This is a genomic window from Terribacillus saccharophilus (assembly GCF_046592895.1).
Taxonomy (GTDB): Bacteria; Bacillota; Bacilli; order Bacillales; family Amphibacillaceae; genus Terribacillus; species Terribacillus saccharophilus_D.
The window spans coordinates 115,344-173,014 of sequence record NZ_JAWVPU010000002.1 but is presented as its reverse complement, the minus strand read 5'-3'; the positions used below and the strand labels follow the sequence as shown (position 1 = coordinate 173,014).

64 protein-coding genes, 2 tRNA genes and 1 pseudogene (1 of these 67 only partly in view) are annotated in these 57,671 nt (G+C 42.2%); 17 read left to right on the top strand and 50 right to left on the bottom strand.

Translation table 11 applies throughout. From position 1 onward, the window contains the following. Positions 1–261: 261 nt before the first annotated feature. The 15 genes from SFC66_RS06590 to SFC66_RS06520 all read right to left on the bottom strand — a co-directional run bounded on the left by SFC66_RS06590 (position 262) and on the right by SFC66_RS06520 (position 9,880). Complete coding sequence (locus SFC66_RS06590) at positions 262–1,098, bottom strand: nuclease-related domain-containing protein (protein WP_411217922.1); 837 nt, start codon at positions 1,096–1,098, stop codon at positions 262–264. 146 nt (positions 1,099–1,244) lie between these two features. Then, complete coding sequence (locus SFC66_RS06585) at positions 1,245–1,685, bottom strand: cell wall hydrolase (RefSeq protein WP_411217921.1); 441 nt, start codon at positions 1,683–1,685, stop codon at positions 1,245–1,247. Positions 1,686–1,921: 236 nt separating this feature from the next. After that, positions 1,922–2,191 (bottom strand): type II toxin-antitoxin system HicB family antitoxin, encoded by a 270-nt coding sequence (locus SFC66_RS06580; protein WP_411217920.1) that lies wholly within the window; start codon positions 2,189–2,191, stop codon positions 1,922–1,924. Continuing rightward, positions 2,178–2,417: an alpha/beta hydrolase gene (locus tag SFC66_RS06575; protein WP_411217919.1), complete on the bottom strand. Its 240-nt coding sequence runs from the start codon at positions 2,415–2,417 to the stop codon at positions 2,178–2,180. Before SFC66_RS06575 ends, SFC66_RS06580 begins: the two co-directional genes overlap by 14 nt. Then, positions 2,401–2,532, bottom strand: coding sequence for a hypothetical protein (locus SFC66_RS06570; RefSeq protein WP_411217918.1), 132 nt, complete (start codon positions 2,530–2,532; stop codon positions 2,401–2,403). The genes SFC66_RS06575 and SFC66_RS06570 overlap by 17 nt, the downstream gene beginning before the upstream one ends. 276 nt (positions 2,533–2,808) lie before the next feature. Continuing rightward, positions 2,809–2,882: transfer RNA gene (locus tag SFC66_RS06565), tRNA-Arg, on the bottom strand. A 1-nt stretch (position 2,883) separates the two neighbouring features. Continuing rightward, positions 2,884–2,957, bottom strand: a tRNA-Gly gene (locus SFC66_RS06560). 121 nt (positions 2,958–3,078) lie between these two features. Further along, positions 3,079–3,633 carry a DUF420 domain-containing protein gene (locus tag SFC66_RS06555; RefSeq protein ID WP_038561925.1) on the bottom strand — a complete coding sequence of 185 codons (555 nt, stop codon included), beginning with the start codon at positions 3,631–3,633 and terminating at the stop codon, positions 3,079–3,081. An 87-nt stretch (positions 3,634–3,720) separates the two neighbouring features. Further along, the gene (locus SFC66_RS06550) at positions 3,721–4,233 is read right to left on the bottom strand and encodes a metallophosphoesterase (protein ID WP_411217917.1); all 513 of its coding nucleotides are present in this window, start codon (positions 4,231–4,233) and stop codon (positions 3,721–3,723) included. A 9-nt stretch (positions 4,234–4,242) separates the two neighbouring features. After that, positions 4,243–4,842 (bottom strand): XTP/dITP diphosphatase, encoded by a 600-nt coding sequence (locus tag SFC66_RS06545; protein WP_411217916.1) that lies wholly within the window; start codon positions 4,840–4,842, stop codon positions 4,243–4,245. Between the two features lie 405 nt (positions 4,843–5,247). Further along, positions 5,248–6,420 carry a GerMN domain-containing protein gene (locus tag SFC66_RS06540; RefSeq protein WP_411217915.1) on the bottom strand — a complete coding sequence of 391 codons (1,173 nt, stop codon included), beginning with the start codon at positions 6,418–6,420 and terminating at the stop codon, positions 5,248–5,250. 72 nt (positions 6,421–6,492) lie between these two features. Continuing rightward, the gene (gene racE / locus SFC66_RS06535; protein WP_411217914.1) at positions 6,493–7,308 is read right to left on the bottom strand and encodes a glutamate racemase; all 816 of its coding nucleotides are present in this window, start codon (positions 7,306–7,308) and stop codon (positions 6,493–6,495) included. Positions 7,309–7,310: 2 nt separating this feature from the next. After that, a complete protein-coding gene (locus SFC66_RS06530; protein ID WP_411217913.1) occupies positions 7,311–7,793 on the bottom strand; it encodes a MarR family winged helix-turn-helix transcriptional regulator in 483 nt (160 codons plus the stop codon). A gap of 15 nt (positions 7,794–7,808) precedes the next feature. Continuing rightward, entirely contained in the window at positions 7,809–9,290 is a 1,482-nt protein-coding gene (locus SFC66_RS06525) for a potassium/proton antiporter (RefSeq protein ID WP_411217912.1), read from the bottom strand. Between the two features lie 143 nt (positions 9,291–9,433). Then, positions 9,434–9,880, bottom strand: coding sequence for a hypothetical protein (locus SFC66_RS06520; protein ID WP_411217911.1), 447 nt, complete (start codon positions 9,878–9,880; stop codon positions 9,434–9,436). A 367-nt stretch (positions 9,881–10,247) separates the two neighbouring features. Here SFC66_RS06520 and SFC66_RS06515 point away from each other — a divergent pair, with 367 nt between their 5' ends. Next, positions 10,248–11,171 (top strand): hypothetical protein, encoded by a 924-nt coding sequence (locus SFC66_RS06515; RefSeq protein WP_411217910.1) that lies wholly within the window; start codon positions 10,248–10,250, stop codon positions 11,169–11,171. 42 nt (positions 11,172–11,213) lie between these two features. On the opposite strand, the gene SFC66_RS06510 is transcribed toward SFC66_RS06515, so the two are convergent. From SFC66_RS06510 to SFC66_RS06500, 3 genes and pseudogenes are all read right to left on the bottom strand, one after another. Further along, positions 11,214–11,528, bottom strand: a complete 315-nt coding sequence (locus SFC66_RS06510) for a hypothetical protein (RefSeq protein ID WP_411217909.1) — start codon at positions 11,526–11,528, stop codon at positions 11,214–11,216. 193 nt (positions 11,529–11,721) lie between these two features. Beyond that, positions 11,722–12,621 (bottom strand): annotated as a pseudogene (locus tag SFC66_RS06505) (MFS transporter); the annotation flags it as partial. A 12-nt stretch (positions 12,622–12,633) separates the two neighbouring features. Then, complete coding sequence (locus SFC66_RS06500) at positions 12,634–13,086, bottom strand: MFS transporter (RefSeq protein WP_411217908.1); 453 nt, start codon at positions 13,084–13,086, stop codon at positions 12,634–12,636. Between the two features lie 350 nt (positions 13,087–13,436). On the opposite strand from SFC66_RS06500, the gene SFC66_RS06495 reads away from it, so the two are divergent. Then, positions 13,437–14,102 (top strand): hypothetical protein, encoded by a 666-nt coding sequence (locus SFC66_RS06495; RefSeq protein ID WP_411217907.1) that lies wholly within the window; start codon positions 13,437–13,439, stop codon positions 14,100–14,102. Between the two features lie 85 nt (positions 14,103–14,187). Here the strand turns inward: SFC66_RS06495 and SFC66_RS06490 are convergent, their stop codons facing one another. Further along, positions 14,188–14,517 (bottom strand): hypothetical protein, encoded by a 330-nt coding sequence (locus SFC66_RS06490; RefSeq protein ID WP_411217906.1) that lies wholly within the window; start codon positions 14,515–14,517, stop codon positions 14,188–14,190. Between the two features lie 49 nt (positions 14,518–14,566). Then, complete coding sequence (locus SFC66_RS06485; protein WP_411217905.1) at positions 14,567–15,004, bottom strand: hypothetical protein; 438 nt, start codon at positions 15,002–15,004, stop codon at positions 14,567–14,569. Between the two features lie 193 nt (positions 15,005–15,197). Between SFC66_RS06485 and SFC66_RS06480 the strand changes: the two genes are divergently transcribed. Next, positions 15,198–16,163 (top strand): S66 family peptidase, encoded by a 966-nt coding sequence (locus tag SFC66_RS06480; RefSeq protein ID WP_411218703.1) that lies wholly within the window; start codon positions 15,198–15,200, stop codon positions 16,161–16,163. A 237-nt stretch (positions 16,164–16,400) separates the two neighbouring features. Here the strand turns inward: SFC66_RS06480 and SFC66_RS06475 are convergent, their stop codons facing one another. After that, positions 16,401–16,625 carry a helix-turn-helix domain-containing protein gene (locus SFC66_RS06475; protein ID WP_038562019.1) on the bottom strand — a complete coding sequence of 75 codons (225 nt, stop codon included), beginning with the start codon at positions 16,623–16,625 and terminating at the stop codon, positions 16,401–16,403. A 352-nt stretch (positions 16,626–16,977) separates the two neighbouring features. On the opposite strand from SFC66_RS06475, the gene SFC66_RS06470 reads away from it, so the two are divergent. Further along, positions 16,978–17,562: a hypothetical protein gene (locus SFC66_RS06470; RefSeq protein WP_411217904.1), complete on the top strand. Its 585-nt coding sequence runs from the start codon at positions 16,978–16,980 to the stop codon at positions 17,560–17,562. Positions 17,563–17,871: 309 nt separating this feature from the next. Beyond that, positions 17,872–18,225, top strand: coding sequence for a hypothetical protein (locus SFC66_RS06465; protein WP_411217903.1), 354 nt, complete (start codon positions 17,872–17,874; stop codon positions 18,223–18,225). A gap of 308 nt (positions 18,226–18,533) precedes the next feature. Here SFC66_RS06465 and SFC66_RS06460 read toward each other — a convergent pair whose 3' ends face one another. From SFC66_RS06460 to SFC66_RS06410, 11 genes are all read right to left on the bottom strand, one after another. Next, positions 18,534–18,977: an SMI1/KNR4 family protein gene (locus tag SFC66_RS06460; RefSeq protein WP_411217902.1), complete on the bottom strand. Its 444-nt coding sequence runs from the start codon at positions 18,975–18,977 to the stop codon at positions 18,534–18,536. Between the two features lie 302 nt (positions 18,978–19,279). Then, positions 19,280–20,530, bottom strand: coding sequence for a PoNi-like cognate immunity protein (locus SFC66_RS06455; protein ID WP_411217901.1), 1,251 nt, complete (start codon positions 20,528–20,530; stop codon positions 19,280–19,282). A 21-nt stretch (positions 20,531–20,551) separates the two neighbouring features. Further along, positions 20,552–22,270 carry a hypothetical protein gene (locus SFC66_RS06450; protein WP_411217900.1) on the bottom strand — a complete coding sequence of 573 codons (1,719 nt, stop codon included), beginning with the start codon at positions 22,268–22,270 and terminating at the stop codon, positions 20,552–20,554. A gap of 5 nt (positions 22,271–22,275) precedes the next feature. After that, on the bottom strand, positions 22,276–22,584 hold the full coding sequence (locus tag SFC66_RS06445; RefSeq protein ID WP_411217899.1) for a hypothetical protein: 309 nt from the start codon (positions 22,582–22,584) through the stop codon (positions 22,276–22,278). Further along, positions 22,585–23,271, bottom strand: coding sequence for a DUF5081 family protein (locus SFC66_RS06440; protein WP_411217898.1), 687 nt, complete (start codon positions 23,269–23,271; stop codon positions 22,585–22,587). Next, positions 23,268–23,570, bottom strand: a complete 303-nt coding sequence (locus tag SFC66_RS06435) for a WXG100 family type VII secretion target (protein ID WP_411217897.1) — start codon at positions 23,568–23,570, stop codon at positions 23,268–23,270. Before SFC66_RS06435 ends, SFC66_RS06440 begins: the two co-directional genes overlap by 4 nt. A gap of 13 nt (positions 23,571–23,583) precedes the next feature. Continuing rightward, on the bottom strand, positions 23,584–23,940 hold the full coding sequence (locus SFC66_RS06430; protein ID WP_411217896.1) for a hypothetical protein: 357 nt from the start codon (positions 23,938–23,940) through the stop codon (positions 23,584–23,586). A 195-nt stretch (positions 23,941–24,135) separates the two neighbouring features. After that, the gene (locus SFC66_RS06425) at positions 24,136–24,540 is read right to left on the bottom strand and encodes a hypothetical protein (RefSeq protein ID WP_411217895.1); all 405 of its coding nucleotides are present in this window, start codon (positions 24,538–24,540) and stop codon (positions 24,136–24,138) included. A gap of 241 nt (positions 24,541–24,781) precedes the next feature. Beyond that, complete coding sequence (locus SFC66_RS06420) at positions 24,782–25,732, bottom strand: hypothetical protein (protein ID WP_411217894.1); 951 nt, start codon at positions 25,730–25,732, stop codon at positions 24,782–24,784. A gap of 392 nt (positions 25,733–26,124) precedes the next feature. Then, positions 26,125–26,613, bottom strand: coding sequence for an SMI1/KNR4 family protein (locus SFC66_RS06415; RefSeq protein ID WP_411217893.1), 489 nt, complete (start codon positions 26,611–26,613; stop codon positions 26,125–26,127). Next, complete coding sequence (locus tag SFC66_RS06410) at positions 26,610–27,842, bottom strand: HNH endonuclease (RefSeq protein ID WP_411217892.1); 1,233 nt, start codon at positions 27,840–27,842, stop codon at positions 26,610–26,612. The genes SFC66_RS06415 and SFC66_RS06410 overlap by 4 nt, the downstream gene beginning before the upstream one ends. A 106-nt stretch (positions 27,843–27,948) precedes the next feature. On the opposite strand from SFC66_RS06410, the gene SFC66_RS06405 reads away from it, so the two are divergent. Continuing rightward, positions 27,949–28,305 carry an SOS response-associated peptidase gene (locus SFC66_RS06405; RefSeq protein WP_411217891.1) on the top strand — a complete coding sequence of 119 codons (357 nt, stop codon included), beginning with the start codon at positions 27,949–27,951 and terminating at the stop codon, positions 28,303–28,305. 276 nt (positions 28,306–28,581) lie between these two features. Here the strand turns inward: SFC66_RS06405 and SFC66_RS06400 are convergent, their stop codons facing one another. The 12 genes from SFC66_RS06400 to SFC66_RS06345 all read right to left on the bottom strand — a co-directional run bounded on the left by SFC66_RS06400 (position 28,582) and on the right by SFC66_RS06345 (position 43,104). Then, positions 28,582–29,037 (bottom strand): immunity protein YezG family protein, encoded by a 456-nt coding sequence (locus SFC66_RS06400; RefSeq protein WP_411217890.1) that lies wholly within the window; start codon positions 29,035–29,037, stop codon positions 28,582–28,584. 16 nt (positions 29,038–29,053) lie between these two features. Then, positions 29,054–30,802, bottom strand: a complete 1,749-nt coding sequence (locus tag SFC66_RS06395; protein ID WP_411217889.1) for a DNA/RNA non-specific endonuclease — start codon at positions 30,800–30,802, stop codon at positions 29,054–29,056. A gap of 3 nt (positions 30,803–30,805) precedes the next feature. Next, positions 30,806–31,135 carry a hypothetical protein gene (locus tag SFC66_RS06390; RefSeq protein WP_411217888.1) on the bottom strand — a complete coding sequence of 110 codons (330 nt, stop codon included), beginning with the start codon at positions 31,133–31,135 and terminating at the stop codon, positions 30,806–30,808. Then, positions 31,132–31,842 carry a DUF5081 family protein gene (locus SFC66_RS06385; RefSeq protein ID WP_411217887.1) on the bottom strand — a complete coding sequence of 237 codons (711 nt, stop codon included), beginning with the start codon at positions 31,840–31,842 and terminating at the stop codon, positions 31,132–31,134. The genes SFC66_RS06390 and SFC66_RS06385 overlap by 4 nt, the downstream gene beginning before the upstream one ends. Next, positions 31,839–32,144, bottom strand: a complete 306-nt coding sequence (locus tag SFC66_RS06380; RefSeq protein WP_411217886.1) for a WXG100 family type VII secretion target — start codon at positions 32,142–32,144, stop codon at positions 31,839–31,841. Before SFC66_RS06380 ends, SFC66_RS06385 begins: the two co-directional genes overlap by 4 nt. Then, positions 32,144–32,500: a hypothetical protein gene (locus SFC66_RS06375; RefSeq protein WP_411217885.1), complete on the bottom strand. Its 357-nt coding sequence runs from the start codon at positions 32,498–32,500 to the stop codon at positions 32,144–32,146. Before SFC66_RS06375 ends, SFC66_RS06380 begins: the two co-directional genes overlap by 1 nt. 53 nt (positions 32,501–32,553) lie before the next feature. After that, a complete protein-coding gene (essC, locus tag SFC66_RS06370; RefSeq protein ID WP_411217884.1) occupies positions 32,554–36,984 on the bottom strand; it encodes a type VII secretion protein EssC in 4,431 nt (1,476 codons plus the stop codon). 39 nt (positions 36,985–37,023) lie between these two features. Further along, a complete protein-coding gene (gene essB, locus SFC66_RS06365; protein WP_411217883.1) occupies positions 37,024–38,271 on the bottom strand; it encodes a type VII secretion protein EssB in 1,248 nt (415 codons plus the stop codon). A 37-nt stretch (positions 38,272–38,308) separates the two neighbouring features. Next, positions 38,309–38,563, bottom strand: a complete 255-nt coding sequence (locus SFC66_RS06360) for an EsaB/YukD family protein (RefSeq protein WP_411217882.1) — start codon at positions 38,561–38,563, stop codon at positions 38,309–38,311. A 10-nt stretch (positions 38,564–38,573) separates the two neighbouring features. Further along, positions 38,574–39,068 carry a type VII secretion protein EssA gene (gene essA, locus SFC66_RS06355; protein WP_411217881.1) on the bottom strand — a complete coding sequence of 165 codons (495 nt, stop codon included), beginning with the start codon at positions 39,066–39,068 and terminating at the stop codon, positions 38,574–38,576. Beyond that, positions 39,046–42,657: a type VII secretion protein EsaA gene (esaA, locus tag SFC66_RS06350; protein ID WP_411217880.1), complete on the bottom strand. Its 3,612-nt coding sequence runs from the start codon at positions 42,655–42,657 to the stop codon at positions 39,046–39,048. Before esaA ends, essA begins: the two co-directional genes overlap by 23 nt. Before the next feature lie 150 nt (positions 42,658–42,807). Further along, positions 42,808–43,104 (bottom strand): WXG100 family type VII secretion target, encoded by a 297-nt coding sequence (locus tag SFC66_RS06345; RefSeq protein WP_411217879.1) that lies wholly within the window; start codon positions 43,102–43,104, stop codon positions 42,808–42,810. 631 nt (positions 43,105–43,735) lie between these two features. Here SFC66_RS06345 and SFC66_RS06340 point away from each other — a divergent pair. From SFC66_RS06340 to SFC66_RS06295, 10 genes are all read left to right on the top strand, one after another. Further along, on the top strand, positions 43,736–44,050 hold the full coding sequence (locus tag SFC66_RS06340) for a YfzA family protein (RefSeq protein ID WP_411217878.1): 315 nt from the start codon (positions 43,736–43,738) through the stop codon (positions 44,048–44,050). Between the two features lie 15 nt (positions 44,051–44,065). Continuing rightward, on the top strand, positions 44,066–44,437 hold the full coding sequence (locus SFC66_RS06335; protein WP_411217877.1) for a GntR family transcriptional regulator: 372 nt from the start codon (positions 44,066–44,068) through the stop codon (positions 44,435–44,437). Positions 44,438–44,442: 5 nt separating this feature from the next. Next, a complete protein-coding gene (locus SFC66_RS06330) occupies positions 44,443–45,309 on the top strand; it encodes an ABC transporter ATP-binding protein (RefSeq protein ID WP_411217876.1) in 867 nt (288 codons plus the stop codon). After that, positions 45,302–45,910, top strand: coding sequence for an ABC-2 transporter permease (locus SFC66_RS06325; RefSeq protein ID WP_411217875.1), 609 nt, complete (start codon positions 45,302–45,304; stop codon positions 45,908–45,910). Before SFC66_RS06330 ends, SFC66_RS06325 begins: the two co-directional genes overlap by 8 nt. A gap of 608 nt (positions 45,911–46,518) precedes the next feature. Further along, positions 46,519–47,382 carry an STAS domain-containing protein gene (locus SFC66_RS06320; RefSeq protein WP_411217874.1) on the top strand — a complete coding sequence of 288 codons (864 nt, stop codon included), beginning with the start codon at positions 46,519–46,521 and terminating at the stop codon, positions 47,380–47,382. A gap of 153 nt (positions 47,383–47,535) precedes the next feature. Then, positions 47,536–49,014: an aldehyde dehydrogenase family protein gene (locus tag SFC66_RS06315; protein WP_411217873.1), complete on the top strand. Its 1,479-nt coding sequence runs from the start codon at positions 47,536–47,538 to the stop codon at positions 49,012–49,014. A 468-nt stretch (positions 49,015–49,482) separates the two neighbouring features. After that, positions 49,483–49,935: a DinB family protein gene (locus SFC66_RS06310; protein ID WP_411217872.1), complete on the top strand. Its 453-nt coding sequence runs from the start codon at positions 49,483–49,485 to the stop codon at positions 49,933–49,935. 157 nt (positions 49,936–50,092) lie between these two features. Beyond that, positions 50,093–50,260, top strand: coding sequence for a hypothetical protein (locus SFC66_RS06305; protein ID WP_411217871.1), 168 nt, complete (start codon positions 50,093–50,095; stop codon positions 50,258–50,260). 395 nt (positions 50,261–50,655) lie between these two features. Continuing rightward, on the top strand, positions 50,656–51,363 hold the full coding sequence (locus SFC66_RS06300; RefSeq protein ID WP_411217870.1) for an MBL fold metallo-hydrolase: 708 nt from the start codon (positions 50,656–50,658) through the stop codon (positions 51,361–51,363). Further along, positions 51,356–51,886 (top strand): TetR/AcrR family transcriptional regulator, encoded by a 531-nt coding sequence (locus tag SFC66_RS06295; RefSeq protein ID WP_411217869.1) that lies wholly within the window; start codon positions 51,356–51,358, stop codon positions 51,884–51,886. The genes SFC66_RS06300 and SFC66_RS06295 overlap by 8 nt, the downstream gene beginning before the upstream one ends. Positions 51,887–51,958: 72 nt before the next feature. Here SFC66_RS06295 and SFC66_RS06290 read toward each other — a convergent pair whose 3' ends face one another. The 4 genes from SFC66_RS06290 to SFC66_RS06275 form a co-directional block, all read right to left on the bottom strand. After that, positions 51,959–52,201, bottom strand: coding sequence for an ATPase (locus SFC66_RS06290; protein WP_411217868.1), 243 nt, complete (start codon positions 52,199–52,201; stop codon positions 51,959–51,961). Between the two features lie 122 nt (positions 52,202–52,323). Further along, on the bottom strand, positions 52,324–53,100 hold the full coding sequence (sdhB, locus tag SFC66_RS06285) for a succinate dehydrogenase iron-sulfur subunit (RefSeq protein ID WP_411217867.1): 777 nt from the start codon (positions 53,098–53,100) through the stop codon (positions 52,324–52,326). Further along, complete coding sequence (gene sdhA, locus SFC66_RS06280) at positions 53,100–54,869, bottom strand: succinate dehydrogenase flavoprotein subunit (RefSeq protein ID WP_411217866.1); 1,770 nt, start codon at positions 54,867–54,869, stop codon at positions 53,100–53,102. The genes sdhB and sdhA overlap by 1 nt, the downstream gene beginning before the upstream one ends. Before the next feature lie 32 nt (positions 54,870–54,901). Further along, the gene (locus SFC66_RS06275; protein WP_411217865.1) at positions 54,902–55,522 is read right to left on the bottom strand and encodes a succinate dehydrogenase cytochrome b558 subunit; all 621 of its coding nucleotides are present in this window, start codon (positions 55,520–55,522) and stop codon (positions 54,902–54,904) included. A 319-nt stretch (positions 55,523–55,841) separates the two neighbouring features. Here SFC66_RS06275 and SFC66_RS06270 point away from each other — a divergent pair, with 319 nt between their 5' ends. Beyond that, entirely contained in the window at positions 55,842–56,285 is a 444-nt protein-coding gene (locus SFC66_RS06270; RefSeq protein WP_411217864.1) for a YslB family protein, read from the top strand. Between the two features lie 140 nt (positions 56,286–56,425). On the opposite strand, the gene SFC66_RS06265 is transcribed toward SFC66_RS06270, so the two are convergent. Both SFC66_RS06265 and uvrC read right to left on the bottom strand, forming a co-directional pair. Then, positions 56,426–56,866 (bottom strand): YxiJ family protein, encoded by a 441-nt coding sequence (locus SFC66_RS06265; RefSeq protein WP_411217863.1) that lies wholly within the window; start codon positions 56,864–56,866, stop codon positions 56,426–56,428. A 59-nt stretch (positions 56,867–56,925) separates the two neighbouring features. Beyond that, on the bottom strand, positions 56,926–57,671 hold the end of the coding sequence (uvrC, locus tag SFC66_RS06260) for an excinuclease ABC subunit UvrC (RefSeq protein WP_411217862.1). It continues 1,060 nt past the right edge of the window; the window shows 746 of its 1,806 coding nt (coding positions 1,061–1,806); its start codon lies off the right edge, out of view; the stop codon is at positions 56,926–56,928.

Below are 57,671 nucleotides of genomic sequence, written 5' to 3'. Positions count from 1 at the left end.
TAAACGAAGAATTTGGTCAATAATCATCAACGAGAAATTGAATACTGCAGAATTACCTAATCAGCCATTACATTCCACGTTTCCTGCAATGAAAAAGAAACATTCTGTGTGTCATCACCAGCTTTCAGTCCTATGCATGTGGACTAATGCAATAGAAATAGCAAGGCGATTTACTTGGCATAATACTGTCAAGTACGATACAAACCCCTTCCTGAAAGTTATACAGAAAGGGTTTATCAGTTATTATCCAATAGAATTTTTTTACTTACTCTTTTGATGTTCGAAACAAAATACCTTCCCATTGAAGCGTTTATGATTAGCTTTGCAATAATCCTCTACCTTTTTAGAAACTTTAATATCACACTTAAAACACTTCGCATTAGAACCAGTCTCTACAGCAGGCACAAACTTGTCTTTCTTATTTAACGAATCGATATGCTCCTGCCTTTGTTTAGGATCGGTTATGTTATTTTCACTTAATATGCGATGCATGCTTAAAATATCTTCATTAGAGAACCTAGGAAATTCACCTTGCACTCTTAACATGTTCATTTTTCTATTTATGTACTCAGATAGTTCGGTATCATATACAATCAAGTCATTAGACTGTATTTTCCTAAGATCTTCATTGACCTTTAGCGTACATCTTCGGGTAAAAGAAACCATAGAAACAATATTCGAATCTTTTATATCCGACAATATCAACTTCATTGCTTGTATATGACCAAAGTTTTGATGAAATGGATTTTTCATCGGAAACCTTCCATTCACACTCCACTTGTCCCTGTTTCGATCTCCATAAATTGTTCCTGCGTAGTTCTTTGTCTCAACTACAAAAATTGCCCAAGAGGTGAAAATGATGTGATCAATTTGAGAATAGCCTGATATGGCTTTTGGATTGCGGAGTAACACATCACTCAAATATCTGCTGCTTTTAGGTAATTGATCGAGCTGTATGTTGATTTTATACTCACCAAGTTCTCCAATCCGCGTTGATGTTATATTAGTACTCCTTTTATTAGACTTAACCTTGGAATTCTCAGATTTTATATTTGATTTTTTAGGTGCCGATAGTTTTTCTAACAACTTTTGCAACAATTGCCCAACCTCTTCTCAACTAGAAATTACAATAATAAATGCATTATTTCTCATGTTAGGATAATTGTACCTTATAGAGTCACAAAATATAAGTTCATTAGACTCAAAAGAAAAGAAACACCTTATAGACGGTGTTTCTTTTAATTCTAGCCCATATAGACACTATCACAAGTCCCTGCTTGCGGCTCATAAAAGCAATGGTCCTTGAACTGACCAGCAAACGGCTGACCGTACCATGTCGGCGGGCATGGTGCATACGGATTGAAATACCAAAGCGCGTAAGCTGCGGGTTGTTGTCTCCAGGACTTCAAATTCCTTTCCGCCAATCTTCTTTCCGAGTCACGTGCCCGCTGATAAAAAACATTTCCTTTTTGTACCGCTTCGAACGAGAAGTTTCCGCCCTGCACCTGAAAGATAACATCATTTATCGATCGCACATCTGCAAAATCCAAACAATCGGCTACTGCACGATTCACGATGACATTCCCGACATAAAGCATTCCTTGAACGCCCTCTCCCTCTGCTTCCGCACGCATCATCCTTGCCATCAAGTCAATGTCTGAACTATTGTATTGGACTCTCGCCATTTTCCTCACCTCAAAACAACGTATGATGAGAGACTTTGTCCGATGTCATTTTATTGTTATAATGCATATTCTGTTTGACTATCTGTGTTGAGTAGTAATCAGTAGATATACAAGAATACAAGAATACAAGAATGCGGTTGTAAGTTATATATCGAATATGACCGTCTAATTTGACGCATAAAAGAAAGACTCCATATGTATTCCCAGCATTACAATTTCTCTCTCCAATAAGGGAATCATTCGTAGTCTTTCGTATCTACTACAATATGAATAAGACTCGCTCCTTCCGGGATTTTTATCATTCTCGCTGGAGAAGGCTTGGGTATGTATCTGCCCTGTTCCTCTTCCACAGCCAAAATAGAACCCAAGGCATCTTTCGCCATGTCAATCGCTTTGGATAAAGTGTCTCCAAATGTAAAACAGTTTTCGATATCTGGAAATGATACCAAATAAACGTTGTCTTCAACTGACCAATCTACCAGTGAATAGTATTTATATACTGCCATTATTTTTCCTCAATTCTTTTCTCTGACTTATTCCAAAAATGTATGTTAGCTTCTCTGCAAAACCCGAAACAAAAATAGCTCCTATGATTTGCACATCATGACGGAGCAGGTATCTTAAAAAGGTAATGCACCCCAAACTGTGACAGATAAAATACGCATTCTGTGGCTTCTTGATATTTCTGTCCAAGTCAGCATCCCATTGACCCACATCAGCTATCGGTAGCATTTGAATATTCTACCGTATGTATATCGAATTCCTTTTGGTAATATCGTTCAATGTCAGCCTGCCAATTTATTGTGGGCGACCCACCAAAACCGTCAATTAAAAATAATTCATTCATTTCAGTAGTCTCCTACGGACTATCTCATACAATATAATCATTTAAATAAATATTTGTAAATCTATAGGATTTATCTAAAAAATAGGATGATGGCAATTAAAGAAATAATTCTGTCTTAGTACATTTTTAAAAGCTGATAAACCGTTTAAAAGGACCAACTTCCACTTTTTCGCCCTTTTTACCCCCAGTTGATATTAATCAATGATAATGAATTCAAGCAAAAAAGAAAAGCGCCAGAACCCTTAACAAGAAGGTTTCTAGCGCTTTTCCGTTTAGCGTCCCAGGAGAGATTCGAACTCCCGACCCACAGCTTAGAAGGCTGTTGCTCTATCCAGCTGAGCTACTGGGACATGGAGCGGGTGAAGGGAATCGAACCCTCGACATCAGCTTGGAAGGCTGAGGTTTTACCACTAAACTACACCCGCGTATTGCTCTTATGTATGTCGTCCTCTCTTAAGGACAAGATTTATTCTACATGATAAAACTATAAGAGTCAACAGTTTTTTTGAAATTAATGAATTGCTCCGGTTTCCCGGAGCAATCGGCTTAATAATACGGGCGGATCATCAAGTAAACGATGACGCCTGTAAGGCTGACATAAAGCCATAATGGCATTGTCCAGCGGGCAATCTTCCGGTGACGAGGCACGTCCATATTCCAGGCACGCGTAATCGATGCAAGTGCAAGCGGTACGATGACTGCTGCAAGTACGATATGCGTGATCAAGATAAAGAAGTAAATCGGACGGATGATGCCTTCGCCCCCGAAACTTGTATCTCCTGATAGATAGTGATAAGACACATAGGAAATCAAGAATAATGCAGTTGTGACAAAGGCTGAATAGATAAAGCGCTTATGCCAGATGATATTCTTTTTCATGATGAAGATCAGTGCCAACAACAGGAAGACGAACGTAAAGCTGTTGAAGATTGCGTTCAGCATCGGCAGGATGTGTACGTCGAACAAATCGAATCCTTCGACAGGTGGTAAACCGCTCAATACGACAACCAATCCATCGATGATGATGGTCAGCCAAATGACAAGCGGACGGTAATTGCGTTTTTTATGATTTGGTTTATAACCGAAATCGGCTTCATTCATATAGAATCACCTCAATTCATTCAAACACTAGTATAACGTAAGAGTGAGGTGATTCGGCAATAAAAACGTTACAATTTTTTGTCCGGCTCAATCCAACGAAACAGATTTCTCCAGTTCCGTAAGTTCTTTTCCAGCCAGTGTATAGTATCGAACCGTAGCTATCTTGTCTTCGTAGGACAGAATGGCATAAGTCGGATGCGGCGACTGTTTTGGCAAACGGATGCTGCCAGGATTGATATAAAGCCTATCATCAATCACATCCGCTCTTGCCACATGCGAGTGTCCATAGCAGATTACTTTCGCATCTTTCTCTTTTGCCAACTTTTCAAGCGGACGCAAGCTGGATTTCACTCCATATAGATGTCCATGCGTGACAAGGATCGGAAGTTCGTTAACTGTGAGTTCCTCGACATCCGGGTAGGCTCTGTCAAAATCACAGTTTCCCGCAACACGGTAGTAGCCGTCCATCTCCGGCGCATCAAATGGCAGCTCTGAATCACCACAGTGGATCCTTGCAATCACATCATCTTCATGACGCTGTTTCAGCATACCGACTTCCGCTGTCATTCCATGGCTGTCACTTGTTATCAGCAGTTTCATCTGATCCCCTCACTTTTCCTTGTCATTCAGCCATTTTTCCAGCTTGATCATAGCCTGCTTACGATGGCTGATCTGGTTCTTTTCTTCTGGTTTCAATTCTGCCATGGATTTCTCATAGCCTTCGGGCTGGAAAACAGGATCGTAGCCGAAACCATGTTCCCCGCGCGGAGTTTCTGTTATTTTACCTTCCACATGACCTCTTGCGTAGAAGGTTTCTTTACCAGGCTGCGAAACCGCCAGAACACAAACAAAACGAGCGGTTCGTTCTTCTGCTGGGATATCTTTCAGCTCTTCCAGCACTTTATCCATGTTGGCTTGATCACTTTTGGCTTCTCCGGCGTAACGAGCCGAGTACACGCCCGGACGACCTTCCAGCGCATCGATTTCCAAACCGGAATCATCAGCCAGCACAGGAACTTGCAGATGCCCTGCCATCGTTTCCGCCTTAAGTGCTGCGTTTTCTTCGAATGTCGTACCTGTTTCCTCGATATCATCGAAGTGCTCCGCCAAATCATCGAGCCCATAAGCTGTTATGTCATAGTCCCCGAAGAAGGCTTTGAATTCCTTCAGTTTTCCGGCATTTTTTGTTGCGATGATGATTTTATCCATGTATAACCCTCCAATGAACGTTTCTTCCTATCTGTACCCTTGTTTCATGCAAAATAAAATTATGTAAAAGAATTGCTATCATTCAGTATATCGTTTTGCCTTCACCACATGCAAAGATCATCTGTGCCGGGACATCTTAAATGATCACTGGATCATCGCTTATCTTTATCAATCATCCTCATTATAACGATACACATCATGAGTAAAGCTATAAAAGTTCCATTCGGTTCTGGAGGCTGAGAGAAAAACCAGTTATTAATTGGATAATTGATAATTAAAATGAAGATAGCCATCATTATTAAAATACGATCAATATTTTTCATCCTGTGCCTCACTTTCCTTCCATACAACATATCACTTTAACAAGCATAACAAAAAAGCCCAGTCGATTGACTGGACTTTTGATTATAATTTTTCCGCTGGTACGAACTGTTCTCTCGTAACTGGTTCTGCGTATGCTTCACCATGCTCGTTGAACACTTCTTCTACGCCTTCTACTTTAACTGAGACTGCTTCGATTTCCTCAAGCTCGGTCAAGCTCATGACGAGTGTTTCCATCAATTGATCGGTGATTGCGGCTTCATCAGCATTACTCAATACTTCTTTATTGAATTCCAGATTCAGCACGCCATCTTTCAAAGTAGGTTCCGTAGCAAGGGCGGAACCTGTATTGAAGACATTGGAAAGGTTGCTATCCATCGATGGGCCGTCGATCAGGGCATTGACGATTTCTTCATAATCGTTCTCCGCATTGCTGATCATCCGCTCTGTCACAGGTACTTCATAAGCTGTGCCGTCGACTGCTTCAGCTGGGAAGTAAAGTGTGACAGATTCACTGTCCACTGTCGTGATGCCATTGTCCATCAAGTTGATACCATCTGCTCGGGAATAGCTTTTCCCGATTGGTGTACCGTCGACAGGCATTTTCGCCAAGTCTTGTCCTTCCACACGAATCGAAACATTTTTCACATTTTCAAATTGCGTCAATGTGTATGTGATGGACTCCAAGATCTTCTTCTCATTTGCTGCTTCGTATTCATTGAATTCTTTTGAAAAATCAACGATCAATGTGCCATTTTCTTGGGCATCGATTCCGTTGACCATCGTGCCAGCTGGTAAAACAGCTTCAAAGCCATTTGGCAGCATGTCCGTCACCGGACCATCCTTCACAAGGTATTCCAGCGTTTCTTTCGCCACTTCATTTGTTTGCGGCAGTTCGAATGTCATTGGGACGACCATGCCATTTGCATCCATCAAGAACAACTGACGCTTCGCAGTGGCAGATTCATCTGTTTTTGCGCCTTCTTTCGGCTGTTCTTCCTCACCTTCGGCTGGAGCATCTCCTTCAGCTGGTGTTTCTCCTTCTGCCGGCGCTTCTCCTTCAGTTGGTGCCGCATCTTCGGCTGGTGCTTCTGCAGCACCTGGCTCAAGTGCGTTTTCCTCCAGCTCGTCCACATATGTTGTATCCTGTGGCACGTCCACTTCGTCGACTGCCTGTTCTCCTTTTAAGGAGCATCCGGCCAATAAAATGGAAAGGCCTATTACGCTAGTGAAAAGACCTGCAATTTTCTTATTCATACGCACTTCTTCCCCCTTGATGGTTTGTACTATCATGTATACGAGCCATCAAGAAATTTAGACCATCTTTATTCAGATTGATTGCGCACTGCCAAGCTGGATCCTGCCGACTTCCGTCACTGGTCGCTGCAGCCACATATTCGCGATCTTCATGAACATATGCGTATCGCCGCTTGCATAGAACTGGTGGGCAACGGGGCGGTCACCTTCATAGAGTTTTCGTTTAAAGCCTAAAATCGCACTCACTTCACGAGCTGTTTCATCACCTGAATTGATGACTTCCACTCTGTCACCAACCGCTTCCTCAATCACCGACTTGATGATCGGATAATGCGTGCAACCCAGGATGAGTGTGTCCATCTCTTTCCAATCCTTCAAAGGCGTGAGCGCTTCCTGTACGACTTGCTGAGCCAGTGGGCCTGACACGATCCCTTTTTCCACCATCGGGACGAATGTCGGGCAAGCAAGACCTTCGACTTCAAGTTCGTCATTGATATTTTTCAAAGCTTTCCGGTACGCATGACTGCGGATTGTTCCCTCTGTACCAAGAACGCCGATATGATTTGTTTTCGTTGTTTTGATTGCTGCCCGTGCGCCTGGCTCGATGACACCGACAACCGGTATATCAAGCTTTTGCTTCAGCTCTTCCAAAGTGAAAGCTGTCGCTGTGTTACAGGCGATGACGAGCATTTTGATGTTCTTTTTCAGGAGAAAATTCACCATGTCCCATGTGAATTCCACTACTTCCTCTTCCGGTCTGGGACCGTACGGGCAGCGCAGCGTATCCCCGACATAAATGAGATTTTCCTTCGGCAGCTGACGCATCAGCTCCCTTGCAACGGTCAAACCGCCCACTCCTGAATCAATGACACCAATCGGATAATCCACGTTTATCTCCTCTTTTTCTTCTCTGTTTTAACCTCTAGCTGTTCGTAATCATTCATTTTACCGTGTAACTTATGTAAGAGCAACTGCAGCTGGTCTGCTTCTCCCAGAGAAAAAGTTTCCAGCAGCTCTTGCAAATATGCCTGGCGCTTTTTGATCACTTCCGTAATGATTTCTTCACCCTTACTTAGGATATGCACCCGGACGATTCGCCGATCCTTCTCATCACGCACACGTTTCACGAGTTCATTCTTTTCCAATCGATCGACGATATCGGTTGTCGTGCTGATTGCAAGCCTGATTGTCTGGGAAAGCTCTCCGGTGGTCATGTCTCCCTTATCCGCCAGCCATTGCAGCGCGACGAATTGCGGCGCAGTGATCGGATACTGCAGCAGTATCTCTCTTCCTTTTTGCTTGATGATCGCAGAAATATGCCGCAGCTCCTTCTCGATCGCCGCAATTTTTTCCGCCGTCAATGTGTCGTGCACCTGTCATTCCTCCTGCTATTTTTCCGCTAGTTTATTCCTGCGCAAATATTTTGCCAGTTGTTTCTTATATTGTAATGAGACCATGATATACAAAGTATCGCCAGCCTTGATGACTGTCTGTCCGTTCGGTGAAATGATCTCCCCGCTCCGGAGTATGGCATTGATCAAAGTCGTCTCCGGGAAATCCAGGTCTTCCAGCTGTTTGCCGGTGATATCGTTCAAGTCTGTTGGTTTATATTCTACCATCTCAAGATTGTTTCTTCCTATACTGATCAATTCCAGCGTCTCGATTTCATTTGTAGTCGGCGGCGCCACCAATTTCAGTTTGGCAGCGAGCGTCGTAACCGTAGACCCTTGCAGTACCGTCGATAAAAGAACAACGAAGAAGACAACGTTGAAGATCAACTGGGCATTTTCGATACCCGCAATGAGTGGGAATAGCGCCAATACAATCGGTACGGCACCTTTCAGGCCTGCCCAGGAAATGAACAGCTTTTCTTTGGCAGTATATTTAAAGCGGATCAATGACAGGAATGTCGCCAGCGGCCGCGCCAAGAAAATCAATACAAGCGACAGCAAAAAGCCTTTAAGCATCAGACTTGGCGTGAATAGCTCTTTAGGGAAAACGAACAGACCAAGCAAGACGAACATACATATCTGCATCAGCCAGCCGAACCCTTCATTGAACCGGATGATTGAACGGCGATACGTGATTTCTGCATTCCCGATATACAGGGCACTCACATAAACAGCCAATAATCCAGAAGCATGAATAACAGATGTCAGTCCGTAACTTAGCAAAGCAAAAGCGAGCGCGAATAACGGGTAAAGACCGCTCGTATCCAGATTGATCCGGTTAATGGCGGTGACAGCGATGAACCCGATCAAGAGTCCCATCGCAGCACCAGCTCCCATTTCCCAGATAAAGCTGCCTATCATGCTTACAACACTGGAGCCGTGACCACTGATCAGTTCGATACAAGTGATCGTCAAGAACATCGCCATCGGATCGTTTGTGCCAGATTCTGCTTCCAGCGTCGCAGCCAGTCTTTCTTTCACATTCTGGCCTTTCAGAACGGAAAATACGGCTGCAGCATCCGTCGATCCGACAATCGAACCGATAAGAACGGATTCCAACCATGTCAAATCAAAGATATAATGAGCTGCGACAGCAACGATCGCCGCTGTCAGCAATACACCGATCGTCGCCATCGTGATCGCTGGTGCAAGTGCCGGCTTCATCGAATTCCAGCTCGCGTGCAGACCACCTTCAAATAAAATTACAATTAGTGCAAAAATTCCGATTGCCTCTGCCAAATGGGCATTATCGAAGTAAACAAGGCCAAACCCATCGCTACCGACAATCATGCCGACCGCAATGAATAGAACAAGTGCCGGAACACCAAGCCTCGTCGAAAACTTCGTCACCACTACACTTACGACAAGCAGCAGCGCGAAGAGAAAAATGAATTGATTTGTTACCATATAATCATGCATGTACATCCCCCTACAAGGTGTCGAACTTTATCTGACTTATTTATCCTATCCTTAATGATACCGTTAAAAACGCTATACTGCATGCATTTCGCCCTCAGGCAAAGATTTTCGCATGAAAAAACCGACTCATAAGAGCCGGCTTATCATTTAAATAAAGGACTGAATGTATACGAACGATACAGATCTGAAAAAGAGGAAATTGGCAGTTCTTGATAACGAATTGCCTTGCAGCCATTTATGCTTACCATCAAGCAACCCTGCTCCTCATCAAAGCGGCTGACAATGGTATTTCCCTTTCGCATCGCCCACTTCTCGAAATCCGCTGGCGGAGAGCTCCCTAGCTGCGCTGCTTGGAATTGTGCGATCGTGCATTCCGCCGCGCTGTAGTGTGATGCCACTTCCGCAAGCGTTAGTCGATGCATCTCAGCAATCGGTGTCATGACAATAACATCATCTTCATCAGCCATATAGTACGCTCCCGCTTCAGTTACAGAAATAAAAGATTCTCTTACATCCCGGTACAGCAGCTGCTGCAAATCAGACAGTGACGACATGACAGGTGCGACAGACGGACTTTTCACAATTTCCATGGAAAACCCTCCTTTTCTGTAAAGATTCGACAGCTTCGGAGGTGATACCTTTTAATTTTTAATTATTGCACTCGAATTGTAATCTTATCACTTCATTATCTAGTTGATTCAGATATCGGTTATTCTCATTTATAGTGAATATTTGTAACTATTTTCGTATTCACGCTGACATTACTTGAAACAGAAGCCTCATGTATCTATGGTTTTCAACATGCTAAAATTAATTTACTAATATGGAAAATGATTCAAGACAGAGGAGGATTTCACCTTGTAGTGATCCTTAGTTGTAACGTGCTCACTAATTCCTCTTACATACATGATTTGAACAATATGAATGTCGTACTAAAATCGAAAGGTGTGTGTGATAGTGCATAAAACATACCGTGTCACCTTGCTGTTTTCATTGTTTTTTCAGCTATTTTCATGTGAACAGCCAATCAATCCAGCCGATTTGACAAAGGAAGAACAAGAAATCATGGACGAAGCAAGGTCATACAACCATTCGGAATTGGTTGATGGAGAAGTAGAACCTGGAACTCCAGTTACTGCTGTTGGGGAAGCCAGATATGCAGATGAATACGAAGAAGATGGAGAAACAATGAAAAAAGGTACAACCTTCCAATTAGTAAGTCTATACGGTTCGGATAGCTATACCATCATTCACGATGCCGACCAAGAGATCCAATTCGGTACTACGCAGACCATCTACGGCATTTACGAAGGCTATGATGAGATGGAGTCCAAACCAATCATCCGCGCCGTTGTTGCCGACCTCCGTGAAGATGAGCCAGTCATCACCAGGGAAGAAAGCTCTTTGATAGGATTCGAATATGGCAATTTCAAGCGACTCGGCGGCTATTTCGACGAAAATGATAGATCGGCCATCGAGAATCAAACTGCATTTCAATATGATTTTAGACTATCGCTTGTAGAAATGTATATAGATGAAGATTACCGGGATAAGTTCAATGATCAAGAAACAGCGACTGCCATCTCGATCAGTGTATCTGGCGAAAATAATTCGAATTACACCGTAGATTTTCCAGCCGCATTTCATGTTACAACAAATACAGGTGAACAATACGACCACTCAGATGCTGTCCACTCTTATAATGCAGCTGGCCAATATGAACCAGGCGAAACGAAGGCCGCTAGTTACTATTTTGTCTTGGATGATAAAGCAGAAATCCCCGACTCCCTCTCGATCACCTTTGAGGCCCCGCTTAGGGACGGGAAAAAACTTGGCAGTGACCAGACAGCTACATTCCGATATGCAGAAGATGAAGAATAAGAAACAAATAAAAACGTGCAACGCATCTGGTTGCACGTTTTCTTATTCCCCTCCGCCTCCGCCGCCATCCGAACCCCCACCATCATAGGAAGGACTGCTTGGACCAGAATCATAGGACTGGGAACCGAGATCCGTATCGTGATAACGCTTATGATTGCTATCACTCTCGGAGTTTTGCGCCAACATCGGCGTATACATATAGGAATCGCTATCCGCGCCGGACTTACTTTTGTTTTTCGAACTATCCGCCGACTGCTCATTATGCTGTTTTTTCCGAACAGCTATCAAGGCTATAACAATAACTGCAGCCAATACAAGAAGGACACCAATAAAAATATTAGTCGCGATTTTATCCATGAAAAGCTCACCTCTTACATATGTATTTCTCTTTATTTTACTAAGGATATCATAAAATTAATTACAATATTCCCCTGTTCCAATAAAATATCTGTAAGGCATTGTTATATTTACTCATATTGAATGCTGCAGAAAACGTAACGACTTTTCTCGATTGATCATCGAAAAGAGCCGTTTCGTTTTGTCTGCCATATTAGGAGTCACTGCTCTTTTTCTGCTGTAACTTTTCCAATACATCTGCATATTTATGATCAAGTTTATAGAATATCAGCAAAACGATTTGTGATATGGCAAGTATAGCCGGCAAATAAAGGAAGAGGAACCGACAAGTATTCTGAATCAATACTGATTGATAGCTTCCAGGTTGATACCCGACCATATACATCAACCAGCTGACGCCAACTGTCCCAATACCGATTGCTGCACTTGCCGCAAAATTCCCCATACCAAAAATCATTCCTGGAGTTCGCAATCCACTTAACAGCTCCCCATACTCTACTGTATCAGCCAGCATAGCGAAGATGGCGGCACCAAGCGGAAGCCAGCCAATTGCTTTTAAAACAAAGCCAATAATGATGATTACTGGTTCCTCTGCTCCAAATAGCAAGACCACTGTTCCTAAAAGGGTAACGATAGTCCCGATGATGATGGCATTTCTCTTACCGTACCTTCTGATAAGCGGCGCGGTAAACAGAAGACTGCCTATCAGCATGACCATGGAAACAATCCCGAAAATGGCTTGTCCTGCACGCTGATTATTCATGAAAATATCGCCATAGAATACACTTGAATGCAGCTGAATTGCCACTTGCGATACGGAGATAAAGATGATCAGCACTGCAAAAACAGCTTGTTTATTCGTAAAGAAACTAGTGAAGACTTTCTCTATGGATACTTTCGGACGGTTCATTTCCAGGTGTCTTTCTGTTGTTTTCCGATAAGTGTTTCTGTATAGGAAAAGCACGAAAATAGCAAAGATCAAAAAGGCGATGAACCAGCCCCAATCCGAACTATATAATCGATAATCCATCGCGTTTAAAATCCTCGTCGCCACATACGCCGCTCCAGCTGTATATCCCATGCGAAACACATTGAAGCTTTCCCGCTACTGTTGATCCTGTGTCAAGGAAGACTGCAGTGCTGCAAATGGAACATAATAAGCCGCACACAACACAGCGAATACATTGCCAGCAATCAACAAATAGATGGTTTGCAGCAAAGCATCTGTGTTTGGCAGAAAACTTAGCAATACAGCAAAGACTACTAAAGGTATAGCAGTCCATCGTAGCCACCTTTTCGCATTGCTAAATTTCTCCCCTCCTACATCCATCAAACCACCGATCACCAATGCCGCAGCAGCATGAATCAACCAACACATCGTCAGGATTGCCCGCAGCGCACTCCCCTCAATGTCAAATCTGTAAGGAAAGTAATTGTATAACCCCAGTATTATCATGATGATTAAAAAGAAACCCGCAAAAGCTCCTGCTCCATAACCATTTTTCTCCCCTGCTGGGATTCTGAGATGATATCCAACCTTGCGCTCATTACTTTGCATCTTTCCCCTCCGCTCCCGTCCCTATATATAGTCCAACACAAGAAATCATTACATATTATTCCATATCATCATAGCAAATTGGAAAAAATCAGTAAATTAGAAGGGGGTTCATTTTCTTTTCCCCCTACTCGCAAACTAAGTTTATGAAGAAAATCCCAATTAACAATGCCGTTCAACCTAGAGAGAAAAGACGAAAAACGAGTGATTTTTGAAGCTTTTGTCTTATTTGCGCAAAATGAATTTTGAAACGGATGCCTCATACTCAAATTAGCATTATTTTGGTAAGATAGATTTGCTCAGTGGAAGAAAAATACAACTATGGGAATGGACATGAAAATGGAGGAATGAATTTGAAGAAATTATACGGTTTCATCATTTTATTGGGATTAGTGCTGCTATTGGCTGCTTGCGGCAGTGATCAGGCATCGAAAAAGGAACAGTCAAATGGAGATACAGAGAGTTCGAGTACGAGTCAACTGACCACTGAACAAAAAATGGAGAAATATGAGTATACCTCGGAGGAATTCGGTGACTATTTCTTACTCGGCATTTACACCAATAAAGCTGAAGGACTTAGTTATGAACCTATATCCGTTACATTTGACAACTTCACTCTGGAGGGTGGACTTTCTTTAGTTGAAATTGATTTAAATGAGGAAGCAAAAAAATTAGAACAGTTTTCCGGTAAAGACACCGTTCGCGCTGTCATGCTTGAAATGGAAACAGATAATGAAAACGATTATGAATTCACGTATCACGGGAGAGCCACTGCCAAAACTGAAACAGGTGATGAGCTGACAGGGTTTATCAGTCCCGATAGTGAGTTGGTCAAAGACTACACCACAGATGATTACATAGAACACGGCATCATGTATTTCTTATTAGATGACCTCAATTCTGAACCAAAACAGCTGGAAATAACATTTGAACCTCCTGAAAGAGACGGCAAACCAGTAGGGGATGCGCAGACTGTGAAATCTGGTGATTTGGTTCCTGAATCAGATTTGGATAAGTAAGCAGGTCTAACACGAAAATCTCGAAGCAACACACAGAAAATTGTGCAGCTCATGTGGCTGCACATTTTTCATTTTCATAGATAAATTAAATGATTAGACTAGCAAGTGCGTCGCCAGATTCGTTAGCCCTTATTGCCAAGTACATTCCAACGTAGAAACCAACAGGTATAGCTATCCACATAAACACAATCGCCAGTACATGGTGGATTCTTGAGGGGAATTTAAGCGTAGTGATCAATCCATACAAAAAACTAACACCCCACAACACCACGACGATAAAAAACTCAGGAGCCACATACTTCTGTCCTGTATAATTCTCTGCTATCGTTCCCGCAGCAAAGAATTCCGCTGAAAAATATGCAATAAAACCGCTTATAACTGCATTTGTGAGAAATACTATCCTGTTTTTGTTCATGTGGTACCTCCTAATTATACTTAAGCTAATTCATCTAACGTTCTCCCTCTTAACTGCCGCGATATTTCTGGGCAACTTCACTGTTTGGATTCAATTCCAATATTCTTTTTGCAGCAGCAAGTGCTTCCTGCTCCCCTACTACTTTATCCGGCACTTCATGCAAAAACAATAAATAAGTAAGATAATGCTTTAATTCCTCCGGCTCAGCTAAAGTAATACAGCGCCTTGCATGATAAAGCGCAGAAAAGTAAGCACCAGGTAAATGACAAAGCGGATGCACAAGCAACTCAAACGCCATTTCATGAAGCTGAATCGTCTCATCCTGAAGCAATAAGTGCTGCGTAAAAGTGTATACAGCAAGGCTATGTTCACTAAATGCTATATCTGTTAATAACGCATCCAGTTCATCATAAGTCAGGTTATCTGTGATTTCCTGAGCCTTTTCGCATTCCCCTGCAAGGATTAGGTCTTTCAATTTCTCATTCAATACTAACTCACCTACTCTTGATAAATCTATATAAATTTCTTGCCTTTCTGCTGGATTAATTCAAGGTTTCCCCTGCGCTCATTTCTTCATGGTGACACATATTCACATTCAGCATTTTTTTATTTAGAATTATAGTAACATATGGTAAAAGCATCACAATAAGTAATATCAATATATAAAAGAGGGATAAATGATGGAAGCTCCACGAAAACTTCAAAAAGGCGATGAGCTCCGGATTATCGCCCCAAGCCGCAGCTTGAAGATCTTGTCTAGTGACGGCATTCAAACAGCAAAAAAGCGTCTGGAAAACTTAGGCTTATACGTCACATTCGGCAAAAATGTTCACGTCTCTGATTTGCATGATTCTTCTTCTATTGAACAACGCGTCGATGACCTGCATGAAGCATTTGCTGACAAGAATGTAAAAGGAATGCTAACTACAATAGGCGGTTTCAATAGCAACGAATTGCTGCCTTATTTGAATTTCGAATTAATAAAAGCCAACCCTAAAATCCTATGTGGATTCAGCGATATCACCGCTTTAACTAATGCCATTACCGCAAAATCGAATCTCATTACATATTCGGGTCCGCACTTCTCAAGCTTCCAGATGGACGGGTTACAAGAATACCAAACAACTTTCTTTAAGCACTGTTTGATGGACGTCGCACCGTTTAAGCTGCAGCCATCCACTGAATGGAGCGACGATTTATGGTATGTAGATCAAGAAAATCGTAATTATGAGGAAACAAAATGGAAGGTTTATTCTCACGGAAGCGCAACTGGAACATTATTCGGCGGAAACCTATGTACATTGAATCTGTTACAAGGAACTGAATACATGCCAAATTTCGAAAATAGCATTCTATTCATAGAAGACGATGAGTTAACCTCACCTGAAATGTTTGCTAGGGATTTAACGTCCTTACTTCAAGTAAGTAAAAATATAAAGGCATTATTAATTGGCCGCTTTCAGAACTCATCAAATGTAACAGAAGAGCAGCTTCATTTTATTTTGGATAAGCATCCGCAACTAAGAAATATCCCCGTTATCTATGATATGGATTTTGGTCATACGCAACCGATTATGACTTTGCCGATTGGTGGGGAGATTAGTGTGGATACAGGGGATTTTAGATTGGAGATAATTGAATTTTAGATGTTGCATGAATAAATGATATATAACTATCTGAAAAGCTGCTCAATTTCATGGCAGCTCACAGATTGTTTCATAGTCCCGAAAATCGACTTATTCTCTGGCTTCCTTCTCATAATCAGCTGACTAAACACAAAAAAACCGACCACCACAGTCGGTTCTAAGCAGCTGCTATGCAGGCCATTATTCTCTCTTTGCATACAGACAGCTATGTCAGTCGACAGGCAAAGATCGCGCCTGTCAGAGCTTCAGTTCCCCCATGCGAAGGAGCTCCACTACAGCCTGAGACCGTCCCTTTACTCCCAGTTTCTGCATCGTATTCGAGATGTGGTTCCGCACTGTTTTTTCTGAAATGAATAGCTCTTGGGCAATTTCCTTTGTCGTCTTATCCTGAACCAATAGTTCAAAGACTTCTTTTTCTCGTTTGGTGAGTAATTGTTTTGGCCTGTAGTCATTATCCTTCAAATCTTAACCCCTCCTTGCTCTCTTCAGGGTTGCTGCGTCAGGTATTTATTTAGTCCATGTAGCTTATGTAAACGATAGCCGGAGGGTGAACGGTTTTCTTGATTTGTTAACGATTGTTGGTGGTTGATTTACGTTATGGAGAACGGGAAAGTAAGTTTCGATTGACAACATTGTATATTTCTCTTGCACTTAACTCTGATCTCCTAGCCCCACATCTTTAATTCTAAACAAAGAAATATTGGTGTTTCAGAACCCTAGTGTTTAATTTCTCAATATGTTATATAATTTATCTGGTGAGTATATTCCTACGTTTCATTTACTTAGCAACAATATAATTAAAGGGGTCTTAGCTTTGAAAAAGATTTACATTTTACTAATAGCAGTATTGTTTGTGGTTGGTTTAGCAGCATGTGGCAGCGAGGATACAACAAAAGAGAAGTCAGAATCAGAAAATACAAACGTTAAGCAAGAAACCACAAATGAAGAAACAACTGATAATGACAAGCAACAAACAGAAGCAGCAGCTACTGAGGTGAAAACTGAAGAACCTAGTGTTGATTGGGAAACACAAGTAACAGACATCGCAAATGGCAACGGATCAGAAACCGAAAAGTTTGACCAGGTATCCTTACTTGCTATGGACTACTCTCCAACTAATGAGGAGCTTGAAACTTTTGGTGATGACATCGTGAATGAGTATAAGAATGGCACTTACCTGTCAGACATTACAAATCACGAATATATGCTAAAAAACATCTTTAAAGCTCAAGTCGTTGACAGTGCGTTTGAAGACAATGAGCAGAAACCTCTTGACTCATTTGCCTTTGATTTCCTACAGAACTCTAAGTACACATACAGAGGCGTAGATGCCGTAGATAGTCAGTCTGTTCAAAGTAACGAGAAGCAAATGGATGATGCTCTCGCTCAAATTAATTAATTCAAGTAGCCCGCTACAATTGCGTAGTGGGCATTTTATATTGATAGTAACAATAGTGATTCTTTTGTATTTAGTTATAGTTCTCTTATTATTTGAAACCTTTGCATTAACTACTCGTATTATTCGTATACTGCTAAACGCCCCCACTCTGTTTCTCGTTATCTTTGTAGGTAAATATTCAAATATTAAAGGCTTTGGAAAGTCTGTAATATTAAAAAGAACTTGATCAAAACCTCTTCTCTTGTACTCATCTTTTATTCAATAAATATATGACAAGGAGTATCCACATATGACAAGGAGTATCCACATATGAGACTAGAAGGAACAAAACACCTACAACTCTATGCACAAAAAGCACACCACTATGAAGCTTTTATAGTAGCTAATAAAGAAGGTATTCAAGAACTAATTGAAGCTCTTAATAAAGCTTTATTGGAAGGAGAATCCAAGGCAGATTTATATCCTTCTGATGGCGAAGGGTATAAACTCTACATCAAACTCTTAAATAATAATGATGTAGACTTGTTCGAAAGTCTTGAGATGCCATATACAGACCAATTTGGACTTAAAAACACACATATTTATTATGAACACCAGCACAAAGACAAAAACGCTCCATATCATCCAATAATACTGTTTAAAGATGATGACAGCAATAAGTAAAAATATCAGAAAAGAGTATTCTTGAGAATCTCTTCTCTTGTAATTGTTGTAACGGTTTATTACGTCGGATGGCTCTGGTAGATAACCGGATAACCTGTTCCGATCCACACCTTTTATTATTATGGAAAATACAGAACTATATACTTTGTCTTCTACTTGAATTCGCATCGGGTAGACGGTAAGCATTTATACGACCTTCTTGACATATTCCCAAAAATGCTTTATATGTGTTAATTCGCCGAACAAGTCGTCTATGGTTTTCTTCATCAAAAATAACTCCTTTAGCTAAGTTATTTTTGCCCACCTTCTTATAATTCTTCCAGCATTCCCATATAATATTTGTCATCTGTATTCATCTTCCTTAAAAATTCCTCAAGCGATTCTGCAATCTGCAAATCATAATAATAGACTGGGCTGCAGGCACTTTCATTTAATGCTATGGAAAACAAAGCAGACTCGCTTCCTTCAAAAAATATAAGCTTATCATTCTCAAATGCCTCGTATATTTCTATATCCGGATAATAAACAAAATCATTCTCCCTTAATCGAAAATCCCTCACCGAATATGGGTCCATGATTCGGTTCACATTATATTCCGATCCTTTGATAAAGCCATAGCCAACTTCTGCATAAAGCAGAACCAGCTCTTTCGGAAATGTCAAAGCAAGACGATTTTCTGCTGCTTGTATGTCACGATTCGCAACAGGATAAAAGCTGTTACCCTGATTTTCTGTCAGAAATGTATAACGCACCTTTTTCTCCTCCTTTGCATTAGCAGCTATTACGTTATTTCTACCAATATAAATCCTATACCTTTAAACAGAGCATCTCTTCATAATGAGCTCCATCGCAGTCGTAGTCATACTAATATACGCCCCCATCCAAACAGCTTTCGGATTAGATCTTATCTTCTCAACTACTCCTTTAAATTCCTTCTAAGAAGACTTTGAGAGCATACTGATTTCCTGTATGCCATGAATCGCTTTATTGTCTATACAAAAAGAGGCAGCCGGATTACCTGACTCCCCCTATCTCGTTATCTTCATATCTACTATTACTGTATCTCACCAACATCTACATTCTCTATCTTCACTTCATACATATTTTTCATTTCTACATTTTCTGGTACCCATGCATAATAATTTTGATCATTTTCTAAAATAAACTGCACAAGTTTGGTCTCTGAATCGGGCCAAAAATCCTTAATAAAGTCAACATGATCTTCTAAGTCCTCTTTATAATCTAATTGAAGAATATATTCTCGCTGGGTTAATGCAAATACAATTAATTCCCCTAAGATATTTTTATCTTTGTTCTCTTCCTTATACTCATCAAGAGAGAACCATATTTGATTTAATTCCATTGGTTCTTTATACTTTTCAAAAAATATCTCATCATCTAGTTCTTTATAGTCTTTTATTAAATTATCGACAAAAGAATGCCATTTGCCTGGGATGATTTTTTCCAAGGCAGGATTGTTTTTAATTCCTTCCCGCCCGTTTTCTACCGCTTCCGATGCATTTTGGACTAAGTAATCATCCAGGTTAAAGGACTTAAAGTCCATAGTATTCTTATAATGCGCTAGATCATATGGATAGTGATTATTATCTTTCAGACCCGAATCATCAAGCTTAAGAATTTTTGCAAGTGCTGCAGTTTCAAAGCTCCAGAATCCTACATAACCTGGTTCTTTATGAGCATTCTTCCACTCGTAATCATAGTGACCCTTAAACCATTCTTTGTCCATATATATTTGCATTCTTTTAGAAGCTTTAGTCTTATCAGTTTGTGAAATCTCTATAATTTCTTTTGTTACTGAATATGGATTCTCTTTTTCAAACATATATGTTATTTTATTCCATTCGATATTACTAGCAGTCAGCAAGTAATCAATAACAAAATCATTTGTTTTATATTTCTGTACTAAAACGGATAATCTCTCCATGTTACTTTTATTCGTTTCTAGTAATATTCCTAAGGATACCATCCAAAGTAAATCTAAATATCCCACTTTCATCTGCCCCATATTTTCTAGATCAGTAATGGCTTCCTCAAAATCATCCATTATTGACTCAACACTTTTTCCAATAGAATATTTGGCCCTGATAATATCAGTTTCGTATAGAAAGTTTGTTTGATAGGTCCTTTCTATTATGCTCTTATTATCACCAGGGTATCTTTGAATTCCATTTTTAATATCTTCTTCTATGTTCTTAATGTGCTTTCGATTTCTAACAATAAATTTCTTTTTATTTTCAATACTTTTTTCACATCTATCTTCTAAGCAAAGTTGATCTCGCTTCATATTATTCTCCTTATCCCCATATTATGGCCATTCCCCAACTATATTTCCATCCATATCGAGTCTAAATGTGGTGATACTCCCATCACTATTAACTTTAGATAATACCTTTTCAACTTCATAGTTTTGTAATGCCATAGTTATCTCATCCGCTAAAAACTCATCATTATTAACAGCCTTTAATATTCTGTTTCTTTTGGTATTCGTACCCAAAATCCAGCTATCCGACATCTGTTTACCATCTTTTGTTCTTCCTAATCGCGAACTTCCAAACTTGGCTTCATCTATTACGTATTTTACATTTGAATTCGGATTTGTATTTTCATATAACCCGTCAATACCCTTTACTATCTTATCATTTAAATCTGATGGAGCACCTTTATTTCCTGCTGGCTTTAAATCATACCCCGCATCTTTCAAACTTTGATTGTTTAATAAGTTATCACTGGATACAATCTCACCGAAGTTCCCTTTTTGTTTATTTGTAGCTGTCTTTGCATCAAAGTTATAAACAGAAGTATTCCTGCTACCACTACTAATAGAACTAATCCGCCCAGACCCATACACAACCGAATTCGAACTCCCGCCATTCTTACCCATTGCAAGCGGCAAACCGTCAGTACCTGTTGCAAGCAGTGGCTGATCTATCGTGTTTAGCATTTCATCTTGAATTTGCTTATTGATTTGTTTATCTAAAAGAACATCATAAGGGATAAGGATGGAATTATCCATTCCCACATCGGCTTGCTTGGAAGCATTCGTCAGTTGGCCTGCTTCTGCTCCCGCCATAGCTTTTGGATTCGATCTTAGCTCCTCCACTACTTCTTTAAAGTCCTTCCCAGATGACTTTGAGAGCGTACTGATTTCTTGTATGCTTTGACTCGCATTTCTGCTTCCGAATGCTCGGATGGCGCTTCCTCCTGATTTTACACCACCGTAAAGCGCACTGCCTCCAGCGAATATAGCTCGCCATGCCCTTTCCGAATCGTCTAACTCCCTTCCTGTGAGCCAGTCTTTACCACTGATTGCACTGGAACCTTCTAATAGAAGCATCCCTCCGCCTATTATTCCACCCACAGCAGGACCAGTAAATAATGCAACTGCCCCTATTCCTACGCCGGTCCAAGTTTCTTTAGATTTCTGACCATCTTCTATGGAATTATATTGAAAAGCTCCACTGTTCATTTTACCATTTTTGTATGCATCATAATCTATATCATCCGTACCCTGGTTTTCCTGCCACATGTTGAATTCTTGGAGCATCTTATTAGAATAATACGAATCTCCTTGGAAAAGATCATTTATACCGGCTTCTTCTTTAGGCAGTGCATATTCATAAGTGCCGCCTTCATGTTTTAATTCACGTGGATCTGTTGCGCCAATACGGTTCTCTGTCCTGTAAGTGGTTATGGTTGCATCTCGCATGGCGGTGACGAATTTATCCATATCCACATAGAATGGATGGTCGATTTTATCATCGATTAGACCCCCAACTTGGTATCCGTAATCATACAGGACGCTATAATCTCTTCTTAAAGATAAATAATCACTTCTTTTGTCTGTGTAAGAAAGCGAGACCACTCCATCTGAATCGTACTTTGCAATCTTTTCTTTCGCTTGGTCCAGGTTCGTACTGATCCGTTCTAAATAAGAAAATGTACCTGTGTAAACAGATTGTGACATTTCATACATCTCATTCTCAACTTTTTTCCACTGCTCTTGGTGAAACTTCACATCCACCACTGGCACTACACCTCCATTGCCGCAATAATGCGGTCTGCTATTAATCTGTCGGTAAGTGCCATTTGTAAGAGGGTATCATTTACTAAAGTAGCAATGCGGTCATAGTGCAGCATAAGTTCAAGGAATTTCCTATTTGCTTCTGCATAAACATCCATCGCATCCTTCGCTTTTCCATCTGTATAAAATGCTGTATCTGAAATTTCTTCAATAGCTGGAAGTGCGTTAGTCTCCAGTTCTTGAACAATTGCCAGCAGTTGATTAAATACGTTTGTCAGTTGTTCCGGGTTAATCGTAATTCTGGGACCAAATGTCATTTAAGCACCCTCCTCTCTCCGATAAGGAAAGTCCATTGCATCAAAAATCATTTTCATAAAATAGTACTGACTGGTTCGGTGGAAACTGCCTTTGGATAAATCAAACATGATCAATTTTTCTTCGTAGATAATGACAACCCAGCTCCAGAAACTTGCTTTAGTTTGGGGCTTGTCTGCTTTATGAACAATGTCCAAAATTAAGCAGTCATTCGGTATACCAAGCTTCTCAATATATGCCGCCTCTTCAGCAGGCAATTCCTTCATTAAAAACTCTTTTTCATCAGCCAGCGGCTCTCTCCGCATGACAGCAAATTCTTTCGTGAGCAGCTGGAGGGCCAAAGGCTTTTCAAGAAGATGAACCTGGTAGCTTGTCTGTTCTTCCATCTCAATCAGCATAACGACATTATCCGCATCAGCTTCGCCAAAAGCGAACATCAGATTATTGCATTGCACATATTTTTTACTCACCACATAATGCCAGACTACCTCTACCAAAAAAGCTCCTTCATTCGTGAAAGCCCCGTTTTCCGTCAGAAATCCCTTGGCAATCAGCCGATCATGCGCCTCTTTAAATACTTTTTCACCCTGCAGCTGAAATTGCTTTTTATCAGGCAGGCCATACAGTCCTTTTGCATTGAACGAGGAAGCGATCAAGTATAATTCAGTTGTGGAGAAAGTATCGATCATAAATGCCTGACCTCTTTCACTAACGCATCGTTCATGAAATCATACCGATAACCTGTCAAATTTTCTAAAGCCTGACACTGCAAGTCTGCCGCGTCTTTTAAATCTGCATGATATTGTTTGATCAATTCCAGATAAGTGATGAAACTGGCATTTGTCTTTCCTTCCCATCCGTCCACTGTGGCTGACTGCTGCAATGCTTCACATTGACCATACGCTTTTTCGATTGAATCCCTTAGTTTTCTGGCTGCCTTTTGCGCTCGATCAAGTTCTGTACCGTCAATTTGAACATTTTCTGCCAAAGTAATCTCCCCCTCATTTGCTTTCTTTCTCTTCCGCAGCAACCTTATTTTCATAATGTAAGTACTGATCATGGGCACGGATTCTGGCTTGCATCAGCCTTTCCCGGTACTCATGTGCCTCATCCATGTAATCTGAAAGTCTATTATCCAATCTTTCCTGCGCCTGCACGTACCCGGTGCTTGGGATTGCACCTTCATCCATACACGGAATGGAGCTCTTGTAATGACTATACGTCGCTTCCATTTCCTCAATCAGATCGTTATGTTCATCGATGAGTTCATCTAAATCTTGATAAAGCTTCTGGTACTCATCCCGTTTATCTTCGGTGGCAGTATTGAATGGTTTCCATCCAAATATATTCAAATCCAACTATCCCACCCCCTTTTAACTAGGTATGCTTCATATAATGGCAATCCAATTAAGATGCATTCATACTTATCCGCTTCGAAAAAACCTATCAATACTACACTAAAGGAAAATTAACGGAAAATCAGTAAGACTTCTTACTTGTTTTCCTAATTATGGATAGTAAAATGGTTGCATTTGTAAAAAAAACCGGAGAGCTTATCGCTCTCCGGCTAAAACATCATTTTTATTAGGTTGATTATCTACTGCAATATGAAAGCTATTATTCAAACTTACGATTAGAGCAGCAATGGCAGGTATAAGAGCCAAAATTGTAACGAAGTATGACGTTAACGCACCCATAAAAATCAATACAATCATAGCAATGAAAAGATAGTTCAGCATCGGATTCGTTTGTAACGTCAAATGTGAATGATCTTTTACCGTGATCGGTTTACCTTTGGAGGTAAACTGCTGTACACGTAATTCGACTGTATCTTTGTCGATATCCAGGTAGTATGTTTCTCCGCTGCTCAGCTTTGTTATCTCTTTGCCGTCAGCAAATAATTTCACCTTCGTGGCATAACCCATCATTCCTGTTTTTCTGGTAATTTTAATAGTCATGACGCCATCCTTTCTGTATTTAATTGTAAGGTTTTGTATATTCTTATCATATAAGAAAAGATAACGAATTTCTTTAAGCAGATGGAATCATTTTTCCAATCAGCAAATTCAAGGTTGTAGTAAGAACGAATTAAGCCCGCCTAATTCCTTTCCATTACACAGGTACATTCTACCAATACCCCCACAACCATCTAAAGAAGGTGTAAAACTTATAAGAGAAAAACTTAGAAACAGAATTAAATTAGCTGACTTCCTTCTTCTTATCTTTCTTCCAGTATGAACCCGTTTTTTTATATCTCCTCATCAATACGGCTACGAAGATTCCCATTCCGGTTAAAACGAATACCATCAGGTACATAAACAGATGTTCAAAATAAAAGAACAGATCCAATGAGCCGGCATCTCCAAAGTGGACTTTGAGCGGTTCTCCGGCAGGATAGTTAACCATCAAAGTATCTCCGCTTTCGTAATAAATGCTGGGCTTTACTTGCTTTGTCATATGAATTGAGTTTCCTTGCTCATCTTCATAGTTCAAGGCCAAATAATAATAGGCAGATTCGTATTTTCCATATCCGGGATCACCATAGTAATCCGTAATCGTCGCTTCTGTCTGAACTTGTTCCCCGCTGTGAGCTTGAATGCTGGTGACAATACTTTTGCCTAGCGATATGTAAACAAGGGAAAATCCAATTACCAGTAAAACAAAGTACAGCCTTTTTATCAGGGTTCCAAAAAAAACATTCTTCTTACCGATCACAGGCACTTCATCTATTGCTGCTGCAAGAAAAAATAATATTAAAAATGAGAAAGCGATAAATAATAGAAAGCTAACGAAAAAATCCACATCAATTATATTCTCTAAACGAAAGGACTGAATTGCAACTCCCTGCACAACATCACCATTTTGTAACGTCTTGTATTCTTCAGCATCAATTGGCACCAACCCATCAGCACCTACAGTCAAACCATTTACCACCTCTTCGCGCTCAGCTGCATAAAAAGTCAAATTACCAAACAAGTCACTGTAAACTGCCTTGCCCTCGACTGTCATTTCGTCTATCTCTGACTTTGGAAATAAGGATGTGTAAATGTCTTTAGCAGAAATGACCGTGATAAATATACATAGTGCCAGCATGAAGATACCAAATGCAGCATATCCAAGGATTTTTCCCAGTTTTTTTAATAGCTCCAAGCTATTCACCCTCCTACATTTAGTAACTAAGATCGCCTTTTCATTAGCTGATGAAACACATTTCCTGCCAAAAGCAGCAAACGAAAACGAAATGTGCCCAGTTAGTTTCCATTTATATGTTACCATTTACATATTAATCCAAACAATCAACAGGAGGTCCTATAGAATACCTTTTAGCAATATCTGCTGTAGCATAACAATGCTTTTAATCTTTATTACACTCACAAACGGAAACAGTCTATCCTCACTTTGTCGGAACGTAATGCTGGTTTATCAATACAGATATTTTCACATTCGCTTAGGCACACTTAAATACAAACAAAAGAGCACCAACGCAATCCAGTGCTCTATTAACCCGATATGTTAAGATGTATAACTTACTTTTGACGTATTTAGTCGTGTAACTTATCCAGGAATTCCGAGAATGTTGCTGCAACGTAAAACACATTTTCTCTTGCACGTTCCTCTGCCTGTTCTTTGGTTAACCCTTCATCTTCCATTAGCATTTCTTTTTCACCAGCGTTCTCATGTTCCCAAAAAACAACAATTGGATTTTCTTCATGCTCTTTGTAATCGAAACATATTAAATTTCCTGCAGGGTCAAATGCAAAAGGTACTATTTTCTCTGGAAGAGTATCCTTGTAATCATTAAAGACTTCTACAATGTGCTCATCGTCTTCATTGTCATATGTTAATAATGTTCCGAAGACCTTATTTTTTCCTTCAACTCGAAATAATTCAGGGCTAACATGTGCACCATTGAAGTTCATTGCAACTTCAATATAATCTAAGGGGAATTTCACTCCTAATGTTTCTTCAACATTCTCTACTTCTTTTTTAGTCACTGGTTCATCCCATGATCTCCATTTTACATTACTCATCTAATACCATCTCCCCATAATTTATTCCCACCTAAATGATTGACTTTATGCGTTTTAGATATTACAAGTTGCATCTTACCAGGTACTTGATGATGATGCCATGTCAAACCTTTTATTCTAGCTTCCCCATTTTCAATATCCCTAAGTTGTTTTGGAGTGAATAATTCTTTAGATAATTTTCCTTGATCAATCGCTTCTTTTAATAATTTTGTACATTCTTTAAATTGAGTGTCATCAGTTGCCTTGAATAAGTTCTTCTCTAATTTCATTGAGAACTTTACATCGTCTCCTTTAAAAATCGGAAAACCTAAAACATCATAATCTACGCCTTTCACGTGTTTTCCTCCCGCTAAACCTTTATTAACTATATTATTCTTAGGTGAAGCATTCAAATAGTCATCCACATGTCCCACTACCGCCTTAAATTCCTCAATACTGTCGTAACCAAATTCCTTTATCGTTGCATCGTCAACAACCTTTAAAAAGTCTTCGACACTATCGTAACCTTTTGGAACAATAGATCTATTTACCAAGTTTCCATGTGAATCATAATCTTTTTTTATTACTTCATCAATTTCAGAACGGTGAATATTACCCGTACCCTTACCACTCAACCCAGCCCCATCAACAACTCTCCTAGTCCCTTCTTCCAGTTTATTAAACTGAACAGGAGATGCAAGCGCCATGCCATTATTCCCTGCAAGATTCTGCTGTGGGAACATATTCAACATACGCGAAATAGCCTCATCGCCCTTTTGCGCGGCTTTGATCGCTTCTTCACCCAGTCTATTTTTTATCACGTCTTTCGTATTTGTAAAGCTCCGGCTCAGGCTTCTCATACGGCTGGATGCGTGTTTGGTGGTGGTTTCGATTAGTTCTTTGACTTTAGGTGTCTGTTTGGTAGTTTGACTTGATTTTACGGCGTCGATGGCGGCATTATCGAGTTTATTTCCAGTGACGGCACCTTTGGTTGCTTTGCTGGCGGTTCCGGCTAGACTTTTCGCAGCTTTCCCTCCGCCTACGAGATCAAGCGGTGCTAGAAGTCCGCGGGTCCAGCGTTCGGTTGTGCTTAGCTCCCGTTTGGAGAATATGTCTTTGCCGGAAGCGGCACTGGCCAGTTCGGTTGTTGCGTATATACCGCCGAGTATGACACCAGCTGGCGGGAAGATAGCTCCTGCGCCGATGATTACTACAGCTGCTGCAACATTGATCCAAAATTCCACAGTCATCTGATTGTCTTCAATCGATTCATACTCAAAAGCGAGAGCTTAACCGCAACTTTAGGAAACCGTTCCTGAAAAAGTGCGGCCTCATCCCAGACCACAGCTTCTACGAATGGAAAACCGAAACGGCAAAAAACAGCCCATGCGCATCCAGCGCCAAGACAAAACCCCCTTCGCCTTCGCCAGCCTCTGGGAAAAATGGCATGATGACGACGGCAAACCCGTCTATACCTGCACCATCATCACAACCGAAGCAAACAACTTCATGAAGCAAATACACAACCGCATGTCGGTTATTTTGCCAGAAACCGCTCAAGAGCAATGGCTTGGTCGCGGCGGACAAAGAGATACTAATAAATTGCAGCGATTGTTGGTTCCGTATGCGGAGGAATTGACGGCTTATCCGGTATCTGAATTGGTTAATTCTCCGAGGAATGGGGCGGATTTGTTTAATCCGTTGTCTAAATAAAAAAAGCAAATAGCGCTTTATGACAGCTGTAAATCAAGTTATTTGTTTTGATCTTAATATTTTAACGTGCATTACTTATCCTTGTTAAATTCCTTATCCGCTACTATCAGGTGATTACAATTCCTGAACAATAAATCCTAACGACCGTGTAGCAGTTCATACCTAGTAATAAAGTAAAAAAGTACTTGTTGTTTAGCAACAAGTACTTTTTAAGACATCTGTATTTCCTTCTCTACATGGATTATAATGAGACAAATCATTTCCCTATAGCCACTATTATAGGCTATTATTCTTTATCTGTTCAAACCACTCATCTGCAAAGTCATCAGCTGTTTTAATATCTTCATTAGTGTGTATGAGTTCGTAGCTATATTCAGCTTTGAAATTGCCACTCCCTACGTCGTATATTAATTTCATCTCTGTTGGCATTTCCTTTTTATGATCTTTACATAATATCTCAATCTCTTCAATATCTTCATTCAAAATTTGTAATACCTGAAACATTCGCTCTGAAGATACATCATATTTCTCTTCTCGTTCTTCTAAAGCACTATTAACCTTGTGACACTCTACATATATATTGTTAATTAGATAATAGAAACTACTAGATATCATATCCCCCTCACATGAAGCATAAACATATACTTTATCCGCTCTATTATCTACATATTCCAAGCATATAGATATCATGTCAGCTTGCAATTCACTGAATTTTTCCTCAAATATATCCATACTAATTCAACTCCCCTTATAAATTTTTAAATTTTGCACTACCCGGTTTACCGTCAATAGTGTAATTAACTATAAATCGACCTGGTCGCATATCTTTTTCAGAGTATATAATATCTACCTTAACTTTTACTTCTTTTGGTGGTATTTCTTTTAAAGCTGTAGCCCATTTATCTTCAATTTTCTTATATTTTTTCAAGTTAACATCTGATAACTGCGAAACCAAATTATCAACTTTAGGTGAGCCACCAAATTGGTCAGCTGCCAAATGACCAGCATGATCCTTACCCTTTATTTTACCGAGGGTATTTCTACTATGTGAGAGTCGTTTTTCTCTGGTAGTTAGTTGCAAGTTATCTGTTTCAAATTTAACAATTCTTCCTGCACCGTCTGTTTCATAAAAGTAATCATACTCACCGGTTTGATACCTGATATTAGGCTTCAACCTGTTTCTTCTACCATTTGTAAAGTGTTGTCCCCTCTCCACAAATGTTTTTGAATCAGTTATGTCAGTTGAGAGTCTGCCAGCACCCTTACCACTCAACCCAGCCCCATCAACAACTCTTCTCGTTCCCTCTTCCAGTTTATTAAACTGAACAGGAGATGCAAGAGCCATGCCATTATTCCCTGCAAGATTCTGCTGTGGGAACATATTCAACATACGCGCAATAGCTTCATCGCCCTTTTGCGCGGCTTTGATCGCTTCTTCACCGAGCCTCGCTTTTATCACGTCTTTCGAATTTGTAAAGCTCCGGCTCAGGCTTCTCATACGGCTGGATGCGTGTTGGGTGGTGGTTTCGATTAGTTCTTTGACTTTAGGTGTCTGTTTGGTAGCTTGACTAGATTTTGCGGCGTTGATGGCGGCATTATCGAGTTTATTTCCAGTGACGGCACCTTTGGTTGCTTTGCTGGCGGTTCCGGCTAGACTTTTCGCAGCTTTCCCTCCGCCTACGAGATCAAGCGGTGCTAGAAGTCCGCGGGTCCAGCGTTCGGTTGTGCTTAGCTCCCGTTTGGAGAATATGTCTTTGCCGGAAGCGGCACTGGCCAGTTCGGTTGTTGCGTATATACCTCCGAGTATGACACCAGCTGGCGGGAAGATGATGGTGGCGCCGATGATCACAACGGCTGATGCAATACCGATCCAGAATTCCATCGTCATCTGGTCATCTTCAATCGATTCATACTCAAAAGCGCGCGTATTGACCGATGCTTGCCGGAAATCTTCCTCGCTGATGTCTTCGTCCGGGTTTTCTGCTTTCCATTGTTCAAAGGATGTCTTGACCTGGTCGGCAAAATAGTTGTCTCCACTTAGTATATCATCAATATTGATTTCCTTCTTCTCTGTTTCATAAGTAGAATATTCTCCATAACCATAAGGGACGGAATGAACCTCGACTGCCCCGATATGATTTTTGGTTGTGTGGTTCGAGATGGAAGCGTCCCGTATCGTTTGTACGAACTGATCGATATCTTCATAAAACGGCTGGTCTATATTCTTTTCTATTAAATTGCCGACTTTATCGGTGTACTCTTCCAATACTAGATAATCCTCATACAGCCGCTGGTATTTATCTTCATCTTTTTGATAGGAAAAGGATACAACACCGTCTGGATCGTGACGATCGACATCATTGCTGGCGTCTTCTAAATTCCTGGTGACATGTTTCAGCGTATCGACGCCGCCTTTTCCCCATTGACCTAACTCGAGGAAAGTACGAATCGTTTTTCTCGTATTCTCCCATTGTTGATTGCGGTAATTTACATCCAACCGCTACACCCCCAATTCTTTGGCGATTTGTAATGCAATATCTTGGTCTGTTTCCACCATTTTTTCCAGTGTGAAGTAGATCAATGAAGAAATCGTGGCGTAATGATCCTGCAGCTCCTTGAATTTCTCATTTGCATCCGGGTATACGTCCATTGCTTTCATCGCTTTCCCTTCGGTATAAAAGCTTGCTTCCTTTATTGTTTCAATTGCTGGAAGTGCTGTGGTTTCCAGGTCTGTCATAATCGAAAGCAGCGCTTTGTAAATGCTGGTTATTTCGGATGGATTTACATTGATGCTGCCTGTCGAGCCGCCTCCGCCTTGGGATACGTTCATTTACTTACCTCCTTTGGGCGATATGGAAAGTCGAGTGCATCAAATAGTAACTTCATGAACCAATATTGGCTCGTATGGTAGTATTTCTTTTGGTATGTATCAATCGTGACCAGTTTCTCATCTGCAGAAAGCGCAAGCCATTGCTGATAATAATTGGCATTACGAGCAATGGACGGTTTTACCCACGGATGAAACAGCTCGATGTTCACCATGTTCTCGTTTGTATCCAGCTCGTTGATGATGTCTTTTTCGGTTTCCGGGAGTTCTCTTTGCAGGAAGTCTTTTTCGTCTGCTAGAGGTTCCCTGTTTACTAGCGGCAGCTTTTCGCCCAGCAGCTTCAGAACGAGCGGCTTGGCCATCACATACAGTCTGTAAGAAATGCCCTCGTTTGTTTCTGCGAGGATGATGACATCATCTGCCTTCTTTTCCCGGAAGGCAAACATCAGGTTGTTGATACGCACATACTTACGGCTGAAAAAGTATTCGTATAATGTTTTAATGATGGCAGCTCCCGGATTTGTCAGTTTACCGTCTGCTGTGAAAATACCTTTTTGGATCAGCTGTTCGTGCGCCTTTCGCCACGGTTCCTCCCCTTGAATCTGATATATTTTTTTGTCAGGCAGTCCAAACAGAGCTTCTGCATCGAATGCTGCTGCCAGCAAGTATAATTCGGTCACGTGAAAGGTATCGGTTTCCTGCTGATTCATAGACTTTTCACTTCCCTCACCAAACTGTCATTGGAGAAGTCATTTTGATAGCCTTGGATATTTTCCAATGCCTTCTTCTGCAACTGGGCAGCGTCCTTCAATTCAGCGTGATATTGCAGCAGCAGCTCCAGGTAAGCCAAAAAACTATCACGCGACTTCCCTTTCCACTGTGAGCCTTGGACAAGCGACAGCAAGTCCTGGCCTTGCTCATACGTATTGTCGACTGTATCTTTCAGCGTGTTCGCTGACTCTATCGCAATATCCAACTCATCCTGATTGATTACAACATCTTCTGCCATCATCAATCCTCCTTATCTTCATCTATTGCTTTTTGGTTGTAATATAGATAGCGTTCGTATGCCTGGCTGCTGGCTGCATCAAGCTTACTCCGATACTCTCTTTCATCCTCGATATAATCTGAAAACTCACTATCCAGCCGCTCTTGCGCCGGCAGGAAGTCATGGAAAGGCATGGAATCCTCAGGCACACAAGGCATGCTGCTTTTATAAGCTGAAAATGTGTCTTCTGCTTCCTGTATCAGCCTGTCATGCTCCGCTTTTTTATCTTCCAGTTTTTTATACAGTTTTTCGTATTGATCTCTTTTTCGCTCATTCTCTGAGTAGTGAAGAAAATCCATTGCCTTTGAAAATATGCTCATTTCCTTTCCCCCTTTAATTCACCCTAACTGTGCACTAAGCAAGAGCTGCTTCCTTAATCAGGAATTTTCACCTTCACATGATTGTGATCCATGGCAACATAACATTCATATGCTCCCGGATACTTTTCCTGACGAATGTACGGCTGTTTGAAGATATCCTGGTCTCCCAGGCGCATGCCGACGAGTCCGAAAGTTGCTTGGTTTCGCAGATATTTCGGAATTTGTTCGTAACTGATGCCAAGATAACTGTACTCACTGCAGATGATGAAGTGAATGCCTGTCTTGGCGCCTCGTTCGATCATGTACGTTACCTCATCCAAGGTCAGGCCTGCACGCTTGATGAAATCAGGTAAGTCTGCTATCAGAATGAGCCATTTGGATGCGGCTTCGTTATTGCTATGCCGCTGTTTGATTTCGTCGATGATATCATTCTTCATAGCCGCTATGCCGACATCTTCGGATACATACGTGTGCAAGCTGTCGCCAATAGATTCGAGTTCCTTATCGCCAGTGTCAATTATCAGTGTCTGATGTGTGTCTTTCAGCAAGCTGATATTCTTCGCAACCGACTTCATCATGCGCACCAGCCCGTCTTTCCTGTCGCTGACGACAGTCAGGTGGCCGTGCTGGGACGGGTTAAAGGCAACAGGCAATACTTCTTCGAAATCCAGTCCGAGCGGAACTTTGTTCTCTTCCACGATGCGTTTGGTGCGGCGCTGTTCTTTGAATTCCTGGAAGTCGACGACGCCTTCTGGCATCATTGGGATGGAATCAGGATAGTCACCATCCCACGCATCCTGCATCGCTTTTGCGGTTGCTTGGATGTTGTCGAGTATCGCAAGCGCTTCTTCTCCCCGTTCCGGAAGCATCGTTTGGAATAATGCCGGATCCTCGAGTTTGATGAGGCCTCGTCCTGGTAATTCCTCTGCCTCGATGTCCGTACGGCCGACGATGGATCTTGCCTCGTTTTGTTCAATCAGATACAGCGCAATCTGCGTTTTGATATTTGATAGCAACGGCACGCGCATGGCGCTTTGACGGCCGGCACTGATGATCAGGTGAATACCGATGCTGGCACCTTCCCGGGCAGCCTGGGTGATGACTTTTTCAAAATCATCTTTAAAGTCGCTGTCTCTGACAGCATCATAGTTATCGATCACAAGACAGATATTCGGCACTGTTTCCCCGCTGGCTCTTTCATATAAACCGATGCTTGCCACACCATAACGGCTCAGCATTTGCTTACGCTGTTTCATGAGTCCTGAGAGCATACGCATCAGTTTGCCAACCTTTTCGGTTTGATCGACAAGGAAAGTATCGGCCACATGCGGCAGGTTCTTCATCGGCAGCAAGCCATTCGTGCCAAAGTCGAGCAAGTATACATGCAGATGTTCTGGGTTATGCTGTCTGACCAAGTCCATGACAACGGTTTGTAAAAATGTCGATTTGCCGTAACCCGGACTTGAGAAAACCGCGATGTGCCCATGCTTGGACATATTCAACGTCAGCGGGACTTGCTGCTGCAGCTCAGGCTGGTCAAGCAATCCGATCATCGGCTCAAGCGGCTGCTTCGGCTCCTGCCAAGCGGTTTTGAAATCGACCGGGTGCAGTTCTGGTCCGTACAGCTTCTCCGGAAGCGGCGGCAGCCATGGGCGCGCCAGTGGTTCAATCGTCTGCTTCTCGGTATAATCCGCAATATGGTCGATGATCGCATCCAACTCAGAAGGAATTTTCTCGATCGTCTCCCTTTGGTTCAGACCGCTCAGATCTTCCGTCAGGATGTCATATTGCCCTAATTCATTTATTGCATAGATGGTCAAATCGATATGATCTTCATTATCCTTGTCCGGTATATAATCGGCTCCGCTCCACGCACTTTGGAATAGTTCATAAATTTCATTGTTGCCGACTTGCAGATACGCCCGGCCCGGCAGCGTGATTTCAGCCGCATCCGGCGTTTTGATGATTTCGTTGGAATCGCTGGCATTTTGCACTTTCAGCGCCAGCTTGAATTTGGAGTTGGACCAAATCTGATCATCCACGACACCGCTCGGTTTTTGTGTAGCCAGAATCAAATGAATACCGAGTGAACGACCGATACGCGCTGTCGATACCAATTCTTTCATAAAGTCGGGCTGCTCAGATTTCAACTCGGCAAATTCATCGGAAATCAGGAACAAATGTGGCATCGGTTCATCCACTTTGCCTTGCTTGAACAATTTTTGATATTGATTGATATGATTGACTTCATATTTCCCGAACATACGCTGTCTTTTTTGAAGCTCTGCTTTGATGGAAGCAAGCGCCCGCATCGATTGGGCTTTGTCCAAGTTGGTGATTGTTCCCATCAAATGCGGCAGCTTGTTGAACAGATTGGCCATTCCCCCGCCTTTATAGTCAATCAGAAGGAACGCAACTTCATAAGGATGAAAATTCACAGCGAGAGATAATATATAAGACTGAATGATCTCAGACTTACCCGAACCTGTCGTACCAGCGACCAGACCATGCGGCCCGTGCGCTTTTTCATGCAGATTCAGCTGAACGATGTCTTCTTTCCCGCGCAGCCCGAGCGGAACAGCTAAGGTTTTATACGTTTCGTTTACTTTCCAGCGTCTTTCGATTGCCAGCTCTTCCACTTTTTCCACGCCGTACATTTCCAGGAAGGTTACTTGCTCCGGAATGGAATTTTTCAGATTCTGCAAATGATTCAGCGGAGCAAGCGCCCTGGAAACAGCTTCTTTATTGAAATCTTTTGGATAATGATCTGGCTTGAAAGCTTTGTTGACCAATTCGCCTTCTTCCAAGATGATTTTCCCTTCATTGCTGTCACGGATATCGATGACCGTTTTCACATGTTCAGGCAACGCCCGCAGCACATCTTGGACGAATACGAGCGATACGCCGTATTCACTTGGATCTTCGTTGAAGAACTCCATGATCGTGTGATCCAGCACTAATTTCTCATCGGTGATCAGCACGACATAATGCGGAGAGAAATAGATCTTTTCCTTCTTATTCTTCTTCTCATCCACCATCTGTTTACGTTCCTTCAATACTTGGTACATGCTGTGCAGCACCTGGTCACGGGAGCGTTCATGGTAGACGAAACCGCGTACGTTTATGTCTCTGACGCTTGCATGCGGCAGCCAGCGCATCCAGTCCCACTCTTTTTTCTCTTCTTCCGGGAAGATGGTGACAAACTGCAAGTCATGGTAACTATGAAACAGGGATAACTGCATGACGAGCAATTGCAGCTGCTCGAGCACCAATTTGCGCTGCCCGATATAACCGACAGGTCCTTTACCCAGGGACGTGATCACGGGCACATCGTGCAATTCCTTGAACTGATCGAGCAGCTCCCTGGCTTCATCCACGAGCTCATCTTGATCCTGTGTGAATTCTTCTTCATTGAAAGAAATTTCAAAGCTTGTATCCACTCGTCCAAGCCCTGTCCGGAAATTCAGGAAATCATGATGATACATGGTTTTTTCATAGATACGCGCTTCGGTGGCAGCCGCCATGGTCGCTATTTCTTGCACATCAGGATAATGATAATGCAATGCATGGCGCTGTTCTTCACTCGCCTGGTACAACTCTTTTGTCTTGCGCTTCAAGTAAGCTTTAAACGTTGTCGTTCGATGTTTCATGTCCGCTTTGTATTTCCTGACATTTTTCACATAAGAAGTGATGGAGAATATGATCGTTGTGACAGTAGCCACGAGCATGACGATGATAAAGATACCGCGCGGCTGAATCAGGGAAATAAGTACCAGCGCCGCAATCATGACGAGCGGCGGCACAATATTCCTAGCCAATTGTTCACTCGGTTTGGTTGGCTTATTGGCTGGCTTGGCAATCGTTTTCTTTTCTTCCGGCTCCCGGTAGATGATCCTAGGCGAACGATGATAATCCGGATATTCACCGCTGTATGGCTTTACTTGACCGAATATTTCCGGTAAGGATGATTGAATCTCGCCATTGGCTGATAGTTCGACCGTCTCGCCATGACAGGTCAGCAGCATGCCGTCCACAAATAAGACATCGCCTGCCTGCACCTCGATATCATTCTGTAAAAGCTGATAATTGTGAAAAACATCCCCTGTTTGCAGCTGCAGCAAAAAGCCGGATGCATTCTCTTTTTGATAAAAAACAAAGTCAGCTTTCCATCCGGACTTGCTTACGTCATTGTAAGCAGCAGCTCCAAAAGTAACGCTTCTCTTACCAGCAATATCAAATACTCGAGATGCTTCTGCAAGCAGATACAGCTTCACATCACCTATTTGTTTTTCAGTTGTTATCTCCTCTGCTTGATACGTTAGCTTATTTCCGTCCCATTCCAGTTCGATCATATCGGAGAGCGCCGGTAACGTTACGTGATGCTTCCGCTCATTACCGATGGTCAGCTGGCGGCTGGAATGTGCCGTCAACTGGCATTTATGCAGATTATCTTGATATGCAATAAGCAGTAATTTATGCCCCATCTTTCTCTTCCTCTCTGTCGCTCAACCGTCCGCTGATTGTCATTGGTTTTCTTCTTGCTCTTCAGCTGGCGGCTGTTCTTCCGTTCCTTCTTCAGCCGGCTGCCCGGACTCTTCTTGTTCGCCAAGCGGATCCAGATTGTATTCTTCCAATAAGTTATCCAGCTCACTTTGCAATTCTCCTACTTGCTTATCGCGATCTGATCCAGATAGGTCCGGATTGTTTTTGACCTGTTCGATTTTTTTGATGAGTCCGTAGATTATCAGCTGCGGGTCATCGATGAACTTGGCTTTATCCAAGGCAGCATCAAATTCCCCGCGGCCATTATATATCCAATACAGCAAATAATCCTCATCGCTGTTGAGTGTCACATTTTTTAAAATCGATTCTTTTTCTTCATCAGATAAAGCTTCCACTTCGATATAAGCAGTTGCCAAGGCATATTTAGTCTGAATAGGCAGATTTTCTGCATCAACATCCGCTAACGTGGAGATGGTGTCATTATAATCATCGCCAAGGAACTCGCCGAACGCTTCGATCTGCTTATCCTGAAACGGCCCTTTGACCAAAGCAAAATAAACAAGCGGAGCTGCCAGCAAGATGCTTAGCACCATCATGATGATGGCCAGCCGCTTGAACAGGCGGAAACGCTTTGTCGGTACGAAGCTCAATGTTTTATCTGCGCTTTTTTGCTTTTCTTCGTAGCTCTTGTGGAGGAATTGCCGTAATGCTTCGATGGACTCTGCCTGCTGGACAGTTTTCTCGAACTCTGACTCATTGGCTTTTTCCAGCGCTCCATGGTAAAGCTGATCAAAGTTGTATTTTTTAGAGAACATGGCGATGCTCATACACTTATATTGTTTTAGGAATGTTTCTGACTGAATGTCGAATGGGGGCACGACTTTCCGGATACCGCGATGGATGACCTGCGGCAGCAGATTTTCGTCAAATACAAGATTGTCAGGATGAAGGAAAAACGTGATCCGGCTGGTGAGAAATGACTCCAGCTTCCCAAGATTGCTTAAAATGCGAAGTTTATCATGCTGGCTCATTTTCTGGGCATCGGACCATTTTTTGTGGCCGGATCGAAGGGTATAGCTAAACGCAAAATTGTCCTCTTCTTCTTGTACCGCTAAAGGTGCAAAAAAATCGGAGGACTGATGCATGAACTCAAGCTGCCGGACATCGGTGACGGCAGTTTGTGATTTGGGTATGGTAATGCGTGTTGTTTGTTTTTCCTGCTGAAATACAAAAGCAGCAGAATCCAATTCTATCTTTTTTTCATTCATGTTTGGCTGGCTCCTTCATAATCAGTACAGACAATTTTTATAATACGACAAGTACATCGCCGTCTGTGACTGGATAATCTCTTAGATAGTCATCATCTGCCAGGACAAGATGCTTGGTCATCACCTTGATTGCGTAATGTAACTGATTTGGCTTGATATGCAAAGTATCCGTGACATGATGTAGCAGCTGTTTCACTGTTAATTGAGTTGGAATACGCAAGTCATAAAGTGCATCTTCCCCGCTGACTTGCCGAAAATCCATCGTGACATTCACATGATTCGTATTCGCCATTGTACTTCTCCTAATCTAATAATTTCCGCATCAGCATGTACATCCCGACACATAAAACAAGAGCTGTACCAATCAGGAACCCGAGTACCACTTTACTGGATTCTTCCTCTTCTGTATTGTCAGCCTGCTGTGCAGAAGCTGCCTCCGATTCATAATCCGGTGTAAACAGTTTGTCCTGTACTTCCTGCATTTGCGTACTTTTATCAATATCGAGTGTAAATACCTCATCTTGCAGACTGTTGAGTTCTTCCCGCTTGTTTGCAGCTTTTTGCTGAAGTTCTTCTGACGTTTCCGCTTCAAACAAATCAGGGTAGACTTTTTCTTTTTCTGTTTCACGATTGTCTGTTTGTCGGTCTTTGCCTTGTATTCGATCAATTTGCAGTTCCAGACTGCCGCGTTCACTTTCTTCACTGGAATGAATAGCTGCTGATACCTCTCCGGGGAGAAGTATCAGCAGTATTAGGGTGAATAGGAACGCCAGATTAACCAGTTTCAGTTTGGTCATCGGCTTCATCTACTCCTTTATCCGCTCGGTTGATGACGAGCAGGTTTAGCAGTGCACCGGCTAAAGCGGCAATGACTAAGATGAAGATTGCTACTGTGTAGTTTACAGATCCTTCCACGATGTTCATCATGAATGTCTCCATATACTGCAGCGGCGAAAATCGTTCAATTGTCGGGAAAGCAGTGCTTGCGGATCCGATTGCATCGGTGAAGAACAGATACACACCGAATACGGCCAGCAATATGAACATCCCGATCATTTTCGCCTGTCTCAGCAAATACGTAGCGACTAACAGCATACCTGCAATCAGCAATGCCATGACAGCTGTCAATAGAAGTTTGTTCAAATTATCGATCGGCAAGTAATAGCTTGATACGATACCGATGACAATGCCTTCAAGAAGGCCAAGTCCTGCTGTGATGATTGTGATTGGTGCATTCGCTGTCATCAGTGAATCTTCGGAAGCGAATTGATCATCTTGCCTGCGCTTCATATGCAGTGTCGAAATCACATAAGCGGTAAACAGCACTACGATGAAACTGATCAGCACAAGGTAGTAAGGTGTAAAGACTGTCTCACTTTGCGCAGTGATGGTTCCTTCGTTGCTTGTCTGTACCGGATTGGAAAGGAATTCATACAGATTCTCATTCTGTCTGTCCCCAACACGGCTGTTTTGCAGGACCTCTGTGAAATTCTGCGTAAAGCTTTGGTCATCCGATAGCTTGTCTGTCAGATCGGAAGCCAGCTGTTCGGCATCACTCACTAAGTTCGTACCGCTTTCTTCGATTGTGCTTGCTTGTGTGTTGATACGATCAAACGTGTCATATACTTGATCAGCTGTATTCATATTGCTTGAAGCTTGTTCAGCCAATGATTGACTGGACATCAGCAGCGGCTGGAATTCATCGCCTAGCGTAAGCACAGCTTGCTGTTCGCCCTGTGCATTGGTCTGAATTTCTGTCTGTCCCTCAAGCAGTGCCACCATTCCGTCACGCCAAGCGGTGACATTATCAATTGTCTCGCTGACACTATCATTTAGTACGGCTGCCTGTTCATTGGTCGCAGCTACTCTATCTGTTAATGTATCAGCGTTTGCCATCAGCTGCTGCAGCTGTTCTTGATAAGCAGCAACCTGTGAACGGAAGTTTTCTGCCGGCGCTTGCAGCTGTTCGGCTGCACTGCCGGCCATTTGGTCCGTCATATAAGTTACTAATACTTCCTTGACGTCTTTTTGATTGAACAAGTGATATAGGGAATCTTCTTTTGCATAACTTAAGATGTTATTTCCGTTAAGATCCGCAGGGAAATCCTCCCCCATTCCGAAGCCGAAATAGTTTTCGTACAGTGCGCCAAGCTTATTGTAATCCGAGAGAGAATCTGCGGCTGCTTGAACGAGCAACTCGGTTGTGCCTCCAAGATCAGCTGCAGGTGTACTGATGGTATGCTCGATCATATTATCCTTGATATACAATTTCTCTGGCTCTTCTGGTTTTTCTTCGTCTTCTTCAGGTTTTTCTTGTCCAGGTTCTTCTTTATCATCGGAATTGCCGTCATCATTTTCTGGTTTGTCTTCATCACCAGGCAGATCTGGCTTCTCTTCATTGCCTTTATCCGTATCATCATTGCCTGGTTCATTTCCTGGCTGCGAGGAAGGGTTGTCGGCTTTATCCTCGCCTTGTTCCTTACCTTCACCCGGAACGCTGTCTTCTTTATCTGCTTCTTGGTCTTGATCAGGGTTAGGTGCTTCCGTATCATCCTCTGATGTTAGCTCGTCATCCTGTTTCTCATCAGACGGCTGCTTGTCCCCATCATTTACGATGTTAAGGCTGGCCAGCACATTGCCTGACGTCGGAGCAAAGGCAAGGTCATCCGGCTTATCCACATCATCGATATCCTTTTGTTCCAATGACCAGCTCCACTCGACTGGTTTGAATACGTCAAATGCAGCGCCTCTTTCTTTTTTCAGGATAAGATTTACCGAAAACTCCCCTGCTTTATTAGGTGGCAGCTTCACTTCGCCGTTTGATAAGACTGGGCTCGTGTAATCTTTTTCCTCTTCATTTGGAAGCTTGATCCCTACATATGTCGGCGTGAATCCTTCTGGATATTGCAGACGGAAAATTTGGCCGTCTTTTTTATTTTCCGGGATTTTTACTGTATCTGATACTTGCAGCCCATCGGTGACTAGGCTATCATCCAGTCTGTCGAACACATCTTTTAATGGGACAGATGAATTTGAATTGTTGCCTGCATTCTGATTTAACGCGTTTTTATAAGCTTTTGTTGTATTTATTACATTGACAATCTCATTTTTCGTATCATTGTCCAAACCAAGATTTTCAAAGTCTTCCAAATCCGTCGATGGCAATTCCCGAATTGCGTCATTGATTTTATTCATAGCCGCTCGATTCGGATTATCCATCAGCATATTGATGATATCAACGTTGGATTCATCCGCTGTTCCTTCACCGATCGTTGCTCTGATTCTATCTCTCACTTTAGCTCGGAACGCTTCGTCGCTCTCTGACAGATAGTTATCGATATCTTCCTGGATTGCGGCAACACGCTCAGCCGCTGTTTCAATCTGCTGCTCCAGGTTTACAGAGCCTGAGTAAATCGTAGCAGTGTTAAGTGTTCCTGGTGTGTTCCGTGCTACAGCAGGTTCGCGCATGATCGATTGCGCAGTATTTTCCTGTTGTGCTGCGAACTGCTGATTGATTGCTTCATTCGTCGCTGACAGCTGTTCAAGCTGCTGTTCGACATCGGCTGCGGTTAAATTTTCACCATAGGAGTTCATCTGCTCTTGGAAGTTTGCTAGATTTTCTGCGTTGCCTTCCTTCAGCTGCATCAATCGATCCAGTTCAGTGACGAAATTCTGTCCGCCTTGTGTTTCCTCTACCAGCTGCTCTTCATAAGAGTTTAGAAGGTCTTCAAAACTGCTGAAGCTGTCTTTTGATGTTTCGGTGCCTTCACGTACAGCTCCGAATTGATCTGTATAACCAGATAACGGTTGATACACATTCGATGTGTAAGAATTCGTATAAACAGCCTGACGATTGACCATTTGACCGATGCTGTCTTGCGCATTCTGCAAGTTGCCGATAATGCTGGCAAAGTAAACATCAATGATTCTTCGGTTGAAGTCGTTCAGAACATTACTAGCTGTCTTTTCCGCCTGCTCTTTCAGCTGCGGATTTTCCGATGCGTTGATCTTGTAATCAAGCAAAACTTGTTCTGGTGCTTCTGAAGTTATATTTAATGATTTTTCGGAGAAGTCGTTCGGAATTACAATCATCATGTCATATGTATTATTCTTCAAGCCGTTTTCTGCAACTCCGCGACTTACTACGAACCAATCATTGCTGTCATTGTCATCCACCGAATTGACAAAAGCGTCCCCAAAGGATAAATCATTTCCATTAAAGGTGGCCCCGTCATCTTCGTTTACAAGTGCGATTGACATTAATTCTGTCTTGGGCTGTTCGGCCGTCTTGGTTGTTTCTTGATGCAATGTCAAGTAAGACAACCCAGATGCCAGCAGCACAATCAATACAAGAAACAATATCCATCTTTTATCAAATTTCTTCAATATATTCTCAACTCCTGGTGCCTCCAGTTAGCTTTGATGTTGTTGCGAGAAGGTTTTTTCACGAGTGCATTCAAAGTAATTGGGCTGCATAACATATGCGTCATGCAGCCCAACTGATTACCTCGGACAAAAAGCAGCCAAACTAGGTGCTTATCTGAAACCGAAATTTTGTGAAAGTGCTTCGTCTTGATCTCTTACAGCATCTGCAGTGCTAATCAACTGACGCTTGATATCATCCATTAGCTGGGAGAATTCAGTTACTTTTGGCTTCAACGCATCAAACTGCTCATCGAAACGAACGAATGCTTGACCTTCCCACTCAGCAGCAATCTGATCCTGCAAAGTAGTTAAAGTTCTAAGAATATCATTGATTTGCTCTGCACTCTGACCATACGTTTCTGCTCTTGATTTTAATTCCTCGGGGGTCATGCGGATTTGTCCGGACATGTACTCATCTCCTCAAATTGTTTATTTTTACAGAAGGTTTCATGTCTTCCAGTAAATGTATACCCGTAACCTTCTCAAGTAAATCCTAAAGAATGTAAAAATCAAAGTCAACGGAGGTTGAAAGGATTTCCAAAAATTAAGATATAAGTCCTGAACTCATCCAGGAATATGTCCCGCATTTGGAAACGGAATAATTTTGCACTATTATAAAAGTCTTATAATATGGAAATTTGAGGTTATTTGCTGAAAGGTAGCGAATTAGCTTGAATTAGAGATAAATCCAATGATAAAGCGATTTTTGTAAGGTTAAGATTTTGTAAAGAAAGATTCCACTTAGCAATTTCAGGAAATCTCAGCTTCAGACCAAAACTAAAATCATCATCATTGGAAACCTGATGAATTTCAATGTATAGAACAATTCCAAGCAGAGGATTCATATTCTAGTATGTTACCAGGCTTACATTCAACTATCTGACAAATCTCTGTTCGGTGTTTTCGGGTAAGGACCTCTCTTCTTGCTCCTTTTTTTAACAAAAATGGTTGCATCCTTTTCTCCTTTTGTATATATTGTATACATATTACATACACAATATTTTCTTTGAACATATCACGATGAAAGGAGAAAGGAGAAATGAATAAGTTGACTAGCATGGATAAAGCAAAATCCTTCAATCTGAAAAGGAGTTGGATCATCTCCATTGGTATATTCCTTCTTGTACAAGTAATCTTCTTTCTGGTCGATGGTACGGTCTGGGAACCGAATATTAACGATAGTAATGATTTCTTTCCCAGAATGTTCAGAAGTATTTTAGATTGGGAGCTTTTTACGGAATGGTTCACGCCTTATTCGTATCCATTTTTTAATATGGCTATGTTCATTCACATCACTGCACTGGTGATTACGACCATTGCAGATGTCATCGCAGTACTATTCTCCAAAAAATAGAATAAGAGGGATCACATGCAAATCATTATCTCGAACAATTCAAAGGAGCCGATTTATGAGCAGATTACCAATCAAATTAAATCCTCCATTTTATCAGGCGAACTGCCGGAGGGTGCTGCTATCCCTTCCATGCGCAAGCTCGCGCAGGATTTACAGATCAGCGTCATAACGACGAAACGAGCTTATGAAGAACTGGAGAAGGCCGGATTCATTTACTCCATTGTTGGCAAAGGGTCCTTTGTTGCAGAACAAGATTTGGAGTTCATCAAAGAGAAAAAACTCAAAGTGATTGAAGAGCAGCTGAGTGCTGTCATCGCTAATAGCCGGGAAATTGGTTTATCACTTGATGACTTGCAGCAGCTAGTAACAATCTTATATGAGGAGTGAGACATGTGGAGAACGTAATCGAATTTAATAATGTGTCGAAGAATTTCAAAGATTTCTCTGTTAAAAATATCAATCTGAATATCAAGCGTGGCTTCGTGCACGGATTTATCGGTGGAAATGGTGCTGGTAAGTCGACGACGATCAAGATGATGATGAATCTGCTGCAGCCGGATGCTGGTGAAGTGAAGATATTCGGCTTGGACTATAAGTCAGATGAGAAAGCGATCAAGGAACGAATCGGGTTTGTTTACGACGCTAACGTCTATTTTGAAGGACTGAATTTAAAAGATATAAAGAGAATTGTGGCACCAGCATATAAACATTGGGATAACGCTCTATTTTCTCAATATGTGGAGCAATTTGAGCTCCCGCTTAACAAACCGATTAAAAGTTTCTCCAAAGGTATGCAAATGAAAGCTGCCTTGGCAATCGCTTTGTCCCATCATGCCGAACTAATTATCATGGATGAGCCGACTGCAGGATTGGATCCTATTTTCAGACGCGAACTGCTTGGGGTTCTGCAGGAATTGATGCTGGACGGCAACCGTACCATCTTCTTCTCCACACATATCACCACAGATCTGAACCGCATCGCAGATTACATCGCCTTCATAAACCGCGGCGAATTAGTATTTAACAGTTCCATTCATGATATAATGGAAAATTATGCGCTCGTTAAAGGAAAAACAGAGTTTCTTGATCGTGATACAGAGAAAGCTTTCTTGCATGTAAACCGTTTATCAACAGGTTTTGAAGCATTGACGGAAGATGTGCATGCTGTGGAAAGTACCTTTGGAGATAACGTTATGATTGAAAGAGCCACACTTGAGGACATTATGTATCATTTGAAAGGCGGTGTACAGCATGTTTAATCTGATCAAGCGTGACTACATCATACAAAAATGGCAAATATTGATATATGCACTAATGGTTATATTTTTTGTTCTATTAGGAAGACATGATGCATATTTTATATTTCTGCTTGCCAGTATACTAGTACCAGTTAATATGATTGCTTACGATGAAAAACCAGAGACTAATATTCTATTGAATTCGCTGCCTTATACTCGCACTGAAATTATTACATCCCGCTTTCTTGGGACAATTGTTTCCATAATTTTCTCTACCATAGTCACGAGTATCTTACTGTATATATTCAACAAACCTTTTTCTATCACAGACATCACTATTGGCAGCAGCTTAGCTTTATTGTTATTGTCGTTTTATCTGCCTTTGACTTATATCCTAAAACCTGGTTATAGTGCCCCATTTGCCTTAGTCAGCTTCTTGATTTTAGCTGGCATCGCTCCCCCTATTGTGACTTATTTAGGGGGAAAACTTACATCCGTAACAGATTTCATCCTTAATCTATCGGTACCGATTTTCTATACGAGCGCCCTCCTCCTTGGCATTGTTATCTACGCCATTTCTTGGGGTGTCACTACCTTCATTTATCAGCGTAAAGCTTTTTAGTTTTAATTATGGTAAAGCGTATTCCGGTTAGCACTCGGATACGCTTTTTTCAATATAAGTATCTTTTAGCATGAGTAATTCATTCATCTTATTCCTTTCATACATCTCCAGCCTGTATTTTGGATTCTACTTTGTTAAACCCTAAACCCTTGACTGTTGGTTGGGGATAATCAATACCGTGTCCTCCTCCATCGATCGATAGTAATTTTAGTGTTTTTCATCCAACACTCCCTACCTCCACCATTTAAGCACCTTTTTAATACTGACATTCTACAAGACCCTTTCATTTCTGTGACCAGATTTAATGTTTTCAACATGAATAATCTCAACATTTCTTTAGGTTCTTACTTGTTCAGCTTTTTTATTTTCTTCTTATCTTAATCCTCACTTTGATTCCAACCCATAGGTTCATTAAAATTTTAGTTCTTCTGACTATAAATTTGTTCTAAAGCTGATACTTGTAGGTATAGATTTTCTAATGCACTCAAAATGCATACAATTGGCAATGAGAAGTCTTCAAAAGAAGTATCACTTATACCACTTTTAACTTCCATTCCGTTTTCTCTTGAATTACTATATAAGTAGCACATTAAAAGGGGACAGCAAAAATGAAAGACGAATTGAGATATATAGGGAAGAAAATACAAAAGAATAAGGACATTATCGCCGAATCCGTCCTATCAAACCTCGATTCGAAATTGAACCAAGAGCTTCGTATCCTATCTCTCCCGAAAGAAGAATTATCCGAGTTCAATGCGGAACTTGTGTTCAATATCGGTGCTATTCTTTTTGCAGAGGATAAAGAAGACGAAGTAAGGGAGAAGTTTCTTTGCTGGGGGGCTAAAGCCGGTAAATCCGCTACTGAAATGAATACTTCTTTGACTGCCACGCTGCAATATGTATCCGGCTTCCGGAGTGTTATTTGGGATGTATTTACGGAAGAGCTGGAGGAGCGTCATTTTGCTCCGATCACGATGCTGGATGTGTCGAAGATCATAGATCCGATGCTGGAGTTAGTCAGCTTTGAAATCGGGAAACAATTTGAGAATCATAACAGGAAGATGATGAATATCGCCTATAGTGCGCTGGAGGAGCTTTCGGTACCAGTCGTTCCTATTTTTGAAGGTTTGGCTGTCATACCCATTGTAGGTGACATCGATACGCACCGGGCCCAGCTGATCATGGAAACGGCGTTAACTCAAGGCAATGCCTTGGAGCTGAATCAACTCGTGTTGGATGTTTCTGGTGTGGTGATGATTGATACTATGGTGGCAGATCAGATCTATCAAATTGTGCAATCGCTTAAGCTCAGTGGGATTGAAACAATCATCACGGGTATCCGTCCAGAAATAGCGCAAACGATGGTATCGCTCGGCTTGAATTTCAAATCGCTCACCACTTCGTCGAACTTAAAGAATTCATTGCATCAATTAGGATATGGCAAATTGGACAACACTGGTAAAAAGGGCTGATTACGATCAGCTCTTTTTTTTACGGCTTACTTCCTCCTTCTTATGTAAATCTCTTCTTCTCTCCTACTTCTCAAAAATTGCTTGAACTACTCATACTCACTTTGTTATTGGGGCAGATTATAAAGGATAATTACCAGAACGGAGGAAAATCCCATGTCAACTGAACCTATAATCATCGATAGCATCATCAATGGTAAGAAACACAAATCAGAAAAGCAAGCCCCTCGCGAGAACCCTGCTAACCCAGATGAAATCGTCGGCTATGCACCACTGAATACGAGAGCAGAAACAGTCCAAGCAATCGATGCAGCCGATGCAGCTTTTACAACTTGGCGCGAGACTTCTTTTGAAGATCGAATCGATCGCATGAGGCGTGCTATCCAGAACATCAAGGATAAAACTCCAGAAATAGCAGCGCTGCTGACGCGTGAGCACGGTAAAGCATTGTATGATGCCGAAGGGGAAATTGCTGTTTCCCTGATGTGGATGGAATTCGCATGTGATAATATTGGCGACGTCCTTAAGAATGAAGTACATGAACATAACGGCGGCAAGACGATTATCGCCCGGGATGCAGTTGGTGTCGTCACGGCCATCTCTCCTTGGAACTATCCCATTTCCCTTTCGACCATCAAAATAGCCCCCGCTTTGCTGGCAGGTAATACGATGGTGCTGAAACCAAGTCCGCTGGCCCCGCTTGCTGTCAGTAAAGTAACGGAGCTGATTGCGGATGAATTCCCTCCCGGTGTTTTGAATTTTGTGCATGGCGAAGCCGAGGTTGGTGTCGAACTCACATCCAATCCGAAAGTAGCCAAGATCGCTTTCACAGGCGGAACGGAAACGGCCAAACATATCATGAAAGCAGCAGCCGATACAATCAAGCATATGACGCTGGAACTTGGCGGCAATGATGCAGCAGTTGTACTGGATGATTTTAATGTACATGATGAGAAGGCCATGCGCCGAATTGTCGTTTCGAACTTCCTGACAGCTGGTCAGATCTGTATGATTGCCAAACGTGTCTATGTACATGAATCGATTTTTGATCAGTTCGTTGAAAAATACCGGGAAGCTGCCGATAAATGGATCAGAGTCGGAGACCCATTCGATAAAAACGTCACGATAGGTCCCGTCAACAATAAAAAGCAAATGGAATTTGTCCAAAGTCTGATAGATGATAGTAAGCAAAAAGGCGCGGAAGTCATCAAACTTGGAAAAGTGATGGATGAGGAATTATACAAGCAAGGCTATTTTATGCAGCCTACCCTTGTGCTTGGCGCAGATTATGACGATCCGATTGTGTCACAGGAACAATTTGGTCCCACTGTACCAATACTTCCATTCAAAGACGACAAGCATGCAATTCAGCTTGCCAATAATAGCATTTACGGTCTGACAAGTTCTGTATGGGGCAAAGAGGAACACGCCATAGAAGTAGCAAAACATATACAAGCAGGTACGACGATGATCAATACGGCTGCCATCCAAGGGCTCGATGTCCGTTTTCCTTTCGGCGGGGTGAAGCAATCCGGCATAGGACGGGAATATGGTAAAGAAGGTTTGCTCGCTTATTCGGAAACGCATGTCATCAATATGCCTAAGGTATTGGATTTGCCTTATATTCCGGAATGAACCATTAAAGCAGTGCTTCCGCTCGGTTGCACTGCTTTTTGCTCTGGTAAACATAACTTTTCATTTGTTATCCGTCAAATACTAGATACCTGGACACTTTCGAAGAAGCTGAAAAAAACCGCCCTAAATTCTGGTGGATGCATTTGGCAGGACGACGGCTATGCAACGGAGCGCGGATTCAATGGCTGTGCCACTGAACAGGATGCGAATGATGAACCTACAAACAGCCAACCGAAGGACAACAAATTTCGCCAACTGTACTGCATTAAGAAAAACATACCCTGACGGTGTGCCAGCTCCCACCCTGCTTACCAACGTAAGTTTAACCGGGATAAGGATGATGAGGCGTGTGAATGAGAAAAAACAGTACTTCTGTTACGCTACTCCACCCCTTCAGTCTTTCAAACATGACAACGGCTCTGATTTTTGTTTATAGTGAAGAAGACTTTATTTAAAGGAGAATGTTTTATGAGCAAAACAGCATACTGGAAAGAAAACTGGCTGCGGCACCGTAATGTGCTGATCAGCCTGCTTGACCAAATCCAAGAAGGACATCTTGATTTCAAACCATGGGAAAATGCAATGACATTGCGTGACTTGGCTCTTCACATAGCGGGATCTAGTGAGATGTTTGTCAAAATGGTCAAGACAGAAACAATGTCGGCTCCTGATCTTCCTGAAGTTAATACAATGGATGATTTAAGGAAAGTGGTAAAGCAATTCACGGATCAAACAGCACAAGCTTTCGATGCTATTACGGATGAAGAACTATCGTTACAAAATGAAGCCAAAATCCCTGGCATGCAGGGTAAAAAAGAACTTTATCTGCAAGCAATATATGATCACGAAATTCATCACAAAGGACAATTATTCATTTACGCCCGTCTAGTCGGTGCAACAGACCTTCCTTTCTTCCGTTAATCAAAACCTTACAGCTCCATTGCTGTAAGGTTTTTTCCCATCTAGTACAAATTCCCTTTTTTATTTTCATATTTTTACAAAAACTGCTATACAAGATTCCAACTCCGATATATAATCTTCTAAACACATCTTAGAAAATAGTGAATGAGGGATTAAAATGGCGTATGTGATCATGCGTGAAGAAAAGGATACCGTCCGCTGCCTGACTGAAGCCAATAGCACGATGTGTAAGTTGTTTGATACAAAAGAGGAAGCCGAATTGATGAAAAAGCAGCTTATTGCAGAAACTGCAGTAAATATTCACTGGTTCATCGTTGAGATGTAAACATCTAACCATCCAAACCCTTCCAGGCAAATAGCCGTGATCAATACGAGCTCCTTGCCTGTTTTTTTATATACAGCAGCTACTCCAGACAGTGACCTCGTGAGAATTATCCCAAATCATAAAAATGGAAAGACTAATCAGTCTCTCCTTTCCATCATGCTATTTTATTTCCATAGTGTCTAATGAGTAAGTAACAAAGGTTTTTCGTATATTGCTCCGGTCATTAGCTGTAAAGCCACTCCCCAAACGTGCATTTTAGAGTGGAACATTCTCTCCCTCCTTAACTTCTGGCTTGTATTTGCAACATCATATTTTCCATGTAGTGGAAAATGACTTGAAAAACTAATAGTATTAGTTTATAGTTTAACTAATACTATTAGTTTGGAGGGTGTTTCATGCGAATCCGAAAACATGACAATCTATATCAGCTGACTTTCATGCCCCAATTATTTCCGGTGAATTGTTATCTTATCGAAGAGGACGATGATTTAACATTGGTTGATGCAGCCATGCCATCTTCAGCACAAGCCATTCTTTCAGCTGCCCGCACAATCGGCAAACCAATAAGAAGGATTGTATTGACACATGCACATGCTGACCATATTGGAGCATTGGACAGCTTGCATGCTGCTTTGCCTGATGCAGAAATCATGGTGTCAAAAATGGAATGGGATATACTTCAACATCAGATGAATACACAAGATGGCCATTCGATTAAAGGCAGTTATCCTAAAAATATCAAGACCGTACCAGATGTGTTCCTCGACGAAGGCGATCGAGTCGGTTCACTGGAAGTGATAGCCTCACCTGGACACTCGCCGGGTTTATTAGCATTATATGACCGTCGTAATGGTGCAGTTTTAGCAGGTGATGCTTTTCAGGTACGGGGCGGGCTAGCGGTATCCGGTGACATAAGATGGCTGTTCCCATTCCCTGCCTGGGGTACGTGGCATAAAGCGCGTTCCATTCAATCTGCCCAAAAGCTGGTTGACCTGAAGCCTGAGATCTTGGCAACCGGACACGGTGATATGCTCCACTCCCCTGTTCCCATGATGAAGCAAGCCATTTTACGCGCTGAAAAAAGGATAAAGACACATGCCTAGAATGCAGCTCACCAAAACGATGATCATAGACACCGCATTATCTTTAGCTGGACAGTATGGCTATCAAGCTGTCACGATGGCTAATATTGCCCGCTCACTGACAATAAAGCCTCCATCACTATACAATCATTTCAAGAACTTGGAGGAAATCAAGCAAGGCATGGCCGAAGCTGCTCAGAAGCAGCTTTATATTGCTTTAAAAGGCACAGAAAAGAGAACCCAGCCATTATTGTCACTGGCAGTGGCTTATGTGCAATTCGGCAGGAACAACCCTGGTTTATATGTCTCTTCCCTGCCAGGAGGGAACGGGGAATATGCCGATGCAATACTGCAGCTAATAAGTGATGCCTTTCTTCCTTATCATTTAGAAAAGGAGGAAAAAATTCATGCCATCCGCGGCTACCGAAGTATGCTGCATGGTTTTATTGATCTAGACAATCATGATGGATTCAAGCTTGCTGTTAGTTTGGAGGATTCATTGAAAAGAATGATTTATATATTTGAAAGAGGATTGCAATCGTAAATTAACTGCCGGCAAAACTGTAAAAGTACTGTCCTGATGATGGAAGATGTAAAGAAACAGTAAGCAATATACTTAATCAATGATTTCATTTTTTTGCTTATTCTTCATTACCTTTTCAGTAATAAAACCTACTATGGTACCAATCAATACTGGAATTAAAGATCCCCCTGCTTCAAACACGACTTCTTCCGATGAATGTGTTTCATAGAAGGTCCAGCTTAGTAGAGTGATATCAAATGAATTTCCGATAGTATACAAAAATACTATTGTTAGTATCGATGCAAGTAGAGGAAACCAGAATTGCTTTTTATGCATTGTGACACCCTTTTCCTTATAGTGACGTTGGCTCTGGTTATATTATATTCGCTTTTTCTGTAAAAATAAACCATTTACAGACAACAAAACGGAACTCTGCTTGAGAGTTCCGTTTTGTTGTCTCAGTAGTTCGAATCACTTCCAAAGAAGTTCTTGAACGATTGAATATTCGTTGCCCGGTTCATTTCGGCAATTGACGTTGTCAATGGTATGCCTTTTGGACAAACCTGCACGCAGTTCTGCGAGTTACCGCAGCTGCCGATGCCGCCTTCTCCCATCAATGCTTCCAGTCGTTCTGCTTTGTTCATGGAGCCAGTTGGGTGAGCGTTGAAAAGACGTACTTGGGAAATCGGTGCCGGCCCGATGAAGTCCGATTTATCGTTAACGTTAGGACAAGCTTCCAGGCACACACCGCAGGTCATGCACTTGGAAAGCTCATAAGCCCATTGCCGTTTCTTCTCCGGCATCCGCGGGCCAGGTCCGAGATCGTACGTTCCATCGATCGGTACCCATGCTTTAACTTTCTTCAGGCTGTCAAACATCTGTGAGCGGTCGACGGCCAAGTCCCGGATGATCGGGAATGTTGACATCGGCTCCAGACGGATGGGCTGCTCCAGCTTGTCGATCAAAGCTGCACAGGATTGTCTTGGTTCTCCATTGATGACCATGGAACAAGCGCCGCAGACCTCTTCCAAGCAGTTCATATCCCAGTAGATAGGTGTCGTGTCTTGACCGTCTGCATTCACTGGGTTTCTCCGGATTTCCATCAAAGCCGAAATGACATTCATATTCTCCCGGTATGGTACCTCGAACGTTTCTTCATAAGGAGCGCTGCTCGGATCGTTTTGACGCGTCACAATGATTGTAATCATCTCTTGTTTCGTTTTCGTCGCTTCCATTATGCTTTTGCCTCCTTCGCTTTCGCTTGGCTGTAGTCACGTTTTCTTGGCACGATATAGGAAGTGTCGACTTCTTCATAGTAGATATCAGGTGAGTTGGTGGATTCATCATATCGAGCCATCGTTGTTTTCAAGAATTCCTCATCATTACGTTCTGGGAATTCCGGTTTATAATGAGCTCCGCGGCTTTCATTCCGCTGATAAGCTCCGATTGTCATCACACGGGCCAAGTGCAGCATATTTTTCAGCTGACGGGTGAACATGACGCCTTGGTTGCTCCAAAGCGATGTATCGTGGATGTTGATGTGATTCCAGCGTTCCTGCAGCTCCTGCAACTTATCATCCGTTTTGAGAAGCTTGCTGTTCTCACGGACCACCGTCACATTATCCGTCATCCATTCCCCTAATTCACGATGCAGCTTGTACGCATTTTCCTTGCCGTCCATTTTGATCATTTTATCGAAATTCGCCTGCTCCTTGGCAAGTGCATCATCGAATAGTTTGCTGGAGATATCATCTGCATGCTTATCCAGGCCATCGATATATTTGATTGCATTCGGGCCGGCGACCATTCCGCCGTAAATCGCGGACAGAAGGGAGTTCGCTCCAAGACGGTTCGCGCCGTGCTGGGAATAATCACATTCCCCTGCTGCAAAGATGCCTGGGATATTCGTCATTTGGTCATCGCTGATCCAAAGACCGCCCATACTGTAATGAACTGCTGGGAAGATCTTCATCGGTACCTTGCGCGGATCATCACCTGCGAACTTCTCATAAATTTCGATGATACCGCCCAGTTTGACATCCAGCTCTTTCGGATCTTTATGGGACAAGTCCAGGTAAACCATGTTCTCGCCATTGATGCCGAGTTTCTGATTCACACATACATCGAAAATCTCACGCGTTGCGATATCACGAGGTACGAGGTTACCGTATGCCGGATATTTTTCTTCGAGGAAGTACCAAGGCTCCCCGTCTTTATATGTCCAGACACGTCCGCCTTCCCCGCGAGCTGATTCACTCATCAGGCGGAGCTTATCATCGCCGGGTATTGCTGTTGGGTGGATCTGGATGAACTCTCCATTCGCATAAATTGCACCTTGTTCATACAATGCACCAGCTGCAGAACCAGTGTTGATGATGGAGTTCGTCGATTTACCGAAGATGATGCCAGGGCCGCCTGTTGCCATGATGACAGCATCCGCCCTGATGGCGCGCAATTCATGGGATTGGATGTTCTGCGTCAGGATGCCGCGTCCGATACCTTCCTCATCGATGATGGCATGAACGAATTCCCAGCCTTCATATTTCGTGACAAGTCCAGCTGTTTCATAGCGGCGCACCTGCTCATCAAGTGCATATAATAGCTGCTGACCAGTCGTCGCTCCGGCATATGCTGTCCGGTGATACTGCGTGCCCCCGAAACGGCGGAAATCAAGCAATCCTTCTGGTGTCCGGTTAAACATGACGCCCATCCGGTCCAGCATATGGATGATGCTCGGTGCAGCGTCACACATCCCTTTGACCGGTCCTTGATTGGCAAGGAAATCGCCGCCATAGACCGTGTCGTCGAAGTGCTCGAAAGTGGAGTCGCCTTCCCCTTTTGTATTTACCGCTCCATTAATGCCTCCTTGTGCACAAACAGAGTGTGATCGTTTTACCGGAACAATGGATAATAAATCTACATGAACGCCGGCTTCTGCTGCTTTGATGGTTGCCATCAAGCCAGCTAGTCCCCCGCCGACTACAACTATATTTCTTTTACTCATTTCTTTAAGTCCCCTCTCTTAAAGCGGCTGTCTTATACACCCATGCTGAATGCCAGCAATGAGCGTACCCCCAAATACGTTACGCCAAGGAATACAAGCAGCGTCGCATATGTCGCGATTCGCTGGGAACGAGGAGTGACCGTGATGCCCCAAGTGACCAGGAAGCTCCATAAGCCGTTCGCGAAGTGGAACGTGGTGGAAATGACGCCGACCAAGTAAAACCAGAAGAAAAATGGCTGAGTCAGTATCGCTTCCATGAAATTGAAATCAATTGTTTCCTGTGTGAAGATCGTGATGACGCGTGTTTGATAAACATGCCATGCGATGAAAATAAGTGTCACTATACCAGTGATTCGCTGCAGCAGGAACATCAGATTACGGAAGTATCCGTATCTCCTTGTATTGTTCTTGCTTGTCAGCACGATGTACACACCGAGAATGGCATGGTACAGGATCGGTATGTAGATGACTACCCATTCCAGCACAAAGCGGAATGGCAGGTTATGCATGAACCCTGCAGCTGTATTGAAGCTGCCGCTTCCGTATGCAGCAAAGTGGTTGATCACCAAGTGCTGGATAAGGAAGATCCCGATCGGAATGACACCCAACAACGAATGAAGCCTGCGGTAGAAAAATTCTCGATTCTCCTTCATACGTACCCCCTCAGTAGCTCTCTGATTTAACAGAATGATTGCGTTTTCATATTCGATTAAATGATGATCGATAGAAAACTAAAATCCGTTATTAACAATATTATTGTATAACTATCAAAATTAGGCGTCAAGAAAACGCTTTAAAAAATTTACTAATCTCTTTTTTTATTTTATTTAAATACAGGGATGAAAAACAAGAATCAGCATGTAGATAAACATTGGTATTTCAGCCAAAAGACATTGGCGATTTAACTGCTTTTCGTGTTAAAGTGAATAAAGATACTTTGTAATTGCAACAAGGCGGGAAAGGAAGACATGCATGCAAAAGAAAATGCAACAATTCGGCAAGGATTATATGGAACAGCTCATCACCCACGGAGCCGGCCACGACATATTGCGTTTCGTCAGTATACCAGAGTTATTAGGTGAGGATTCCTCCTCCATTCTCTATGTATTGGGCAAGAAGCTGGCCCGGCAAGTAAAACCGGCGTCCATGGAAGAAATCGAGGACTTTTTCATTCAGATGGGCTGGGGAAACCTTAACCTTGTCAAACAAAAACGTCACGAGATCACATTCGAACTGTCCGGAGCACCAATTGTACATAGATGGAAAGTCGGCCTCGGTCAGGAATACCGGCTGGAAGCAGGCTTCCTCGCTGCAAGCATCGAGCAGATCAAGGAGCTTGTTTGTGAATGCGTGGATGAAAACGTGCCGAAGAAGGAATATGTGCAGTTCAATGTGTATTTTGCCAAGGAAGACTAAAGTTGATCAACTGTTTTTAAAGAGTCAACTGAATTAATAAATCATGGTCTGTTTTTTCGATATTACAAAAAAAGGGAGATTGCCCGGTTCCATTGTGAACGGACAATCTCCCTTTTTCGTTACTTTTATTTTACGAATTATCAGATGCTGCTTTTTTGCTGCTGATACACAAAAAACAATATATAAAAGCGTAATTTCTCATGTTCTTTATAATAAAAATCGAACTCTTTATAATGATGGAATTTGTCTTGATAAGAGTGCCAAATAGGATGTCTATCAAAAAAACTTTCTCCTAAATAGCTTCTATGCCTGGAAGTCAATCGCCCTTTAGAACTTATGATGGATACAAACCCGCAGATGTCAGACCAATACGAAAGCCAGTCCAGATGATCGGCTTCTTCTGGCAGTTTCTCACTTCCCATCATACGAATAAAGTCTCTGCGAGGGTAAGCTGTTCTTAGCTCATGCTGTGCCAGTATTTCTCCCATTATGGCCGGCCATCTTTCGGTTTGAACGATATATAAGAGCTGTTGAAAATATGTATCAAGCATAGGCTTTTTTAGATACTTATAATCTTCCATTAAAACCTCCCAGTTAAAAAGAAACTAGACCTCTTTACCGAGGCCTAGTTCTGTTCTTTCTATTCTTCCTGTTCGTCTTCTGCTGTTTCAGCAGGTGTATTCAAATGGTTCAAAATAACTTGTGCAGTCGGTGCCGGTATGCCCAGTTTTGCAATCTCTTCGATAGTCGCTGCCTGGATTGCCGGTACGGACTTGAAGTGACGCATCAGCAGTCTTCTGCGTTTCTCCCCTACACCTGGTATATCATCGAGCTTCGATTTGATGGCACTCTTGCCGCGCAGCTGGCGGTGGAAGCTGATGGCAAAGCGGTGGACTTCATCCTGGATACGCTGCACCAAGTAAAAGTCCTGGGCGTTCCGATCAAAGTCGACGATTTGCGGCGGCGTGCCGTATAATAATTCACTTGTCCGGTGCTTATCATCTTTGGCAAGACCACAGACGGGAATGTCCAGTCCCAATTCATCTTCCAATACCTCAATAGCCGCACTCATCTGCCCCTTTGCACCATCGATGACAATCAGGTCGGGCAATGGCAGATTATCCTGCAGCACCCGTTTATAACGTCTGCGGATGACTTCCCGCATCGTATCATAGTCATCGGGTCCTTTTACATCACGTATCTTGTACTTGCGGTATTCTTTCTTGTCAGGACGTCCGTCGGTGAAGACGATCATCGCCGACACCGGGTCGGAACCTTGGATATTGGAGTTATCAAAAGCTTCGATGCGATGCGGTGTCGCAATATTGAGCTTTTCTCCAAGCGATTCGACCGCTTTGATGGTGCGGTCCTCGTCCCGCTCGATCA

Bases quoted from the DNA above. Each gene is read 5' to 3' on its own strand.
- SFC66_RS06425 (WP_411217895.1), bottom strand. From the start codon at position 24,540: ATGACTATTAAAATTACCAGAAAAACAGGAATGATGGGTTATGCCACG.
- SFC66_RS06360 (WP_411217882.1), bottom strand. From the start codon at position 38,563: ATGGCGAATACGAATCATGTGAATGTCACGATGGATTTTCGGCAAGTC.
- SFC66_RS06520 (WP_411217911.1), bottom strand. From the start codon at position 9,880: ATGGAAATTGTGAAAAGTCCGTCTGTCGCACCTGTCATGTCGTCACTG.
- SFC66_RS06580 (WP_411217920.1), bottom strand. From the start codon at position 2,191: ATGGCAGTATATAAATACTATTCACTGGTAGATTGGTCAGTTGAAGAC.
- SFC66_RS06400 (WP_411217890.1), bottom strand. From the start codon at position 29,037: ATGGATATATTTGAGGAAAAATTCAGTGAATTGCAAGCTGACATGATA.
- SFC66_RS06300 (WP_411217870.1), top strand. From the start codon at position 50,656: ATGCGAATCCGAAAACATGACAATCTATATCAGCTGACTTTCATGCCC.
- SFC66_RS06405 (WP_411217891.1), top strand. From the start codon at position 27,949: ATGGAAAACCGAAACGGCAAAAAACAGCCCATGCGCATCCAGCGCCAA.
- SFC66_RS06570 (WP_411217918.1), bottom strand. From the start codon at position 2,532: ATGAATGAATTATTTTTAATTGACGGTTTTGGTGGGTCGCCCACAATA.
- SFC66_RS06340 (WP_411217878.1), top strand. From the start codon at position 43,736: ATGAATAAGTTGACTAGCATGGATAAAGCAAAATCCTTCAATCTGAAA.
- essC (WP_411217884.1), bottom strand. From the start codon at position 36,984: ATGGGGCATAAATTACTGCTTATTGCATATCAAGATAATCTGCATAAA.
- SFC66_RS06295 (WP_411217869.1), top strand. From the start codon at position 51,356: ATGCCTAGAATGCAGCTCACCAAAACGATGATCATAGACACCGCATTA.
- SFC66_RS06550 (WP_411217917.1), bottom strand. From the start codon at position 4,233: ATGAAACTGCTGATAACAAGTGACAGCCATGGAATGACAGCGGAAGTC.
- SFC66_RS06375 (WP_411217885.1), bottom strand. From the start codon at position 32,500: ATGAGCATATTTTCAAAGGCAATGGATTTTCTTCACTACTCAGAGAAT.
- sdhB (WP_411217867.1), bottom strand. From the start codon at position 53,100: ATGGAAGCGACGAAAACGAAACAAGAGATGATTACAATCATTGTGACG.
- SFC66_RS06380 (WP_411217886.1), bottom strand. From the start codon at position 32,144: ATGATGGCAGAAGATGTTGTAATCAATCAGGATGAGTTGGATATTGCG.
- SFC66_RS06325 (WP_411217875.1), top strand. From the start codon at position 45,302: ATGTTTAATCTGATCAAGCGTGACTACATCATACAAAAATGGCAAATA.
- SFC66_RS06270 (WP_411217864.1), top strand. From the start codon at position 55,842: ATGCAAAAGAAAATGCAACAATTCGGCAAGGATTATATGGAACAGCTC.
- SFC66_RS06545 (WP_411217916.1), bottom strand. From the start codon at position 4,842: ATGGATAAAATCATCATCGCAACAAAAAATGCCGGAAAACTGAAGGAA.
- SFC66_RS06390 (WP_411217888.1), bottom strand. From the start codon at position 31,135: ATGAACGTATCCCAAGGCGGAGGCGGCTCGACAGGCAGCATCAATGTA.
- SFC66_RS06575 (WP_411217919.1), bottom strand. From the start codon at position 2,417: ATGCTACCGATAGCTGATGTGGGTCAATGGGATGCTGACTTGGACAGA.
- SFC66_RS06410 (WP_411217892.1), bottom strand. From the start codon at position 27,842: ATGACTGTGGAATTTTGGATCAATGTTGCAGCAGCTGTAGTAATCATC.
- SFC66_RS06480 (WP_411218703.1), top strand. From the start codon at position 15,198: ATGGAAGCTCCACGAAAACTTCAAAAAGGCGATGAGCTCCGGATTATC.
- SFC66_RS06540 (WP_411217915.1), bottom strand. From the start codon at position 6,420: ATGAATAAGAAAATTGCAGGTCTTTTCACTAGCGTAATAGGCCTTTCC.
- SFC66_RS06415 (WP_411217893.1), bottom strand. From the start codon at position 26,613: ATGAGTAATGTAAAATGGAGATCATGGGATGAACCAGTGACTAAAAAA.
- SFC66_RS06335 (WP_411217877.1), top strand. From the start codon at position 44,066: ATGCAAATCATTATCTCGAACAATTCAAAGGAGCCGATTTATGAGCAG.
- SFC66_RS06345 (WP_411217879.1), bottom strand. From the start codon at position 43,104: ATGTCCGGACAAATCCGCATGACCCCCGAGGAATTAAAATCAAGAGCA.
- SFC66_RS06455 (WP_411217901.1), bottom strand. From the start codon at position 20,530: ATGAAGCGAGATCAACTTTGCTTAGAAGATAGATGTGAAAAAAGTATT.
- SFC66_RS06305 (WP_411217871.1), top strand. From the start codon at position 50,093: ATGGCGTATGTGATCATGCGTGAAGAAAAGGATACCGTCCGCTGCCTG.
- SFC66_RS06310 (WP_411217872.1), top strand. From the start codon at position 49,483: ATGAGCAAAACAGCATACTGGAAAGAAAACTGGCTGCGGCACCGTAAT.
- SFC66_RS06490 (WP_411217906.1), bottom strand. From the start codon at position 14,517: ATGAACAAAAACAGGATAGTATTTCTCACAAATGCAGTTATAAGCGGT.
- SFC66_RS06265 (WP_411217863.1), bottom strand. From the start codon at position 56,866: ATGGAAGATTATAAGTATCTAAAAAAGCCTATGCTTGATACATATTTT.
- SFC66_RS06500 (WP_411217908.1), bottom strand. From the start codon at position 13,086: ATGCAAAGTAATGAGCGCAAGGTTGGATATCATCTCAGAATCCCAGCA.
- SFC66_RS06275 (WP_411217865.1), bottom strand. From the start codon at position 55,522: ATGAAGGAGAATCGAGAATTTTTCTACCGCAGGCTTCATTCGTTGTTG.
- SFC66_RS06465 (WP_411217903.1), top strand. From the start codon at position 17,872: ATGAGACTAGAAGGAACAAAACACCTACAACTCTATGCACAAAAAGCA.
- SFC66_RS06440 (WP_411217898.1), bottom strand. From the start codon at position 23,271: ATGATCGATACTTTCTCCACAACTGAATTATACTTGATCGCTTCCTCG.
- SFC66_RS06585 (WP_411217921.1), bottom strand. From the start codon at position 1,685: ATGGCGAGAGTCCAATACAATAGTTCAGACATTGACTTGATGGCAAGG.
- SFC66_RS06555 (WP_038561925.1), bottom strand. From the start codon at position 3,633: ATGAATGAAGCCGATTTCGGTTATAAACCAAATCATAAAAAACGCAAT.
- sdhA (WP_411217866.1), bottom strand. From the start codon at position 54,869: ATGAGTAAAAGAAATATAGTTGTAGTCGGCGGGGGACTAGCTGGCTTG.
- SFC66_RS06290 (WP_411217868.1), bottom strand. From the start codon at position 52,201: ATGCATAAAAAGCAATTCTGGTTTCCTCTACTTGCATCGATACTAACA.
- SFC66_RS06385 (WP_411217887.1), bottom strand. From the start codon at position 31,842: ATGAATCAGCAGGAAACCGATACCTTTCACGTGACCGAATTATACTTG.
- SFC66_RS06320 (WP_411217874.1), top strand. From the start codon at position 46,519: ATGAAAGACGAATTGAGATATATAGGGAAGAAAATACAAAAGAATAAG.
- SFC66_RS06525 (WP_411217912.1), bottom strand. From the start codon at position 9,290: ATGCATGATTATATGGTAACAAATCAATTCATTTTTCTCTTCGCGCTG.
- SFC66_RS06510 (WP_411217909.1), bottom strand. From the start codon at position 11,528: ATGGATAAAATCGCGACTAATATTTTTATTGGTGTCCTTCTTGTATTG.
- essA (WP_411217881.1), bottom strand. From the start codon at position 39,068: ATGACCAAACTGAAACTGGTTAATCTGGCGTTCCTATTCACCCTAATA.
- essB (WP_411217883.1), bottom strand. From the start codon at position 38,271: ATGAATGAAAAAAAGATAGAATTGGATTCTGCTGCTTTTGTATTTCAG.
- SFC66_RS06315 (WP_411217873.1), top strand. From the start codon at position 47,536: ATGTCAACTGAACCTATAATCATCGATAGCATCATCAATGGTAAGAAA.
- SFC66_RS06445 (WP_411217899.1), bottom strand. From the start codon at position 22,584: ATGACATTTGGTCCCAGAATTACGATTAACCCGGAACAACTGACAAAC.